This window comes from Staphylococcus agnetis (assembly GCF_011466855.1).
GTDB classification, from domain to species: domain Bacteria; phylum Bacillota; class Bacilli; order Staphylococcales; family Staphylococcaceae; genus Staphylococcus; species Staphylococcus agnetis.
The window spans coordinates 634387-692057 of sequence record NZ_CP045927.1; the positions used below are offsets into that span (position 1 = coordinate 634387).

Annotated in this window: 53 protein-coding genes and 1 riboswitch (2 of these 54 only partly in view); of the genes, 35 read left to right on the plus strand and 18 right to left on the minus strand. The window is 35.7% G+C overall.

Features of this window, described 5'->3' with window-relative positions:
* The 4 genes from GJE18_RS03190 to GJE18_RS03205 form a co-directional block, all read right to left on the minus strand.
* Positions 1 to 2855 carry the 5' portion of an N-acetylmuramoyl-L-alanine amidase gene (locus GJE18_RS03190; RefSeq protein WP_107368601.1) on the minus strand. 883 nt of this gene lie to the left of the window's left edge, so the window shows 2855 of its 3738 coding nt (coding positions 1–2855); its start codon is at positions 2853 to 2855; the stop codon falls past the left edge of the window.
* 197 nt (positions 2856 to 3052) lie between these two features.
* Positions 3053 to 3481, minus strand: coding sequence for a GNAT family N-acetyltransferase (locus GJE18_RS03195; RefSeq protein ID WP_082624715.1), 429 nt, complete (start codon positions 3479 to 3481; stop codon positions 3053 to 3055).
* A 211-nt stretch (positions 3482 to 3692) separates the two neighbouring features.
* Positions 3693 to 4163, minus strand: coding sequence for a DUF2538 family protein (locus GJE18_RS03200; RefSeq protein ID WP_037565969.1), 471 nt, complete (start codon positions 4161 to 4163; stop codon positions 3693 to 3695).
* Positions 4164 to 4180: 17 nt separating this feature from the next.
* A complete protein-coding gene (locus GJE18_RS03205) occupies positions 4181 to 5401 on the minus strand; it encodes an LCP family protein (RefSeq protein ID WP_060550772.1) in 1221 nt (406 codons plus the stop codon).
* A gap of 295 nt (positions 5402 to 5696) precedes the next feature.
* On the opposite strand from GJE18_RS03205, the gene GJE18_RS03210 reads away from it, so the two are divergent.
* The 12 genes from GJE18_RS03210 to GJE18_RS03265 all read left to right on the plus strand — a co-directional run bounded on the left by GJE18_RS03210 (position 5697) and on the right by GJE18_RS03265 (position 21035).
* Positions 5697 to 7340: a phospho-sugar mutase gene (locus GJE18_RS03210; RefSeq protein ID WP_060550773.1), complete on the plus strand. Its 1644-nt coding sequence runs from the start codon at positions 5697 to 5699 to the stop codon at positions 7338 to 7340.
* 541 nt (positions 7341 to 7881) lie between these two features.
* A complete protein-coding gene (locus GJE18_RS03215; protein WP_060550774.1) occupies positions 7882 to 9147 on the plus strand; it encodes a nucleotide sugar dehydrogenase in 1266 nt (421 codons plus the stop codon).
* 25 nt (positions 9148 to 9172) lie between these two features.
* Positions 9173 to 9985, plus strand: coding sequence for an ABC transporter permease (locus GJE18_RS03220; protein WP_060550775.1), 813 nt, complete (start codon positions 9173 to 9175; stop codon positions 9983 to 9985).
* Between the two features lie 20 nt (positions 9986 to 10005).
* Entirely contained in the window at positions 10006 to 11199 is a 1194-nt protein-coding gene (locus GJE18_RS03225) for a glycosyltransferase family 4 protein (protein WP_060550776.1), read from the plus strand.
* Positions 11200 to 11760: a hypothetical protein gene (locus tag GJE18_RS03230; protein ID WP_060550777.1), complete on the plus strand. Its 561-nt coding sequence runs from the start codon at positions 11200 to 11202 to the stop codon at positions 11758 to 11760.
* The gene (locus tag GJE18_RS03235; RefSeq protein WP_107368602.1) at positions 11757 to 14312 is read left to right on the plus strand and encodes a glycosyltransferase family 2 protein; all 2556 of its coding nucleotides are present in this window, start codon (positions 11757 to 11759) and stop codon (positions 14310 to 14312) included. The genes GJE18_RS03230 and GJE18_RS03235 overlap by 4 nt, the downstream gene beginning before the upstream one ends.
* Positions 14312 to 15448 carry a glycosyltransferase family 4 protein gene (locus GJE18_RS03240; RefSeq protein ID WP_060550779.1) on the plus strand — a complete coding sequence of 379 codons (1137 nt, stop codon included), beginning with the start codon at positions 14312 to 14314 and terminating at the stop codon, positions 15446 to 15448. Before GJE18_RS03235 ends, GJE18_RS03240 begins: the two co-directional genes overlap by 1 nt.
* Positions 15441 to 15800, plus strand: a complete 360-nt coding sequence (locus GJE18_RS03245; RefSeq protein ID WP_103345485.1) for a hypothetical protein — start codon at positions 15441 to 15443, stop codon at positions 15798 to 15800. Before GJE18_RS03240 ends, GJE18_RS03245 begins: the two co-directional genes overlap by 8 nt.
* Positions 15801 to 15815: 15 nt before the next feature.
* Positions 15816 to 16535: a hypothetical protein gene (locus GJE18_RS03250; protein WP_037565984.1), complete on the plus strand. Its 720-nt coding sequence runs from the start codon at positions 15816 to 15818 to the stop codon at positions 16533 to 16535.
* Positions 16532 to 18535 (plus strand): hypothetical protein, encoded by a 2004-nt coding sequence (locus GJE18_RS03255; protein ID WP_107368603.1) that lies wholly within the window; start codon positions 16532 to 16534, stop codon positions 18533 to 18535. Before GJE18_RS03250 ends, GJE18_RS03255 begins: the two co-directional genes overlap by 4 nt.
* Before the next feature lie 18 nt (positions 18536 to 18553).
* Positions 18554 to 19462: an ABC transporter ATP-binding protein gene (locus tag GJE18_RS03260; protein ID WP_037565987.1), complete on the plus strand. Its 909-nt coding sequence runs from the start codon at positions 18554 to 18556 to the stop codon at positions 19460 to 19462.
* Positions 19463 to 19685: 223 nt separating this feature from the next.
* Positions 19686 to 21035 (plus strand): glycosyltransferase, encoded by a 1350-nt coding sequence (locus tag GJE18_RS03265; protein ID WP_060550782.1) that lies wholly within the window; start codon positions 19686 to 19688, stop codon positions 21033 to 21035.
* A 207-nt stretch (positions 21036 to 21242) separates the two neighbouring features.
* Here the strand turns inward: GJE18_RS03265 and qoxD are convergent, their stop codons facing one another.
* The 5 genes from qoxD to GJE18_RS03290 form a co-directional block, all read right to left on the minus strand.
* Positions 21243 to 21533 (minus strand): cytochrome aa3 quinol oxidase subunit IV, encoded by a 291-nt coding sequence (gene qoxD, locus GJE18_RS03270; RefSeq protein ID WP_037565991.1) that lies wholly within the window; start codon positions 21531 to 21533, stop codon positions 21243 to 21245.
* Positions 21530 to 22135 (minus strand): cytochrome aa3 quinol oxidase subunit III, encoded by a 606-nt coding sequence (gene qoxC, locus GJE18_RS03275; protein WP_060550783.1) that lies wholly within the window; start codon positions 22133 to 22135, stop codon positions 21530 to 21532. Before qoxC ends, qoxD begins: the two co-directional genes overlap by 4 nt.
* Entirely contained in the window at positions 22125 to 24113 is a 1989-nt protein-coding gene (qoxB, locus tag GJE18_RS03280; RefSeq protein ID WP_060552465.1) for a cytochrome aa3 quinol oxidase subunit I, read from the minus strand. The genes qoxC and qoxB overlap by 11 nt, the downstream gene beginning before the upstream one ends.
* A gap of 2 nt (positions 24114 to 24115) precedes the next feature.
* Positions 24116 to 25207, minus strand: a complete 1092-nt coding sequence (gene qoxA / locus GJE18_RS03285) for a cytochrome aa3 quinol oxidase subunit II (protein ID WP_037565993.1) — start codon at positions 25205 to 25207, stop codon at positions 24116 to 24118.
* A 476-nt stretch (positions 25208 to 25683) separates the two neighbouring features.
* Complete coding sequence (locus GJE18_RS03290) at positions 25684 to 26022, minus strand: immunoglobulin-like domain-containing protein (protein ID WP_037565995.1); 339 nt, start codon at positions 26020 to 26022, stop codon at positions 25684 to 25686.
* 207 nt (positions 26023 to 26229) lie between these two features.
* On the opposite strand from GJE18_RS03290, the gene GJE18_RS03295 reads away from it, so the two are divergent.
* On the plus strand, positions 26230 to 27375 hold the full coding sequence (locus tag GJE18_RS03295; RefSeq protein WP_107368605.1) for a globin domain-containing protein: 1146 nt from the start codon (positions 26230 to 26232) through the stop codon (positions 27373 to 27375).
* A gap of 153 nt (positions 27376 to 27528) precedes the next feature.
* On the opposite strand, the gene folD is transcribed toward GJE18_RS03295, so the two are convergent.
* A complete protein-coding gene (folD, locus tag GJE18_RS03300) occupies positions 27529 to 28386 on the minus strand; it encodes a bifunctional methylenetetrahydrofolate dehydrogenase/methenyltetrahydrofolate cyclohydrolase FolD (RefSeq protein ID WP_037565998.1) in 858 nt (285 codons plus the stop codon).
* A gap of 210 nt (positions 28387 to 28596) precedes the next feature.
* Between folD and purE the strand changes: the two genes are divergently transcribed.
* The 11 genes from purE to purD are packed head-to-tail and all read left to right on the plus strand — an operon-like array spanning position 28597 to position 39774.
* Entirely contained in the window at positions 28597 to 29079 is a 483-nt protein-coding gene (gene purE / locus GJE18_RS03305; protein ID WP_107368606.1) for a 5-(carboxyamino)imidazole ribonucleotide mutase, read from the plus strand.
* Positions 29066 to 30193, plus strand: a complete 1128-nt coding sequence (gene purK / locus GJE18_RS03310; RefSeq protein WP_060550787.1) for a 5-(carboxyamino)imidazole ribonucleotide synthase — start codon at positions 29066 to 29068, stop codon at positions 30191 to 30193. The genes purE and purK overlap by 14 nt, the downstream gene beginning before the upstream one ends.
* Entirely contained in the window at positions 30190 to 30897 is a 708-nt protein-coding gene (gene purC, locus GJE18_RS03315) for a phosphoribosylaminoimidazolesuccinocarboxamide synthase (RefSeq protein WP_085622582.1), read from the plus strand. Before purK ends, purC begins: the two co-directional genes overlap by 4 nt.
* A 2-nt stretch (positions 30898 to 30899) precedes the next feature.
* Positions 30900 to 31169: a phosphoribosylformylglycinamidine synthase subunit PurS gene (purS, locus tag GJE18_RS03320; RefSeq protein WP_037566003.1), complete on the plus strand. Its 270-nt coding sequence runs from the start codon at positions 30900 to 30902 to the stop codon at positions 31167 to 31169.
* Positions 31169 to 31840 (plus strand): phosphoribosylformylglycinamidine synthase subunit PurQ, encoded by a 672-nt coding sequence (gene purQ / locus GJE18_RS03325; protein ID WP_039646367.1) that lies wholly within the window; start codon positions 31169 to 31171, stop codon positions 31838 to 31840. The genes purS and purQ overlap by 1 nt, the downstream gene beginning before the upstream one ends.
* Entirely contained in the window at positions 31833 to 34022 is a 2190-nt protein-coding gene (gene purL / locus GJE18_RS03330) for a phosphoribosylformylglycinamidine synthase subunit PurL (protein WP_107368607.1), read from the plus strand. The genes purQ and purL overlap by 8 nt, the downstream gene beginning before the upstream one ends.
* A complete protein-coding gene (gene purF / locus GJE18_RS03335) occupies positions 34001 to 35422 on the plus strand; it encodes an amidophosphoribosyltransferase (protein WP_060552466.1) in 1422 nt (473 codons plus the stop codon). The genes purL and purF overlap by 22 nt, the downstream gene beginning before the upstream one ends.
* A gap of 4 nt (positions 35423 to 35426) precedes the next feature.
* On the plus strand, positions 35427 to 36455 hold the full coding sequence (gene purM, locus GJE18_RS03340) for a phosphoribosylformylglycinamidine cyclo-ligase (RefSeq protein ID WP_060550790.1): 1029 nt from the start codon (positions 35427 to 35429) through the stop codon (positions 36453 to 36455).
* A gap of 2 nt (positions 36456 to 36457) precedes the next feature.
* Positions 36458 to 37024, plus strand: coding sequence for a phosphoribosylglycinamide formyltransferase (purN, locus tag GJE18_RS03345; protein ID WP_085622578.1), 567 nt, complete (start codon positions 36458 to 36460; stop codon positions 37022 to 37024).
* A gap of 12 nt (positions 37025 to 37036) precedes the next feature.
* On the plus strand, positions 37037 to 38515 hold the full coding sequence (gene purH, locus GJE18_RS03350; RefSeq protein WP_060550792.1) for a bifunctional phosphoribosylaminoimidazolecarboxamide formyltransferase/IMP cyclohydrolase: 1479 nt from the start codon (positions 37037 to 37039) through the stop codon (positions 38513 to 38515).
* A gap of 14 nt (positions 38516 to 38529) precedes the next feature.
* On the plus strand, positions 38530 to 39774 hold the full coding sequence (gene purD, locus GJE18_RS03355; RefSeq protein WP_060550793.1) for a phosphoribosylamine--glycine ligase: 1245 nt from the start codon (positions 38530 to 38532) through the stop codon (positions 39772 to 39774).
* A gap of 200 nt (positions 39775 to 39974) precedes the next feature.
* Here the strand turns inward: purD and GJE18_RS03360 are convergent, their stop codons facing one another.
* From GJE18_RS03360 to graF, 4 genes are all read right to left on the minus strand, one after another.
* Positions 39975 to 40766, minus strand: a complete 792-nt coding sequence (locus GJE18_RS03360) for an energy-coupling factor transporter transmembrane component T family protein (protein ID WP_060550794.1) — start codon at positions 40764 to 40766, stop codon at positions 39975 to 39977.
* Positions 40763 to 42157 (minus strand): ABC transporter ATP-binding protein, encoded by a 1395-nt coding sequence (locus GJE18_RS03365; RefSeq protein WP_060550795.1) that lies wholly within the window; start codon positions 42155 to 42157, stop codon positions 40763 to 40765. The genes GJE18_RS03360 and GJE18_RS03365 overlap by 4 nt, the downstream gene beginning before the upstream one ends.
* A gap of 12 nt (positions 42158 to 42169) precedes the next feature.
* Positions 42170 to 42754 (minus strand): ECF transporter S component, encoded by a 585-nt coding sequence (locus GJE18_RS03370; protein WP_165886081.1) that lies wholly within the window; start codon positions 42752 to 42754, stop codon positions 42170 to 42172.
* A 115-nt stretch (positions 42755 to 42869) separates the two neighbouring features.
* A riboswitch (TPP riboswitch) is annotated at positions 42870 to 42970 on the minus strand.
* A 256-nt stretch (positions 42971 to 43226) separates the two neighbouring features.
* Positions 43227 to 43358 carry a glycopeptide resistance-associated protein GraF gene (gene graF / locus GJE18_RS12105; protein ID WP_197708977.1) on the minus strand — a complete coding sequence of 44 codons (132 nt, stop codon included), beginning with the start codon at positions 43356 to 43358 and terminating at the stop codon, positions 43227 to 43229.
* Between the two features lie 324 nt (positions 43359 to 43682).
* On the opposite strand from graF, the gene auxA reads away from it, so the two are divergent.
* The 5 genes from auxA (at position 43683) to ptsP (ending at position 49103) form a co-directional block, all read left to right on the plus strand.
* Complete coding sequence (gene auxA / locus GJE18_RS03375) at positions 43683 to 45014, plus strand: lipoteichoic acid stability factor AuxA (RefSeq protein WP_107368960.1); 1332 nt, start codon at positions 43683 to 43685, stop codon at positions 45012 to 45014.
* Between the two features lie 186 nt (positions 45015 to 45200).
* Positions 45201 to 46379, plus strand: coding sequence for a class I SAM-dependent rRNA methyltransferase (locus GJE18_RS03380; RefSeq protein ID WP_060550797.1), 1179 nt, complete (start codon positions 45201 to 45203; stop codon positions 46377 to 46379).
* A 48-nt stretch (positions 46380 to 46427) separates the two neighbouring features.
* Positions 46428 to 46958, plus strand: coding sequence for a hypothetical protein (locus GJE18_RS03385; protein ID WP_060550798.1), 531 nt, complete (start codon positions 46428 to 46430; stop codon positions 46956 to 46958).
* 157 nt (positions 46959 to 47115) lie between these two features.
* A complete protein-coding gene (locus GJE18_RS03390) occupies positions 47116 to 47382 on the plus strand; it encodes a phosphocarrier protein HPr (protein ID WP_037566021.1) in 267 nt (88 codons plus the stop codon).
* Positions 47382 to 49103, plus strand: a complete 1722-nt coding sequence (gene ptsP, locus GJE18_RS03395) for a phosphoenolpyruvate--protein phosphotransferase (RefSeq protein WP_060550799.1) — start codon at positions 47382 to 47384, stop codon at positions 49101 to 49103. The genes GJE18_RS03390 and ptsP overlap by 1 nt, the downstream gene beginning before the upstream one ends.
* A 54-nt stretch (positions 49104 to 49157) precedes the next feature.
* Here the strand turns inward: ptsP and GJE18_RS03400 are convergent, their stop codons facing one another.
* The gene (locus GJE18_RS03400) at positions 49158 to 49385 is read right to left on the minus strand and encodes a glutaredoxin family protein (RefSeq protein ID WP_060550800.1); all 228 of its coding nucleotides are present in this window, start codon (positions 49383 to 49385) and stop codon (positions 49158 to 49160) included.
* A 237-nt stretch (positions 49386 to 49622) separates the two neighbouring features.
* Between GJE18_RS03400 and GJE18_RS03405 the strand changes: the two genes are divergently transcribed.
* The 4 genes from GJE18_RS03405 (at position 49623) to selX (ending at position 53782) form a co-directional block, all read left to right on the plus strand.
* Positions 49623 to 50975: a cytochrome ubiquinol oxidase subunit I gene (locus GJE18_RS03405; protein WP_060550801.1), complete on the plus strand. Its 1353-nt coding sequence runs from the start codon at positions 49623 to 49625 to the stop codon at positions 50973 to 50975.
* Positions 50972 to 51991, plus strand: coding sequence for a cytochrome d ubiquinol oxidase subunit II (locus GJE18_RS03410; protein WP_103345657.1), 1020 nt, complete (start codon positions 50972 to 50974; stop codon positions 51989 to 51991). Before GJE18_RS03405 ends, GJE18_RS03410 begins: the two co-directional genes overlap by 4 nt.
* 174 nt (positions 51992 to 52165) lie before the next feature.
* On the plus strand, positions 52166 to 52825 hold the full coding sequence (locus tag GJE18_RS03415; RefSeq protein ID WP_037566031.1) for a potassium channel family protein: 660 nt from the start codon (positions 52166 to 52168) through the stop codon (positions 52823 to 52825).
* 399 nt (positions 52826 to 53224) lie between these two features.
* Positions 53225 to 53782 carry an enterotoxin-like toxin X gene (selX, locus tag GJE18_RS03420; RefSeq protein WP_240928893.1) on the plus strand — a complete coding sequence of 186 codons (558 nt, stop codon included), beginning with the start codon at positions 53225 to 53227 and terminating at the stop codon, positions 53780 to 53782.
* A 477-nt stretch (positions 53783 to 54259) separates the two neighbouring features.
* Here the strand turns inward: selX and rnjA are convergent, their stop codons facing one another.
* Together rnjA and GJE18_RS03430 are read right to left on the minus strand one after the other, a co-directional pair.
* Entirely contained in the window at positions 54260 to 55942 is a 1683-nt protein-coding gene (rnjA, locus tag GJE18_RS03425) for a ribonuclease J1 (RefSeq protein WP_107368958.1), read from the minus strand.
* Positions 55942 to 56157 carry a DNA-dependent RNA polymerase subunit epsilon gene (locus GJE18_RS03430; protein ID WP_037566038.1) on the minus strand — a complete coding sequence of 72 codons (216 nt, stop codon included), beginning with the start codon at positions 56155 to 56157 and terminating at the stop codon, positions 55942 to 55944. Before GJE18_RS03430 ends, rnjA begins: the two co-directional genes overlap by 1 nt.
* 467 nt (positions 56158 to 56624) lie before the next feature.
* Here GJE18_RS03430 and GJE18_RS03435 point away from each other — a divergent pair, with 467 nt between their 5' ends.
* Positions 56625 to 56894, plus strand: a complete 270-nt coding sequence (locus GJE18_RS03435; RefSeq protein WP_037566041.1) for a hypothetical protein — start codon at positions 56625 to 56627, stop codon at positions 56892 to 56894.
* A 51-nt stretch (positions 56895 to 56945) separates the two neighbouring features.
* On the opposite strand, the gene def is transcribed toward GJE18_RS03435, so the two are convergent.
* Positions 56946 to 57497, minus strand: coding sequence for a peptide deformylase (gene def, locus GJE18_RS03440; RefSeq protein ID WP_060550805.1), 552 nt, complete (start codon positions 57495 to 57497; stop codon positions 56946 to 56948).
* 123 nt (positions 57498 to 57620) lie between these two features.
* Here def and GJE18_RS03445 point away from each other — a divergent pair, with 123 nt between their 5' ends.
* Positions 57621 to 57671, plus strand: partial view of a YkyA family protein gene (locus GJE18_RS03445; protein WP_060550806.1) — the 5' end (the start) only. It continues 582 nt past the right edge of the window; only the first 51 of its 633 coding nucleotides appear in the window; the start codon lies at positions 57621 to 57623; its stop codon lies beyond the right edge, outside the window.

Here is a 57671-nt window from a genome sequence, read left to right on the forward strand (position 1 = left end):
CCAACATTTGTGAAGTATTGCCCGTTACGATTATAAACGACATAGTCGACTGGCTTCGTTAACGTCTTAATTTGTGTTGGCGTAGGTTTTGGTTGTGCAACTGCTTTTGCAGTTAATTCGTTTTTATTGATCCAACCCATTTTTTGATTAATGTTACCAAATAAATACGTGTCTTTACCAACAAGTACAGATTTAGTTGCATTAAATGTACGATTTGTTAATGCTTTAAGTGTATCAATGCGTTGTTTTGCAGTACCCCAAGGCATTGCATATAAACCTGTAGCATTCGTATTCACAACATATTGACCAGCAGCAGGCACTTCTTTACCTAATTGACGTGACAACACATCTTCTGTTTTGAACCAACCTAACGGTGTATTATTCGCATTTTGTAATAACACGAAATTTTGGTTGTTCGCTGAAGCTGTTTTAGTGATTTTGTATGTGCGATCAGCGTGACTTGAAGCGTCTTTACCAGTTTGGTCATAAATCGTAGCTCTAACACCTGAGTTAGTTGGTTTTAATTGACCAATCTGAGATACAGCTTGTACGATTTGTTGCGTTGCTTTCGGTAAAGATAGTACTTTTTGATTTACCCAACCAGAGATGTTATTCGCTGTACCGTAAATGTAAGTAGCATTCGCAATTTGTTTTTGTTGCGTTGCTTTAAATGCTTGTGCACCTGTACCTTTTACAGCGCCAGCTACTTGTACACTTGTACCCCAAGGCACACTATAGAGTGTTGTACCAGCTGGAATTGTAAAGTTTTTACTGATTTTAACGGCAGGTTGACTTGTACGGTAATCGACGTCTGATTGTTTCACCCAACCAATGTTAGTGCCATTATTGTAATCCGAAACAAGGTAGAACTGTTCACCATTTAGTGAAGCTTTTTTAGTTACATTCAATGTTTGGTTTGTTGCGGAAGTTTTCTTACCTGATGCATCATATACTGAAGCATACAGTCCATTATTTTTAGCGTTGATGCGGCCAACACCCGTGTCAGCAGTTACTTTTAATTGATTTGTATTTGATGGTACCGAAAGTACGCTTTGGTTTACCCAACCCGAAACGTTATTTGCTGTACCATAAATATAAATCGCATTGGCAATTTGTTTTTGTTGCGTTGCTTTAAATGCTTGAGCACCTGTACCTTTTACAGCACCAGCCACTTGAGCACTTGTACCCCAAGGCACACTATAGAGTGTTGTACCAGTAGGAATCGTAAAGTTTTTACTGATTTTAACAGCTGGTTGACTTGTACGGTAATCAACGTCCGTTTGCTTCACCCAACCTAAATGAGTACCTGTATTATAGTCAGAAACAAGGTAAAAATTATTACCATTTAATGAAGCTTTTTTAGTTACATTCAATGTTTGATTTGTTGCGGAAGTTTTCTTTCCAGCATTATCATATACCGTTGTGTATAAACCACTATTAGATGTGTTAATACGGCCGACACCAGTATCATTAGTTACTGATAATGGTGAAGACGGTTTAGTGTCCGGCGTTGACGGAGTAGAAGGTGTAGAACCACCTGGTGTGTATGCTGGTGAAGCTAATCCCATTTTAATCATATATTTTTCATTGATTAAATCATACAACTCATTATATGAATAGCCACGTGAAGCTAAATAGCCATGTGGGTCTGTATGGTCCGTTCCGCCTAAGAATCTTGATACTGCATCATGTGTCCATACAGTACCTTGACCATCATATTCAGCGCTATCTGGACGTAAATTATAATATTGAAGATTTGTAGCTGCGTAATCAGCAAAGTTATTCATTTGACGCGCAAATTTGTCATATCCATATACGTGAACAAGTTCAATATTGATAAAACGTTCATTCGCATAAGGACCTGCGCCCCAAGAAAGGTAATCAGTAGGTTGTGTTTCAATGATACGTTGATCATTAATGAAACCATGTACGAAAGCACTTTGGTAGTTGCGTTTCATATAACTGATTTCACCCTCAATTGTAGAATTAGGGTTCGCTGTGTCATGAACAACAATACCTTCAGGCTTACCTACACCATTGCGATAGCCATATTTAGGGAAATAACTTGAAAAATCTTCTTCATATTTTGGAACAGTGTAATTTTGTTTACGAATATAATCATTAATTTTTGATGCTACTTTTGGTTTATACGCAGCTGTCGCATTAGCACGCAACGCTGTAGTACCCGATGTCGCATTCGAATTTAATGATAGTGTCGCTGGACCGCCTTTACCACCAATTCTTGGAGGGGTAGGTCCGTTTGGATTGGCATTAATATCCGTAGTGTTTGTTTGAGCAGAATAAGTTTTTGGTTGTGCTGATAATGATTGTGATGTGTTCGTGTTGTTTTGAGATGATACTTGTGAAGACTGTGTGTGTTGCGTTTGCGCAGATGCTTGTGTAGATTGTGTCGTATTCGTTTGCGCAGTAGATTGTGTTGCAGTTGTACGATTAGCTTGTGCATAAGCTTCTGGTGAGACTTGCGCCTCGTTGTGTAATTGAATATGACTGTCTGATTTAGGTTGAGCAGTCGATGTTTGAGTTGATGCTTTTGTTGCTGTCGAATTTACTTGTTTGGATTGCGTTGGAGTAGTAGATGTTGTGCTGTTTGTTGAAACTTTAGTTGGGTCTTGATATGCTTTAGTGCCAGAAACAGTAGTTTGTTGAGACGTTGTAGCAGCTTTGGCTTTTTCAGCTTGTTGTAACGCTTTTTGACTGTCAATCACCTTGTTAGGTGTAGGTTGTGTTGGTTGCGTCGTATTTTCTGCTGCGTCAGCATGATGTGCTGAAATTGCTGTTCCTGCAATCGTCAGTGCAATAATAGAAGGTGTTTTATACCCAATTTTTTTTACCATTTCATTACCCCTTTTTATCTGTAAGATAGTATAAAGTTGATTGATATCATTATATAGTGTCCCAACTCACAAATGGTGTTTTTAATTGTATTGTAATTTAATTTTAATAATCGATTCACGAGATACATTAGATTCAAACATTTTTATATTTCATTTTTAGCGAATTATTGATGGAAATATTACAGGATTATTAATTTTTATGATTTAACTTGCTTTTTCATGAAATAATGAGGAATACCACCATCTAAAAATTGATCGCCATAAGCCTCATACCCTAAAGTCTCATAGAATGGAATGGCGTGTGTTTGCGCCCCTAATTTGAAATGCGTGTAGCCTTGATTTAACGCATGTTTTTCAAGAAATAACATAAGTTGTCTGCCTAATCCCAATCCGCGTGCTTCTTTTAAAACGGCAACCCTTTCTACTTTGACTATTGAATCGACAATGCGATATCTTGCAGTAGCTAGGGCTTTGCCATTGTCATCATATGCAATAAAATGCGTTGCAGTTTGTTCAAATTCATCTATCTCCTCCTCTTTAGGAACATTCTGCTCATCAACAAACACAGTCATTCGAATTGATAATACATCACGGTACTCCTTATCACTTTCCACTTTTTTTATCAATTAAATCACTCCTAGAGTATTTTTTCTTTACATTAAAATATTTATACAATGATTTCAATATACTAAAAAAGAGCTTGTAGCATTAAAAGCATACAAACTCTTAGTGATATTGATACATTATATATAGTGGTGTAGCGTAAAATTTGAATTGATAACGCTACATTTTCGTGCATGTCATCGTGTTTAAAAATAATGGATTTTATTACATTGACTACTCTGCGTTTTGTCTTACTAAAGCAGTGTATTGCCAAAAAATACGCATTTGAACGAGATTCCAGTTGTTCATTCCCATTGTATATCCTGAAGGCTTGAAAATATTTACATCCGTTACTTCTAAAGCAGCAGCAACGAGATATTGGATAGGAACACTTAAATTTTGCATTTCTGGTGTTAAACCATTTTCATTATACACCCATGAAAATGGAAGCGGTGAATCAAACACATCGATGGCGTCGAAAATTTCAGGTAATGCAACAATATAACAAGCCGCATTAATAACCGGATTCACTTCGCTATCTGAATAATAAACGAGGAGGGCTTCATAATTTTCACGGTGGGCATGGTTTACGTAAAAGAGTTCAGAGCGAAAATGCGCCATATCTTTACTATGGATGATTTGTTGCTCCAACATTGTAAACATCCCATTAATTTGATTGATTTTTTCATATGTGTGTCGCGACATGTTGGATACCTCCTTTTTTAGTATACGGATTGCGTATTAGGGTCTTGGACATGAGCATTGTCTTGCGTATATGTTTGGTCTTGAACAGGGGCTTGAACGTCTTGTTGGTTTTGAGCAGGTGGTGTTTCAGAGGATTCAGGATCTTGCGAAACATTACTCTGCTGCGGTGAATTTGACTCCTCTGCATTTTTCTTAGTGTTTGGGTTCAATAAATGATCATCAATGTTAAGAAGGGGTGGGATTTCACCAAAAGCACGCTTCACGCGTTCTATTAGAAACTGTTGATGATCTTTTATAGGTTCTAAACCTAAATCGCTGCGCAATCGATTCGCTGTTTTAATTAATGCATCAATATCAGGATTAATATAATAGATGCCATTTAAAAGTTCATTTTCACCTTTTAACTGTTCTGTTTTAATTTCAGTATCACTAACAAGATAGTTGGTTGCGAGTGCACGTATTTCATCATACGATAAGTTATGTTGAGAATTGTTTCCTACAATTTTAATGATATCATCTAGTTTATGAAGAGATTGTGTCTCTTGTGCTTTTCGGAATAATATTTTTAAAACTTCCATTTGACGTTGGCCACGTTTTAAATCTGAATCTTGTTTACGTGTTCGCGTCACAGCAAGAACTTCTTCTCCGTTCAAAACTTGTTTCCCTTTTTTTATTTTAATTCGACCTTGATCTGTTCGGTTTGGCTCATTAAGATCATATGGGACATCGTATTCAATGCCGCCGAGTTCGTCGACAGTTTCAGCAAAAGCATCCATATTGATTCGTACATAATAATCGACAGGAATGTTTAATGCTTTTTCAACAGTGTCCATAGATGATTCTGGCCCACCGTAGGCATGTGCATGTGTAATTTTGTCGTAATAGCCTACTTTTGGAATGTAGCTTAAAGTGTCACGAGGTATACTTAACAAACGAATTTGATTTTTATCAGGATTTAATGTTGATAAAATCATTGCATCCGTACGTGACTGTTCGACACTTTGTCCATTCTCTCTACGTGCATCACTATCATCAATACCTAAAAATAGTATGGATACAGGTTCTTTAGATGGATTGACTTTATGTTGACGCATTACAGATTCTCTTCTATCTTGTTGCGAAAAAGAATCGTCAAAAGCATCTCTTGACGAATTAAATAAAATAAAAGCAAATATTGCAGGAACAATTACGAGTATAAGCACTAGCAAATACAGTACGTATTTGAAAACTTTATTCATTGTAAGTTGCTCCTATAAAAGTGTATTTTATCTCTATGATTCCTTATTGTATAGGAAAATATAATAGTCTTTCAATGATTTTAACACAATTGTGATAAAATAAGCGTTTACATCATGCTATGTTTATGAGTGCGGTACACCTAAACTCAAATCATGCGTGTGTATCTCGAGTGTGAAACATGTTTCGGGGTTAAAGTTAATTAAATATTGAGGATTGTTTCACAACATTTTTCTCCATCATGTATAATAATGATGTTGTAGTTTATTAAATTATAAATTAAGGATGGTGCACATTTTGAAGGCACAATGGATGTCACGTTTAGAAGAAAGTTTCGTTAAAAGCTTCTATGACCAGCAAAATGAGCAAGAACGTCAAGCCGCATTTGAAGATGCGTTAACTTTTGGTACTGCTGGCATTAGAAGTAAATTTGGGCTAGGGCCAGGTAGATTAAACAAATTTACAGTACGAAAAGTGGCATTAGGTTTAGCGCATTTCCTTCGACGTGATTTAGTAGAACCTTTAGTCGTAATTCACTATGATACACGCTATTTATCGGAAGCTTTTGCTAAAGAAATGGCTAAGGTATTAGCAACAGCGTCGATATATGTGATTGTGTCAAAAACTTATAAATCAACACCTGAATTATCATTTGCAGTAAGGCATTTAAATGCTGATGCAGGCATTATGATTACCGCAAGCCATAATCCTAGTGATTACAATGGCATTAAAGTGTACGGTCGTGAAGGGGGCCAATTATTGCCAGAAGCCTCTGAACTATTAAGCGCGTATATTAACGCTATTGACTCTCCTTTAAATATTGGTGTTGAATCTTTAGACCTTTTAAAAGAAAAAGGACGCATTCGTGACTTACCTCAATCGGTTACCGAAGACTATATCTCGCATGTAACAAAGCTTTATCAAGGTATTCAAGATCACGGTGCTCATGTACTGTTATCAAGTTTACATGGGACGAGTCTACCAATACTTGCACACATATTTAAACGTTTAAGTTTTGAAAATTTTTCAATTGATGAGGCACAATCGATCCCTGACGGCGGTTTTCCTACATGTAAAACTGCCAATCCTGAAGACCCTATAGCGTTTCAACATGCATTAAAATGTGCAGAAAAAGCCAATGCTAAACTGATAGTAGCCACGGATCCTGATGCAGACCGTTTTGGAATGATTGAACGCTATGACGATGGTTCACATTACTTTTTTAATGGCAATGAAATAGGCTTAATGTTAATGAAGTGGCGTGCCCAAGAATTGATGCATAATCATGATCATAAATATGTTGTTAAAACGATTGTCACAGGAGCAACAAGTGAGGCATTGGCACAAAAGCTAGGTTTAGAGTGCATAAATGTCTTAACAGGATTTAAATATATCTCAGACCAACTTCATCAACGTGCTACACACAATCAACAATTGGTGTTAGCCTATGAAGAAAGTCATGGTTATTTAATTCAAGATTTTTCCAGAGATAAAGATGCCATTCAATGCATTCCTTTATTGGTAAAGTATAAACAAGAGTTATATCGTGAAGGTCGAACACTTTATGATGCACTTCAAGAAATTTATAAAGAAGTAGGTCGTTTTGAAGATATGACCCTTTCACCTGTGTATGAAGGAAAAGAAGGTAAAGATAAAATTAGTGCACTGATGACACATTTTAGTAAATATCATGATACGCATTTATGTGGTTTAAAGATAAAGACGATAGAAAATTATCGCACGGCTACAACAACTTATGTTGAAACGGGGCAACAACAAAACATAACTTTGCCTATATCAAATGTGATTCGGTTTACTTTTGATGAAGGGTTTATTGCGCTTCGTCCATCAGGTACTGAACCTAAAATGAAAATCTATTTTTCCCTTAAAGTGGCCAATTTTGATCAAGTCGTTCAAACCTTTAAACAAACGTATTTATAACGCGACGTTTATGGGGAATATAACCCTAGCAATTCAAGCTTCTAACGTTATACAGTATGTCACCTAATGATGTTCACTTATAAGAATGTGACGTCACTGTATAAAGATTTAGAGCAGGAATGTGCTTATAAAAAAACTGTCAACGTAGTTGCGACTATTGTTGACAGTTTTTTATTTATACCAGTATTAGTAAAGTAAAAAAGGGTAGAAGGTGAATAGACAAGTACATCCGTATTTTAATTGCTGTTTGTATTTAATTGAAAATAATTACATTTAGAAAGGTTATATTTTAATTATTTATTATTTATTTTGGTGCGCATTAAGGTGTTTAAACGCATAGACAACTTAAAGTGGCGACGATATTTATTAAGAAAGTGTAAAAAATGTTAACTTAAATTTAATTTTAATGTAAGTTAGTGTAAAATTAAGGTAGAAATTAGCTTTAGGATTGAAATCGTGTCGGATTTAATTAAGAATTAATATAGGTTTAATATCTTTTAAGTCTAACGCATAATATTGATTAAACAAGAAGGTGTATGAAATGAAATTAACGACTGTCGGTTTAGGTTATATTGGGTTACCAACATCTATTATGTTCGCAAAACATGGTGTAGATGTTATTGGTGTTGATATTAATGAAAAAGCTGTAAATAGTTTAAATAATGGTCATATTCATATAGAGGAGCCAGGTCTACAAGAAGCTTATGAGGAGGTGTTGGCTACTGGTAAATTTAAAGCCTCACTCACACCTGAAGAAGCAGATGCATTTATCATCGCTGTGCCAACACCAAATAATGATGATGAATACGAATCTTGTGATATTTCCATTGTCATGAGCGCAACAAAAAGTATCGTACCATACCTGAAGAAAGGGAATACAGTCATCGTTGAATCAACAATTGCACCACGCACGATGGATGATCACGTAAAACCATATCTAGAACAACAAGGTTTTACGATCGGGGAAGATTTATATCTCGTGCATTGCCCAGAGCGTGTATTACCGGGGAAAATACTTGAAGAATTAATCAATAACAATCGTATTATCGGCGGTATAACACCTGCATGTATAGAGGCAGGTAAGCGTGTTTATAGTGCGTTTGTAAAAGGTGAAATGATCGAAACAGATGCGCGTACAGCTGAAATGAGTAAGTTAATGGAAAACACATATCGCGATTTAAACATTGCGTTAGCGAATGAACTTGCTAAAATCAGCAATAATTTAAACATCAATGTGCTTGATGTGATTGAGATGGCGAATAAGCATCCACGTGTCAATATTCATTTACCTGGACCAGGGGTAGGAGGACATTGTTTAGCGGTTGATCCATATTTCATTATTGCTAAAGATCCTGAGCATTCACCATTAATTCAAACAGGTCGTAAGGTGAACCGTTCTATGCCCAATTATGTTGTTGAAAAAACTAAGCACATGCTTGCCCAACTAAACGGTAAAAAGATTGCTGTATTTGGCTTAACGTATAAAGGGGACGTCGATGATATACGTGAATCACCGGCATTCGATATTTATGAAGTTTTACGTCAAGATTCGACTTTAGAGGTTGTGACATACGATCCACATGTGGCATTAGATTTTGTAGAAAAAGATTTTGAAAAAGCTGTGCAAAATGCTTCATTAGTTCTAGTACTTAGTGATCACTCAGAATTTAAACATTTAACGGATCAAGACTTTTCAGCTATGAAGGATAAAGTTATTTTCGATACGAAAAATGTGATGCAACACGACTTTGAATCCGTTCGTTACTACAATTACGGTAACTTATATGAATTTGATCAACAATCATAAGTCCATTTAGATAGTAGGTTATATTGTGAAAGCATTAATCATCATTCTAAGAGAACAAATTGAAAACTGGCAACAAATTTTGCAACTCGCTGTCTATAATATGAAAAGTCAATACTCAAATCATTACTTGGGTGTTTTTTGGAATATTTTACAACCGATGATGCAAGTCGGAGTCTATTATTTGATTTTTGGATTAGGGCTTAGAGGAGGGGGAGATCGCCTAGTAGATGGCGCTCCCTTTATTGTGCATTTAATATCTGGTTTATTTCCGTGGTTATTTATATCGCAAAGTATTAATTCAGGTGCAAATGCAATTCAATCCAATTTAAGTCTCGTTACAAAGATGAAGTTCCCATCGTCTGTGTTGTTATCTATTTCTTTTACCAATACATTATTTAATCTACTCTTTATGACGAGTATTTTATTTGTCGTATCGGTATTACATGGATATGTGCCGTTTTGGAAGTATAGTCTTTTTATTTATTTTATTATTGCGGCATTCCCTGCCATTTTTGGCATTTCACTCTTGATGAGCTCGTTAGTTATAGTGATACGAGATACAAAAAATGTACTTCAAAATGTTTTGAGACTTGGCTTTTTTATGACGCCTATATTTTGGGGGCTTAGTTCAGCTCAGCCTATATTACAAACGATAGCGCGACTCAATCCATTTACGTATTTAGTTGAAATATATAGAAGCGCTTTTGTACATCATAGCCCGATGTTGTATGGGGCAGCGGCTGACCATTTTTATTATTGGTCATTCACGTTACTCGTTTTAACTTTAGGTGCATTAGTACACCATCGTTTTAAAGATCGCTTATTAGATTTCCTATAATATGGAAGAAAGGACTCATTATGAAAGGTAAAATTTTATTAATCAGTCAAAATTTTTATCCTGAATTGGGTTCGGCAGCCAATCGTATGAAACAACTATATAAACAATTTGATAAAGCTGGATATGAACCTTTAATTGTTACGACGGAACCTTCCTATCCCAATCATGCACTATTTGAAGATGATGCCTATTATGATGATTCAGAATTGAATGCATTAGAAGGGTACCGTATTATCAGAATTCGCATGCATTGCCAAAAGCAACATTCTGACTTAGTACATCGTCTATTTTATTATATTGAACTTATGATAAAAGTACGTATGTATATTGGGAAACTTGGTGACTATGCAAATGTATATGTCTCTAGCCCAAATATCTTCTTAGCATGGGCAACACTTTTTTTCAAACGCAATAAAAAGGCAAAATATTTTTTAGAAATACGAGATTTATGGCCGGATAGTTTTTTATGTTTGAAGAAAATAAAAGTTAAATTTCTACTCCCTTTACTAAAATGGTTAGAAAAACAAATGTATCAACAAGCTGATGAAATCGTTGTTAACAATCCATATTTTCAATCATATATCAATGCAATGTTGAATGAAAATCGAGAAATGGTCTATTTACCGAACGCTGTATCTCAAACAGAATGCTTAAATCCGATTAAGGAAACGATGTTTTCTGTAGTTTATACAGGTAATATCGGCTATGCCCAAAATGTTGACCAATTGATCGACATTGCGCGTGGATTAAATCAAAAAGGCATCCATATGACAGCCATTATTTACGGAGTGCAAGCAGATGTATTTAGAGAAGCTGTTAAGCGTGAGCATTTGTCAACAATACATTTAGTTCCGCCAATGAAAAGAGACGCCTGTTTAAAAGCGATTTCAAAGCATCATGTCTCTCTGTCTATATTAGAGCCGAGTGACGTGTTTATGAATGTGATGCCAGGTAAAATCGTAGACAGTATCTGTTCTGGTACACCAGTGGTAAGTAATGTAGGCGGCTATACAGGCGAACTGATAAATAGCCAACAATTAGGTTTTGCCAAAGCAGGAGCCTCTACCACAGAGATTATTGATTATATCGAGCAAATTAAAATGAATCCAGAGTTATTAGATTACATCATCTCTCAAACTAAAAACTTAAGAGATAAACAGTTCATTTGGGAAAATAACTTTCCTAGACTTACTGGAAAATTAAGAGGTGTTTAAATGGATGTTGAAATTAAAACTTTTTTAGAATCATTGTCTTATACGCACTGTTACGTTCATATCAATACTCCGGTTTTAAATGGATATAGAGATGAAGCATTGGAGGATGAAATTCGATTACATCAGCATCCGACTTATGCCCAAGTATTATATGAACAAGATGATATGCTTGCGCTCCATATTCAGGAACAACGTATTTTTGTGCCGAAATCTGCAGTTGCTCTTATGCTATTTGAAGATTATGATTTTAAATTAAGCCAGTTCACGATTATTCAATTTGAAAAGCCTACAGTACGTTTTGATAGCAAAACGAAAGCAACGACACCCATACATATAGATTGTCATTGGAAATACATTGCAAAACATTTATACATAACGCAACAATTACACAACCAACATCAACAACTAGCTGTAAAAAAACTGCTTGGAGATAACATCAAAAAACGAGGTCAAATTGCACAATTAATTGAAACGAAAGATACAATATTGAATCGTTATTTGAAACTTAGAGAATCTAGGCTCGGACGTATCCAAATTAAACTATGGGAGAGACGTTCATGAACTTAAATACAATTAAAGATATCTTGTTTGGTAAACCTAAACCTTTTCAAATGACGCGTGAAACAATTATTCATGATAACGCAGAATTAAATACTTTAAAACACATTTCAGAAAGCATGAATCAATGTCCAGATAAGGCAATTTATGATATTAATAACGCCTCATTTTTAAACATGTATATTGATTATATTCAAGCTTTTCACCAATACGGTAAAGGTCAGCGAGAAGCTTCATTTGAAACACCTCAAGATATGGAATTAGATGCTTATTTATATCAAAAGCTAGATTTAAAAGTAGGTATTATAGCAGACACATTCTTATACGATGCATTAAAAGGGGTGTGTCATCTCACATATTTAAATGATGAATTCATTGATGACGCTTATGATTTAATTATTGTCGCTTCAACTTGGAAAGGCATAGATGGTTATTGGGATGGTGTGACCAATCCCAATAGAGAGAAGTTTGCTGAATTACAAAAACTCATTCATTATTATCAATCTAAAAACATCCCTGTGATCTTTTTCAATAAAGAAGATCCCGTTAATTTTGATGTGTTTTTACCGCATGCACAATTGGCAGATGTCATTGTAACGACTGAAGCAGCGTTAATACCGACATACCAGAAACACGTCAATCATCAACGTGTGTATCATTTGAAATTTCCGATTAACTTACGACAACATAATTCAGTGGGTATTGAATCGTCATTAAACACAAAAGAGGTTGTTTTTGCCGGCTCATGGATTGAAAAGTATACTGAACGCAATCAAGATGCCAGGGTAATTTTTAATGGTATTCTTAAGAGTGCATATGATTTAACAATTTACGACCGTAACTTATGGTTGAATCAACTTAAATACCAATTCCCGGCAGAATTTATTTCAAATATCGCTGCGCCATTATCACATGATTACACTATGATGATGCATAAAAAACATCCGTTTGCGATTAACCTTAATACGATTAAATATTCAACAACAATGTGTGCCAATCGTATTTTTGAACTACAAGGAATGTCGAATTTTATATTTTCAAATTACAACACATTTATCAATGCAGAGATGCCACAAGTACAAATCATCTTTGATGAAAAAGATGTGGCAGCCACTTTAAATTTAGACACTGCATTATTACAACGCGCTCGTAAAATTGGTGAGCACCAGGTTGTGAAACACTATAATCAATTTGAATGGTTAAAACAAATTGCACAATGGTGTGACCTCACTTGTAAACCGACGCAATGGCCGCAAATATCAGTGATTATAGATGCTGAAGATAAACGTGCACATCAAATGTTTGCACAACAATACTATCCAAATAAAGTGTGTGTTCATGACATAGATGATGTTAAAACGCCATTTTACACATATTTTGAAGGAACACAAGATTATCAACCAGAATATTTAGATAACTTAGTGTTACCTTTAGCATTCACGAATACATCATTTATTACGAAATCATCACAAGGTAATCAATATGTTTCAAAGTATGAGCATAAAGCACATACTTTATTTAAAAGAGATACAGCAATGCATGAAGGCTATGCACAAGATATGACGTTTTTGAACCAAGCGCCAAAATCATTAACGTATTCAGAACCAGTATTGAGTGTCATTGTTCCTATTTATAATAATGGGGCGCATCTTGAACATAAAGCATTAAGATCAATCATACGTAATCCCCAATTTCATCAATTTGAAGTCATTTTAGTGGATGATGGATCGACAGATCTTTTGACTCGAAATACAATCGCACGTTATGAAAAATGGTATGACAATATTAAAGTAGTCACTCTAGAAGCCGCTTCAGGCAGTGCTTCAACACCAAGGAACATTGGAATGACCCATGCACGTGCGCCATACATGACTTTCCTCGATCCAGATAATGAGTGGGTTGGAGAGGGCATCAACCAACTTTTAGATGCGATTCAAGCAGATGATAATTTGGACGTCGTGGTAGGGAATATGATTAAAGTAGACAATGAGAAAACGCGAGTTCATGCATATTATCAACAATTTGTTAATACGATGCACCAGGATATGACACAGGATACTGTGACATTACTTAAGCAATCTAAACTTAAGACTGCAAGCATTCAAGCGTTAGTGGCACGAACGTCATTTATTCGTCAGCATGGCATTCAAATGGTTGCAGGAGCACTCGGCCAGGATTCATTATTTTTTCTTAATGTGATGCACTTTGCGCGTAAAGTAAAAGTCGTTGATGCAATCATTCATACGTATTACGCAGCAATAGCACAATCTATGACAAATTCAATTTCAGCATCATTTTTTAAGAAGTATTACAAGCTAGAAATAGAAAAAATTAAATTTTTAAAACAGCATGGTTATTTAGAGACGTATATGCAATATCGTTTTAATTTTTATATGAAACATTGGTATATCGCACGTATCAATCGTGCATCTTACGTCGACAAGCCAGTGGTAGTAGCATTTTTAGATATTTATCACTTATATGATTCAATGAAACGACCAGATGATGATGAACTGAAATCAGCAATAAAAAAGTTACAAAGCGAGGTTAAATGATGGGTTATTTATTAGTTACAAATGCGTATCCCAACAAAGATAAAATTTACGCTAATGCTTTTATTCATAGAAGAGTGAAAGGGTATCAACAACATGGTTTAGATATCACTATCGTTGTTTTTACAACTAAGATTAAACGTGATGAATATTATGATGGTGTGAAAATAATGTATATGAATGAAGCACAATTATACAACCACCTATTATATAACCAATATGACAAACTATTATTTCATTTTATTAATTATAAAATGTTTCAAGCGATTGAACGCCTAGAACACAAACCTAAGGTGGCAGTATGGATACATGGTTTTGAGGCAGAAGCTTGGTACACAAGATATTACAATTATTTAGCATCCGCGAAAACGCTAAATGAACAATTAAGAAAAAAAGATGCACATTATCCGTATCAACGTGCATTTTTTGAAAAATTAATGACACGCCAAGATATGAATGTTCAGTTTGTATATGTTTCGAGAGGTTTGAAAGAATATTACGTCGATCCATTTGTAGGCGTTTCACCTCAAACGTACAAAATAATACCAAATATTATTGATAAGCATATGTTTCCGTATAAAGAGAAAAATGAGGATGCGCGTTTTCACATTTTATCGATTCGACCTTATACGGCTAAAAACTATGCTAACGATTTAACGGTGGAAGTTATCTTAAAACTTTCTCAAAAGAAATGGTTTAAAAAACTACAATTCTCATTGTATGGCGATGGACCTTTATTTGATACGTTGACGGCGCCATTGCGGAATTTTAATAATGTGAGTTTAAATAAAATGTTTGTACCGCAACATGAAATTTCAGGCTTGCATGCACATCACGGTATTTACCTTGGTCCGAGCCGACATGATTCACAAGGGGTGTCACTCAATGAAGCAATGAGTTCGGGTTTAGTACCTATTTCAAATGCGATTGGTGGTATACCAGATTTTGTAGAACATGGTGTTTCAGGATTTCTAGCTGAACGCAATAACGTTGACCAAATGGTTGAAGCGATTACTTATTTAGTGGAAAATCCAACACAATTTAAAAAAATGAGTCGCGCTGCTTCTTCTAAGATTCAAGCATTAACTGGCAATGATATTGTCATCCAAAAAGAGTTAGAGGTGATTTTAAATGACTAATGTTGATTATAAAAAAGCATATGAATATTTAGAGAGTCAACTAGAGGACATAATGCTAGAGACGTCTATTTTATTAGACCATAATCCAGCTACTTTAAGAATTGATGAAATCATAGCGGATCAAACTGAAGAAGGAAAGGTTACGATTACCATTTGTAGTTCAGGTGAACAGATGAAATATGCATTATACATTTATAAGAAAGGGCAATCGATTCCCGAAGAAAAATTAATGTATCAAGCGCAAAATGTATTTCAACTGTCATTAGAACCAGGAAAATATAGAATTAAAGCTTTTGTGCAACAAAATAACACACAAAAAGTAGCGGAAACCAAAGAGATAAAAGTCTTTTAAGAGAGGAGGATCGACTTGGTCAATAATGAATTTATCATTTCTAAACATTTATCAAAAGGGGAAAAAGTATTAGATGTGTGGTTTAAAAGTAGTGAAAATGATGTCGAACTATTAAAACGCGTTGTCAATCACATGCCACACTTACAAAAGGTTAACTTTTATTTTGATGAAACCATCAATCATGTACAAATGATGATTTATCAAGAAATTGTAAATCATCTAAAAAGCCATGTAACAGTTAAACTTATTTTTCAATCCCTCCATGTGCAATTTGAACATGTAGAAGCTATCATTGGAAAACTTATAAATGACTATACAATAAATATTTACTATTATAGTAAAGGCGCATTGCATATCGAATTTTTTGGCAATGATATCGTCCCATTTGACAATAAGCATAATCGCTATTTGTATGAGCAACTTAAATCAGAATTTAGAGAAGCACGTGAGCGTCCAGTGATGAATGATATGCGTTTGAAGCAAGAGTTACTGACAGTTAAAAACGACTATGACGATCTTTATCAAACGTATTTGGCAACACATAAACGTATGCAGTATGCATTTCGTGAATTACATAAATTTAAAAGAAGTGCTTGGAAATACAAGAAAAAGTATTTAGACAATGAAATTTTCATTAATAATATGGAGCGTATTGCGTATTATAAGAAAAAAGTCAATAAACGCAATATATATAAATTAGTCAAATTGATGTTGAAAAGGGTGAGAGTAAGATGAATGTGCAGGAAGAAACATATAGTCCCGAACAATTAGAAGCAATGCAGAAACCTAAACGTAGACAAGCGCATACGTTCATTAATGAAGCATTGAAATCCATCCAATCATTTCAACCACACCATCTTCAAAAAGGTATCAGTTATATATTGTTTTTAGATGAATGCGACATTCAATTTCTACAACCCATAGTGGACCAATTTGAGCAAGTCATTGTCGTTTTTGAAACACAGGATGCGTTGGCTGAGTTTGTACGTTCACCATTAAAAGATGAACAGCATGTGTTTTACTATTTTGATGATAGGGCATTCCAATACTCATTTAAATTTGTGACACAACGTATTAATCAATCGCATTGTTGTTTTTATTTTAAAAACGACGCACGCATTGAAACGCGAATTAAAACGGAACAATTAGCACAATCTGTTGTGTATGGTGCGGGTAGTCAAAAAATATATCCTACCTACATGATAAAAAAATTAAATTTACATTATCGCCTACATCAATATATGCGTCATTATATCGATGAAGTCGTGAATCATACGTATCATGTATCTTATGCGATTAAGGGGCACCATAATGAGGTGCAGAAAGTGCCTAAAATACAATCATCTAACGATGTCATCCAAGCACTTGAAACGATTAAAGCAATATATAATGAAACGATGATGATGCATTCAAATGTGATGCAAAAACCTGAAGCGAATATACTTATAGAAGGTATCCGTCATTATTTAGATCAGCAAGATAAAGTGACACGCGACAAACTCTATGCCTATATCTATCAATCAATGGATCAATTTAATTATCATTTGTTAAATAAAGATAAAGCAGAAACGTTAGTAATTGCCTATTGTTTCCCACCATATATTGATACGAGTGGCAACGTGATGGCAAAGCGTATTCGTGATAAAAACGAAATTGTGGATGTGATATCTAACAATATGGCACGTCTACGTCAAACGGATGAAAAATTAACATCACTCTCGCATCATCTTATTGATCGTCACTACCAATTAGAAGCTAAGCAAGCATTCTCTAGTTGGGAAAGTATTAGCGGATTTGTTGAACAAGGCTTAGAGGTTTTACAACAAAACTCTAAAATATATCAGCATTTATATTCACGTGCAATGTTTCCCCAATCGCACTTTTTAGCTTATGAAATCAAACAAAAGTACCCAGATATATTTTGGCGTGCGGAATTTTCGGATCCGTTGCATTCCACAGTGACGAGTGATTTGCGGTTTGCGCCGATTGAGGATACTCAGTATATTGAGACAATTAAATCTCAACTTAAACCAGAACTTAAAGCGTTGGTTGATGATAATGTGTTCAATGTATGTGAACTGTTAGCTTTATCTGATGCAAACGAACTTATCTTTACAAACGAAAATCAATTAGAATATATGATTGCGCGTTTTGACGATACGTTAAAACATTCTATTCGTCAAAGAGCAGTAATTTCACGCCATCCTATCCCTTTAAAATCAGACTATCGTAAAGAAATGACGCATTACACTGTTGATCCAGATATCATTAATTTAGGCTATTTCGGTAATTTTTATGAAACACGTGGTTTTAACGAAATAGAATTAGTTTGTAAATATTTAGAAGCGAAAGGTGAAACGAATTTCAAAATTCATTGTTTTACAAATGTGAAAGGAAATGTCAAAGCACTGCATCGTAACAGTGATTTCAATGATTATATCGTCTTACATTCTTTAGTCGGTTATTTTGAATTCTTAAACATTACTACACTTTTAGATGGACTATTATTATTTGATGCACATACTAAAGGCATTAAATCTATTAATCCGTACATTCCTTCAAAATTAAGTGACTATAAAGGAAGCGGTAAAGCGATATGGGCATTTACTGAAGAAAAGAGTATTATGGATCAAGATGAAGATATCATACGTACGCATCTGGAAGATTTTGAACATTATATCGATGGGTTTAATCGTATAAAAAACAATGTAGCACGTTTTAACTCGGAAAAATAACATAAACAAGGTGATGACATGACGTACAAAGTTAAAGTAGACCATGTATCGAAAATTTATGATTTGAATAACAATAAATTAAGTAAAATCATTTCACTCTTATCATTTGGATATTTTTATAAGCCGAAGCCTTATTATGCGTTATATGATATTTCTTTTGAAGTTGAAGAAGGGACATCAGTGGGCTTAATAGGTTTGAATGGTTCAGGTAAATCGACACTTTCCAATATCCTGGCTGAAGTGTTAATGCCTTCAAGAGGATCTGTGGATATTAATGGGAAATCATCACTTATTGCAATATCAGCAGGGTTAAAAAATGATTTTACAGGTGAAGAAAACATTCGATATAAATGTTTAATGCATGGGATGTCATCCAAAGAGATTAATGATGTATTTGATGATATTGTGGCGTTTTCAGAGTTAGATGAGTTTATCTATCAACCTATCAAAAGTTATTCTAGCGGTATGAAAGCACGTTTAGGATTTTCTATTGCGATTCATACCAATCCTGATGTATTAATTGTCGATGAAGCGTTGTCAGTCGGGGATGAAACATTTGCGAATAAATGTATTTCAAAAATGAAAGATTTACAACAACAAGGTAAAACAATATTTTTTGTCTCACACTCAGCAGCGCAAATTAAAAATATGTGTGATAAAGCCATATGGATACATTATGGTGAAATGATTGAGTATGGTGAAGTCAACCACGTTGTGAATCGTTATAATACATTAATTCGTGGATTTAAAGCACGCGATAAACAAGGTCAATTAGCATATAAAAAGAAAATGCTGCGTTTACAACAACAGCGCAGCGATACCATTGATGAGTCTCAATTAGAAAAAGTACATTGGACTACATTTATTCCTGTTTTTGCGAGTTTAGGTTTATTTATTGCAGGGATATTTTGGCAGATTGTAAGTTAAGCAATTTATAAAATTACGATTGTTTAGAAATGATTAGTAGGTAGGGGATGAATACAGCAATTGTATGTATCATTACTAATGCTGTGCAATGAATGCCTTATCACACGAAAAACTATTGATAGAATTTAAATAATGAGCATGCGTATGAAACATCGTAACAGTGATATGTTTCATAATTTATATGTAATGTCAGAATATAAATCAATACATAGGAGGGGTGTATATGAAAAAAGTAGGCATGTTTGTTTGGAACCATTTTACAAATGATGCCCGTGTCAATCGTGAATGTACAACGCTGGCAGAGGCGGGATTTGATGTGGATTTAATTGCCATCAATGATCCTAAAAATCCAGCCATTCAGGCTTTTGAAAAAATGAATGAGCGGTTTCGTGTCCATCGTGTAAAACGATACCCGGCGTTGCTTCAAGCATATTCTGATTTTGGAAAACCCTTTATACTTGTAGTAGGAGGGATTGCTTCAACCATCGCAATAGGATTATATTTCGTTAATGTTATGGTTTTAACGAGTTATCTGATTATGCTTTTAGCGAGCGCAATAGTAATGAAACAACGTAAAGCGAGAAAAATTTTTATTAATAGTGCCATCATTGCACGCATGATTGTTAAAGGGTACATGACTAAAGCGGATATCTACCATTCGAATGATTTGAACACATTACCGCAAGGCATTATATGTGCAAAATTGCGTTTGAAACCTAAACCACTCGTATATGATAGTCATGAAGTACAATCCGATCGTACTGGGTATGATAAAAGAAAAATTAAAATGATTGAACGTTTTCTTTTACGCTTTGTTGATGAAATGATGGTTGAAAATCATACGCGTGCAAAGCACAATGAAAAGCTTTATGGCTTTTATCCTCAAACACTTTACAATTATTCGGAACTCTATGATATTAATACGCGACCAAAAGTGAATCTACATCAGAAATTAGGGCTTTCAGAAAATGAGAAGATTTTACTTTACCAAGGTGGATTACAACAAGGAAGAGGATTAGAAAAGCTTATTGATGCGATGCCTCTGATTAAAGAAGGGGTACTTGTTTTTATAGGTGCAGGCAAATTAACAGCACAATTAAAAGAACAAGCGAAACAATCATCTGAAAAAGAACGTATTTTCTTTCTTGAAAAAGTACCATTCCAAGAATTACCTAGTATTACGAGAGAAGCGTATTTAGGTTTTCAAGTTTTACAAAATGTGTGTTTTAATCACTATTCAGCGAGCTCAAATAAATTATTTGAATACATGATGGCACATGTGCCTGTAGTAAGTTGTGATTTCCCAGAAATCGCAAAAGTCGTCAATGAACAAGAGGTAGGCATTGCCATAGATGCACACGACCATCACAATATTGCATATGCAGTCAATGAATTGCTTACAAATCAAGCATTATATGAACATGTTAAAGCCAATACGCAAAAAGCTAAAATGATTTATAACTGGCAAAATGAAAAAGGAAAATTGTTAGCACTCTATGAACGTATCGAAATGAAAGCAACATTTTTAGGCAAATTAAAACAACAAATACGTCGAGAAGAAGCAAAATCATAAGATGTAATATAACTTGATGTAGAAAGCGTGTTAAGAAATAGTAAAGCCATCTCAATGTGTAACGAATACAATGAGATGGCTCTTATAATGCGCTTTAAAATAGGGGGAATGGACTTAGCACTCATGATTAAGCATTATCTAATATAACCTATTCCAAAGAAAAGAGGCCTACACCAATGTGTAAGCCTCTTTTTATATGCTTTTATTTTATAAGTGAGAACCGTGTCCACCTTGCATAACCCAGAATGTACCAATAACGATACATAATGTAATGATGATTGCGAAGATAACTTTTGCAAGTTGTACGCGTCCATCTTTACCTTCAGTTAAGTGCATGAACATTAAGAGTTGTAAAAATGCTTGGATAAAAGCAAATCCAAATATGATAGTTACTTTTGCTTCAAAAGACAATGATGTGTAAAGAGTTACGAAAACTGCTAGTAACGTTAGAATGATTGAGGCAATAAAGCCTATTGTATGTTTGACTACTGTACTCATCCGCTAAACACCATCCCTATCATGTATACGGCAGTGAAGATGAAGATCCATACAACATCTAAGAAATGCCAGTATAAACTTACAATGAAAATTTTAGGTGCATTGTATTTATTAAGTCCGCGCATTGCAACTTGGATTAATAAACAGATTATCCAGAAGATACCTAGTGTAACGTGAGCACCGTGTGTTCCTAATAGTAAGAAGAAACTAGACCAATATGATCCTGCTTGCGGTACTGCACCTTCATGTGCGTAGTGCGCGAATTCAAAAATCTCAAATCCAACGAATCCTACACCAAGAAGTACTGTAATCGCCATCCAGACCATAAATAATGTTTTCTTTTCTTTACGCATGTAGTAAATTGCAATCCCACATGTATAAGAACTTGCTAAAAGCAAGAATGTCATAATTAAAACAAGCGGTAACTCGAATAAATCTGTAGTCATCATGCCACCGTATCCGCCACCATGTTGTAGCGTTAACAGTGTTGCGAAAAGTGTACCAAAAAGGGCAAATTCAGCTGTAAGGAAGATCCAGAAACCGAGTTTATTTAATTCACCTTCATGCGTACGTGCATCAATAGTATCAACCTTATGACTCATGATTCATAGCCTCCCTTTCTTTTTGGCGTGCTCTTCTTAAGCGCGCTTCGTTTTCTGCAACTTCACTTGCAGGGATGTAATAACCATGATCTTGTTGGAAACTTCTCCAAATCATTAAACCAAAAATACCTAATAAACTTAAGATAGCAGGTAAGATTGTTTCGAATACTAAGAAGAATCCACCGATAAAGAATAGGATACCCATCCAGAAACCAATATGCGTGTTATTTGGCATATGAATATCTTTGTAATCGTGATCATCTAAATAATGACGACCTTGTGCTTTCATCTCAACGAATGAATCTAAGTCATCCCAATGAGGTGTTTTCGCAAAGTTGTAATGTGGTGGGATTGCAGAAGCTGTAGACCATTCAAGTCCACGACCTAAGCCGCCCCAGTTGTCGCCAGTAGCTTCACGTGGTGCTTTTAAGTGACTGTATACGATGTTACCAACAAAAATCAAGAATGCGATAGACATCATTGCTGCACCAATTGAAGAAATAACGTTAAGTAAGAACCAACCATCTTCTGGTAAATATTTGTATAAACGACGTGGCATACCATCTAAACCTAAAACGAATTGAGGTAAGAATGTCACGTTGAAACCAATCATAAAGATCCAGAAGAACCATTTGTTTGGTTTCTCGAATAATTTGTATCCCATTGCTTTTGGATACCAGAAAATCATAGCTGCAAAACATGCAAATACAACACCAGCAACAATTGTATAGTGGAAGTGTGCCACTAAGAAGTATGTGTTGTGATATTGGAAGTCAGCAGATGCCATTGCAAGCATAACACCTGTAACCCCACCAATTGTAAAGTTAGGAATAAATGCTAATGAGAATAGCATTGGTGATTCAAATGTAATACGACCTTGGTAAAGTGTAAATAACCAGTTGAAGATTTTTACACCTGTAGGTACAGCAATCAACATTGTAGTGATTGAGAAGAATGAGTTCACTAATGCACCATTACCCATTGTGTAGAAATGGTGAACCCAAACGATGAAACTCAAAAATGCGATACCAGCTGTTGCCCACACCATACTTTGGTGACCGAACAAACGTTTACGAGCAAACGTTGGAATGATTTCAGAGTAGATACCAAATGCTGGCAATACTAAGATGTATACCTCAGGGTGCCCCCATACCCAGAAGAAGTTCGCCCAAAGCATTGGCATACCGCCGCCTGCAACGGTAAAGAATGAAAAGTCAAAGACTCTGTCTACAGTCATTAATGCAAGTGCTACTGTTAATACAGGGAATGCTAAGATGATGATTAACATTGTGATGAATGTTGTAACAACAAACATTGGCATTTGCATAAACGTCATACTTGGTGTTTTAAGTTTAATGATTGTAACAAAGAAGTTAATACCCGTTGCTAAAGTACCAATACCAGAGATTTGGATAGCAATTAAATAGTAGTTAACCCCAGGTCCAGGACTGAATTCACCAGCAAGTGGTGCATAGTTAGTCCAACCTGCAGCAGGTGAACCACCGATAATAAATGAAATGTTGAATAGTAGCATACCGGCAACGAACAACCAGAAACTAATGTTGTTAAGAAGTGGGAATGCAACGTCACGCGCACCTATTTGTAATGGAATGATAATGTTCATTAAACCAATTACAAGTGGCATCGCCATGAAGATAATCATGATAACACCGTGCGTTGTGAAGATTTCATTATAGTGATTTGATTCTAAGAATGGATTGTTCGGTACTGTTAATTGAATACGTAAAAGGATAGCATCTATACCACCACGTACAAACATTAAAACAGCACAAATCAAGTACATTAAACCAATTTTCTTGTGGTCGACTGACATGAACCATTCCTTGTATAAGTATCCCCAAAGCTTAAAGTATGTTAGGGCAGCGATGACACCAATTACTAAGAATGGTGCACCAATTTGAGCCATTGTGATCATCCAGTTCCCATTTACGATAAGCTCATGCCATGGAAAGTCCATCATTAATGTCCACCTCCACTTTTATCGTTTGATTCTGTTTTAGCACCTTTATGCATAGATTCCATTTCATCCATGTTGTGCTTTTCTTTTTTAATGAACTCATTATCGTATGGATCGCTATTACCTAAAATAACAGCTTTCATACCATGACGTTCATAGTTTGGATTTGAGATTTGTGGTTTACGTGCTGGCTTATTAGGTTCGCTTAGAACGCCTTCTTTATCATCATAGAAGTTTGGATCTTTAGGTGTGTAGTTAAAACGTTTGTAAGCATAAAAAATGTATTCAGGATCAGCTGCAGGATCCACGAATGCCATATGCGTTCCACTAAATGTTAATTCTTTGTTTGGTGTGATAGGTAAAAGTTGTTTATCAAAAGTATCTTGATCGATTTCTTTTTTAGATTTAGCTTCTTTTACCCATTTGTCATAATCGCTTTGACTAACTGCACGAACATTAAATGTGTGGCGAGAGAAGCCTTCACCATTAAAGTTCGAGTTACGGCCACGGTAAGTACCTTCTTCATTAGCTTGGTACGTCCATTGCATTGTCATACCAGTCATGGCATATTTTTGGCCCCCAAGTTGAGGTACCCAGAAACTTGTCATAGTATCCATAGCTTGAAGCTTGAATGTGACAGGACGGTTAGTTGGAATTGTAATGTGGTTAACCGTTTCAATTTTTTCTTCTGGATAAGCGAAGAACCATTTGTAACCACCACTCACTGCATAAATGACCATTGGTTCATCTTTAGCTTTTGGTGGTTCTTCATATTCATAAAGTGACTTAACTGTTGGAATCATTAATGCAATTAAGATAACTACAGGAATGATAAACCAAATAGACTCAAGTAACACACTATGATGTACCTTGCCAGATTCACTCGTTTTGTTGTAACGATATTTAAATGTGAAAATAGCAAATAAAATAAGTACGACAGCAACAATGGCAACCATAAAGATAATTGAATAGATGATTAAAAATCTTTGGTCACTCGCCATTGGCCCTTTTGCGTTTAAAACTTCTACATCAGAACAGCCCGTAAGCAAAATCAGTGTTCCGAATGCAAGAAGCAAAGACTTTAATTTTGACACTTTTTTGACCTCCTAATACTACAATTGTAGGGCTTACATTAATTTTAAAATAATATGTGATATTTACAAGAGCCTTTTTAGAAATTTGTCTAAATTAATTTGTTGGAGGCCTTGCGACTCTAACACTGACAAGGGTTAGCGCCTTTATGAAAATAATGTGTACATTTTGTGAAATGTGTTATCTTTATAGGAATTCGCTTAAAAACCTACTATAATAGGCTTTTTTTAACGTTTTGAAATTATATTTTCATATTAAAGAAGGGGAAATTGAATGTTGATTGTAGGGAAAATACCGATTTATTTTTAGGAGTGTAAACGCGTACAATAGGAGGTAGATAAGGGCAAATGCTTCTCAATAGGAATGAGGGGTGTAGAAACATTACCCGAAATCGTATCAATATGAAAGAGGCGATGTTATGGATGAAATTATATTTGCATAACATCGCACAAACAAACTTTCATGAAAAATATACGATTTAATCAGCAGCTGGTGCATCAATAACTTCTATGACACGATGTGTTGTTTCGATTGCACCATCAGAATCTGCAACTTTATATTCTAATTGATATGTACCTGCTTTTGATGTATCAATATGACCGTTTACTTTAATTTGATCAGTGAGGTCGCCATCCTCGGCGTCATAAGCTTTAACACCTTCGAGGGGATTGTAGTGTGTACCAAGCGTGATTTTAGTATTTGACGTTCCTTTAATAGAAGGAACATGGTTTGTAGTCGCTTCAGCATTAAGATTAGGTGTAACGAGTGTAGCTGATACGCCTAACGCAGATAATGAATGTAGTAATTTTTGGTTCATTGGCTATAGCCTCCATAAGATTCAATACACGTTCATTATACCTGTTTCTTGAAGCCTAAAACATCAAACTTTAGAACTAAAATTTTTAAAATAATGTAAATGTCATAGATACGTCACTTAATGCGTGCTTATGCTACATATGAATAGGGAATATAATGTAAGTGGCGGTATCTTTATGAGTGAAATTTTTTTACAGGAGTGGTTGTAATGTTAACACAAGAAGAAAAAGGTATTATTTTAGAAACTGTACCTGTTTTACAAGAAAAAGGTACAGAAATTACATCAAAGTTTTATGGCAGAATGTTCAATCAACACCCTGAGTTGCGAAATATGTTCAACCAAACGAACCAAAAGAAAGGGTTTCAGTCTACAGCATTAGCGCAATCTGTTTTAGCTGCAGCAGTCAATATTGAAGATTTAACACCTATTTTACCTATTGTAAAAGAGATTGCGTATAAGCACTGTGCGTTAGATGTACGTCCAGAACATTATCCAATTGTAGGTGAAAATTTACTTGCAGCGATTCAAGAAGTAACAGGATTAGATGCAGATCACCCTATTATACAAACATGGGGGAAAGCATACGGTGATATTGCAGATGCATTTATTTCGGTTGAAAAAGATATTTATGCACATATGGCTTGGGAAGGTTTCAAACCTTTTAAAATTGAAAAGATTGAACAAATTACACATAATATTAAAGCATTTACAGTTGTTTCTGATGAAATAGATTTAAGTCAATTTATTCCTGGCCAATACATTACGGTCGATGTAGAAAGTGAAAAGCTTCCTTACCGTGCAAAACGTCATTACTCAATTATTGATGGCAATAAAAACTTCTTAACATTCGGTGTGCGTCGTGAAGTTGGAGATGGCCATGAAGGTGAAGTGTCAACTGTGCTCCATGATGAGTTTAATGAAGGTGATGACATTAACTTATCTGCGCCAGTAGGTGGCTTCCAATTACACAATACAGACAAACCACAATTATTCTTAGGTAGTGGCGTAGGGGTTACACCTCTAGTTTCTATGTATCGTCAAGCGGTTCAACAAACACCTAAAGCACAATTCATTAACGTTGCAGCTTCTGAAGCGGATGTTGCATTTAAGGATGAGATTGATAACATTACAGCTCAAGGTACTGATGCTCACGTGCATAATCATTTACGTGATCAAGAAGGCTACTTACAAGCTGAAGAATTAAAGCAATATTTAACTGATGATACACAAGTGTACATTTGTGGTGGTACACCATTCTTGCAATCAATGATTAAAGAACTTAAAACGTTAAACTTCAATGAAGATAACATTTACTTTGAAACATTCGTTCCTCGATTAAGTGTAAATGTATAACAGATAAGATTAACTGAGAACCTAACCTAATTATGAACCTATTAAAAGGCCTTCAACATGCAATATGCATAAGTTGAAGGCCTTTATTTATGAGAGGTTGTCCCTAATCATTATTTATGTTAGTTATTCGTAAATACGTTTACTTATAAGTGATTATTCTAAACCGCGACGCATTTTTTCAGCGATTAAGGTATTATTGAGTACCATTGTAATCGTCATTGGACCAACACCACCAGGTACAGGTGTGATGGCACCAGCAACTTCTGATACTTCGTCGTATTCAACGTCACCTTTTAATTTGCCATTTTCATCAGGTGTGTTACCAACGTCGATTACGACAGCACCTTCTTTAACGTCTTCTTTTTTCACCATTCCAGGGCGTCCTACAGCGCTGACAATAACATCTGCATTTTTTAAATGTTCATGTATATTTTGGCTACGAGAATGAAGAATTGTCACTGTAGCATTTTGTTGAATTAATAATTTAGATACAGGTTGACCTACGATGTGACTACGTCCAATCACAACTGCATTTTTGCCTTCTAAATCAATATCAGCATGTTTTAATAATTCCATCACACCAAGTGGTGTACAAGGAATCAATTTTGCCTCGTCTAAGTATAAACGACCAATATTGATTGGGTGGAAACCGTCAACATCTTTATCAGGGTCAATCGCATCCAATACCTTTTGTTCATCTACTTGTTTAGGAAGGGGAACTTGCACTAAAATACCACTTACTGTGTCATCATTGTTTAAACGGTCAAGTTCTTTTAAAACGTCAGCTTCAGAAGTAGCTTCATCAAGATGAATCACTTCGGAAATCATGCCGATTTTCTCAGCAGCTTTCTTTTTTGAACGTACATAACTTTGACTCGCACCATCATTACCAACGAGAATCACTGACAACTTTGGTGTGTACCCTTTTTGTTTTAAAACTTCAACCTCATCTTGCAAACCTTGGCGGTAGTCCTTTGCGATTTGCTTACCATCTAAAATTTTTGCACTCATAATTCTAAATCCTCCCTTTGAATAGTTCGAACTTTTTACGTACATTCATTGATTTCATTAAGTTTTAACGGTTAAAAACCGAAGTATTTAACGAAAATATGTAATAAAGTTCGATTTTTGCATTGAAAAAAGCATGTCACATTGTTATGCTATACCTGTAATATACAACTAATTGGTTTGGTATTTCAAATGATTGAAAGGGTGTTCATAGTGAAAATTGCGGTCATAATGGGAAGTTCATCAGACTGGCAAATTATGAAAGAAGCATGTGACATGCTGGAATATTTTAATATTCCGTACGATAAGAAAGTTGTTTCTGCACATCGTACGCCACACATGATGGTGGACTTTGCAACACATGCGTATGAAAACGGATATCGTGCGATTATTGCAGGAGCTGGAGGGGCGGCGCATTTACCAGGTATGGTTGCATCTATGACTACATTACCGGTCATCGGTGTACCGATTGAATCTAAAAGTTTGAAGGGTCTGGATTCATTATTATCTATCGTTCAAATGCCCGGAGGTATTCCAGTTGCTACCACTGCAATTGGTAAAGCAGGTGCTAAAAATGCAGGCATACTTGTTGCGCGTATATTAGGAACAACAGATGAATTGATTCAACGTCAACTTTGCGCCTACGAACAATCACTCGTTGAAAAAGTGGAGGATATGCAAAATGACTTACAATAAACTCAAATTTGGAGCAACGATAGGCATTATTGGTGGAGGACAACTTGGAAAAATGATGGCACAATCTGCGCAAAAGATGGGCTATCGCGTTATTGTTCTGGATCCTGACAATGCATGCCCAACGCAACACGTTGCACATCAATTTATTCATGCTGCATATGATGACGAAGCTGCATTAAACGAATTAGGTGAACAATCAGATGTAATCACGTACGAGTTTGAGAATATTAATGCTGAACAACTAAAAAAGTTAACGACACGTTTTAATGTTCCTCAAGGATATGAAGCAATTCAATTATTGCAAGATCGTCTTATTGAAAAACAATCTATCTCTAAAGCCGGGGCACATGTTGTACCGTTTTTACAAATTACTTCTGAAGATGATTTAAAAGAGGCTGGTCAACGACTCGGTTATCCATTCATCGTGAAAACACGCTTTGGTGGTTATGACGGTAAGGGTCAAGTATTAGTAAATTCTGATGTAGCCTTTGACGAAGCCAAAACATTAATTGCACAACAAGAATGTGTCGCTGAACAATATTTAAATTTAAAAAGGGAAGTCTCATTAACTGTTACAAGAGGAGTAGATGGTAGTGTCGTATTCTTCCCACTTCAAGAAAACGAACATCGCAATCAAATTTTGTTTAAAACCATCGTACCTGCGAGAGATGACCATGAAGTATTCGCACGTGAAGAAGTCAAAAAGATTATGAAGGCTATCCATTTTGTAGGTACGTTCACCGTAGAATTTTTTGTGGATGATAATCATCAACTATTTGTGAATGAAATAGCACCTAGACCACATAACTCAGGCCACTATTCTATTGAAGCGTGTGACTATTCACAATTTGATACGCATATTATGGCTGTAACGGGTCAAACGCTTCCAGAAAATATTGAACTCTTAAAACCTGCAGTGATGATGAATTTACTAGGCAAAGATTTAGATTTACTCGAAGATGAATTTAACTTACATCCAGAATGGCACGTGCATATTTATGGTAAAACGTCACGAAAACCTTTAAGAAAAATGGGCCATTTAACTCAATTAACAGAGCAAATTGAAGCTACTGAACAAAATCTTGTCGCATATTTTGAAGGGAGAAAATCATGAAACACGCATTATTATATGAAGGCAAAGCCAAACGTGTATATGAAACGGACGAACCACATGTATTACGTATCGAATATAAAGACGAAGTAACAGCTGGAAATGGTGCAAAGAAAGATGAAATGTCTGGTAAAGGTCGTTTAAATAACCGCATTACAGCAGCTATTTTTGAATATATCGCACAGCATGGTGTGAAAAGTCATTTCATTCGTCGCATCTCAGAAACAGAGCAGCTTGTACAAGCTGTTGACATCGTACCTTTAGAAGTTGTTGTAAGAAACATTGCGGCGGGATCTATTACGAAACGTTTAGGTTTTGAAAATGGTCATCGTTTTGATGCGCCGTTAGTTGAATTCTTTTATAAAAAAGATGAATTGAACGATCCATTAATTACAGAGGATCATATTCAACTCCTGCATATTGCCAATGAAGAAGAAATACAAAGTTTAAAAGCACAAGCATTGCAAGTTAACCAAGCATTAATTCAACTTATGGATGAGCTTCAATTGGATTTAGTAGATTTTAAAATCGAATTTGGTAAAGATCGAGAAGGTCACTTACTCTTAGCAGATGAAATTTCACCAGACACATGTCGTATTTGGGATAAAGTGACAGGTGAGAACTTTGATAAGGATGTTTATCGCAACGACACTGGCTCATTGATTGAAACGTATGAATCATTTTTAAATAAACTGGAGGCACTTTAATCATGAAAAATATTGAATTACACATTACGTTACAACCGCAAGTTTTAGATACGCAAGGTCAAGCATTGACACGTGCGGTACACGACTTAGGCTACAAGCAAGTCAATGATATTCGTGTTGGTAAAGTACTGTATTTAACGGTTGATGAAGCGACTGACGAAGCCATTCATAATGTGGTCACTACATTAAGCGAAAAATTATTCGCTAATACAGTAATTGAAGAGTATAACTATACGATTTTAGGTGAAGCTTCAGAAAAGGAGAATGACTAATGAAATTTGCGGTACTTAAATTTCCAGGTTCTAACTGTGACCGCGATATGTTTAATGCAGCGATTAAATCTGGTGTAGAGGCTGAGTATGTAGACTATCGCGAAACATCTTTAGCTGGATTTGACGGGGTGCTCATTCCAGGAGGGTTCTCATTTGGAGATTATTTACGTTCAGGTGCTGTAGCAAGTGTGGCACCTATTATAAATGAAGTGAAACGTTTAGCGGATGAAGGCAAACCTGTACTCGGTGTTTGTAACGGATTCCAAATTTTAACTGAAATTGGCTTACTTCCAGGTGCTTTACTACATAATGATAGCCATTTATTTGTAAGTCGTAATGAACGTTTAATGATTACAAATGCAGCAACACCATTTACACATTTATATGAAGAAGGAGAGGAAGTAGTTTATCCAGTCGCTCACGGTGAAGGTCATTACTATTGTACTGAAGCTATGTATCACGATTTGGTTCAGAATAATCAAATTATTTTGAAGTATACTGATAATCCTAATGGTTCATATGAAGATATTGCAGGCATCGTATCTAAGGAAGGCAATGTGTGTGGAATGATGCCACATCCTGAACGAGCATTGGAAAAAATACTCGGTACGGATAGTGGCGTGAAATTATTTGAATCAATGGTGAAAAGTTGGAGGGAACAACATGCCTAAATTTTTAGAACCTACTGCAGAAGAGGTTAAAGTTGAGAAGTTATATCAAGATATGGGATTAAGCGATGCAGAATATGAGAAAGTTCAACGTATTTTAGGTCGTGATCCTAACTTTACAGAAATAGGCATTTTTTCGGTAATGTGGAGTGAACATTGCTCATATAAGCATTCTAAACCATTCTTAAAACAATTTCCGACAACAGGCGAACACGTGTTAATGGGACCTGGTGAAGGTGCTGGTGTTGTGGATATCGGTGATCAACAAGCTGTCGTTTTTAAAGTGGAATCACATAACCATCCGTCAGCGATTGAACCATACCAAGGTGCTGCGACAGGTGTTGGAGGTATCATTCGTGACATCGTTTCAATAGGTGCGCGTCCAATTAATCTTCTTAATAGTTTACGTTTTGGTGAACTTAGTGAGAAAACAAATCGTCGTTTATGTCGTGGTGTCGTTGCAGGTATTGGTGGTTATGGGAACTGTATCGGTATCCCAACGACAGCTGGTGAAATTGAATTTGATGAACGTTACGACGGTAATCCACTTGTCAATGCAATGTGCGTAGGTGTAATTGATCATGACATGATTCAAAAAGGGACTGCCAAAGGGGAAGGTAACTCCGTTATTTACGTAGGGCTTAAAACAGGTCGTGATGGTATTCATGGAGCGACGTTTGCATCGGAAGAATTGACAGAAGAAAGCGAAAGTAAACGTCCATCTGTTCAAATTGGTGACCCATTCGTTGGTAAGAAATTAATGGAAGCAACATTAGAAGCAATCCAATATAAGGAACTTGTAGGCATCCAAGATATGGGAGCAGCAGGTTTAACATCATCATCTTCTGAAATGGCTGCAAAAGGTGGAAGCGGTATTCATTTAGAACTTGAGAAAGTGCCAGTTCGTGAACATGGTATTTCTCCTTATGAAATGATGCTTTCAGAAACACAAGAGCGTATGTTACTTGTAGTAGAAAAAGGAACAGAACAAAAATTCTTAGATTTATTCGATTACTATGAACTAGACAGCGCGGTTATCGGTAAAGTGACAAATACAAATCGTTTCATCCTCACTTATGAAGGTGAAGTTTATGCAGATATTCCTGTTGAACCATTAGCAGACGAAGCGCCAGTTTACATTTTAGAGGGAGAAAAACCTGAATACACGCCAGAAACACGTGACTATGCAAACATTGATGCAGACGATGTGTTCACAAAATTATTAACACATCCAACCATCGCGTCTAAACAATACTTGTATTCGCAATATGATCAACAAGTGGGTGCAAATACAATCGTAAAACCAGGTTTACAAGCATCTGTTGTACGTGTTGAAGGGACGAATAAAGCAGTAGCCTCTACTATCGATGGTGAAGCACGCTATGTTTTTAATGATCCATATGAAGGTGGCAAAATGGTGGTTGCTGAGGCATATCGTAATCTTATTGCTGTGGGTGCTAAACCTTTAGCGATGACTGATTGCCTAAATTATGGTTCACCTGAGAAAAAAGAAATTTATCAGCAATTAATTGATTCTACACGCGGAATGGCAGAAGCATGTGATGTATTACAAACACCAGTGGTTTCAGGGAACGTTTCATTATATAACGAAACCCGTACGTCTTCCATTTTCCCAACGCCAGTAGTTGGTATGGTGGGATTAATTGAGGATATTGATTATTTGAATCATTTCCAGCCAGAAGCAGGAGATACGTTGTATTTAGTAGGGGATACGAAGGCGCATTTTGGTGGTAGCCAAATTGAAAAACTATTATATCAACGCGTGAATCATGAATCAGAACATGTGGATTTAACAGAAGAAGCAGCACGTGGTGAAGCCATTCGTGAAGCCGTTCGAAGTGGTCAATTGTCACACGTTCAAACAGTAGGTAAAGGTGGCGTATTAATTACGCTAGCTCGAATGAGTGCATATTTTGATTTAGGAATTGATGCTGTATTACCGTTTTCACGAGAACTGTTCTTTAGTGAAACACCAGGTCGCTATATTGTAAGTGTAAAAGCAGGACAAGAATTTAATATGAAAGATGCAATCAAAATTGGTACATTTACGGATCAAGATGAATTTAAAGTTCAAGGTTCTGATACAACTATTGAATGTCGAACATCTGACATTAAGCGTGAATGGGAAGGAGCAATTGAGGCATGTATGACATCCGCGGATTAAATGAAGAATGCGGTATTTTCGGAATATGGAATCATCCTCATGCAGCACACTTAACTTACCTTGCACTACACAGTTTACAACATCGCGGTCAAGAAGGTGCTGGAATTGTATGTTCTAATGGTGAACAACTCTTTGGTGCAAGAGGAATGGGATTATTAACTGAAGCGATTTCGGATGCACAATTAAAATCTCTTGAAGGCTATAAACACGCGATTGGACACGTACGTTATGCGACGACTGGTGCTAGCGAAGTGTCTAATGTGCAACCGTTTTTATTTAAACATTCCAAAGGTGATCTAGGATTAGCCCATAACGGGAACCTTACGAATGCACTTCAACTACGAAGAGCGATTGAATCTACAGGCGGTATTTTTCAAACGACAAGTGATTCAGAAGTGCTGGCACATCTTTTGATTAAGGGGACTTCAAAATCAATTAAAACAAATCAAAAATCAGCACTAAACCAAATGAAAGGGGCTTTCAGTTGTGTCATTTTAAATGAACAACAATTGACAGCAACACGAGATCACCGTGGTGTGCGCCCATTAATGCTAGGTAAAGTTGATGGTGCCTATTGTGTTGCGAGCGAAACATGCGCATTTACGGCGATTGGTGCGGAATATATACGTGATATTGAGCCAGGGGAACTGATTACTTTTTCAAATGAAGATGATATTGACTACGATCATTACACGTCTGATATCGATCATCGCATGTGTTCAATGGAATATGTTTACTTCGCACGTCCAGATTCAGAATTTCGTAAGCACTCTATCTATCAAGTGAGAAAAGCTTTAGGTAGACAATTAGCGAACGAAATGGATGTTGAAGCAGATATCGTAATTGGCGTTCCTGATTCATCGTTACAAGCAGCTAAAGGCTTTTCGGAAGCTTCTGGTGTGCCAAACGAACAAGGATTACTTAAAAATCGTTATATCGGGCGCACATTTATAACACCTGATCAAGCAGTACGCGAACGTCAAGTTCGAATGAAACATGCGCCAATTCGTGATGTCATTGAAGGTAAACGTGTCGTGGTGATTGATGATTCTATTGTCCGTGGCACGACAAGCAAACATATTGTAAAGACGTTAAAATCCGCTGGAGCAAAAGAGGTGCATATGGGCATTTCATCTCCACCTCTTAAAAATCCATGTTATTACGGTATTGATGTATCAACACATGCTGAATTAATGGCGGCGCAATATGATCTTGATGAAATTAGAGACATGATTGGTGCAGACTCACTGACGTATTTATCTATAGAGGGTATGCATGATGTCTTTAAACAGTATGGTTCTAAAGGCGAATGTAATGCATGCTTTACTGGAGCATATCCAATTGAAATTGTAGATCATGAATTACCGGTAGCAAAAGAATTAAAGCGTAGAGGAGTGTAAAGTCATGGCTGAATCATATAAGCAAGCTGGTGTAGATATTGAAGCGGGATATCAAGCGGTAAAACGCATGTCACGCCATGTTGAACGTACTATGCGTAAAGAGGTACTAGGCGGTCTAGGTGGTTTTGGTGCGACATTTGACTTGTCACAACTGAATATGAAAGCGCCTGTATTAGTCTCTGGAACGGATGGTGTGGGTACGAAATTAAAATTAGCAATTGATTACGATCGACATGACACGATAGGTATAGATGCCGTAGCGATGTGTGCGAATGATATTTTGACAACTGGAGCAGAACCACTTTACTTTTTAGATTACATTGCAACAAATAAAGTGATTCCAGAGGTTATTGAACACATTGTTAAAGGAATTAGTGATGGCTGTGAGGAAACAGGTATGGCCCTTATAGGTGGCGAAACTGCAGAAATGGGTGACATGTATCATGAAGGGGAATACGATGTTGCTGGTTTTGCAGTTGGTGCTGTTGAAAAAGAAGACTATATTGATGGCAGTCAGGTCGCTAAAGGTGACATCATTATAGGTTTGGCCTCACATGGTATCCATTCAAATGGATACAGCTTAGTGCGTAAATTGGTTGCAGAATCAGGTGTCAATGTTCATGATACGTTTTCAAATGAATCCTCATACTTAGACGTTTTGTTAAAACCAACAGCTTTATATGTACGTCCAGTATTAGCTGTAAAAAAAGAAATGAAAATTAAAGCGATGACACATATTACAGGTGGAGGTTTCTTTGAGAATATTCCACGTGCTTTACCTGAGGGGAAAACAGCGGTCATTGATACAACATCATTCCCGACGCCACGTATTTTCGATTGGTTACAACAACAAGGACAAATTGAAACTGCAGAAATGTATAACATTTTCAACATGGGAATTGGGTATACGATGGTGGTATCAGCTGAAGATGAGCAACGCGTCCATGAATTATTAAAACAAGAAAAATGTGAAGCCTATACGATTGGTTATATAGATGAAACATCTGAACCGATTCGTTTGTCGGGGGTGTAAAAATGGTTAAAATAGCCATTTTCGCGTCAGGATCAGGTACCAATTTTGATAATATTATGCAGCATATTGAGAGAGGGAAACTTGAAAATATCGAGATGACTGGTTTATATACGGATAAACCAGGCGCACCTTGTGTTGCACTTGCCCAAAAGTATCATGTCAATATTTATGCATATGATCCGAAGCAGTTTTCTTCAAAACAGCACTACGAAGAAACATTATGTGACTCACTTCAAAAAGACGGTGTTGAATGGATTGTGTTAGCAGGCTATATGCGATTAATAGGGGAAACATTACTCCATGCTTATGAAGGACGGATTTTAAACATACATCCGTCACTTCTTCCTAAATATAAAGGCAAGCATGCGGTAGAACAGGCGTTAAACAACAGGGAAACAACATCAGGAACAACGGTACATTATGTAGATGCTGGCATGGACACTGGGGAAGTCATTGCGCAGCGAGAATGTCCAATATATCCTGATGATGCAGTGACAGATCTTGAGCAACGCATTAAAGCATTGGAATATGAATTGTATCCTGAAGTCATTCAAAAGATTATTCGATAAGGAGATTTCTAAATGAAAAAAGCGATTTTAAGTGTGTCAGATAAAACAGGAATAGAAGATTTTGCTAAAGGACTTGTTGATCAAGGCTTTGCATTATTTTCAACAGGTGGAACATTACGCGCTATTGAATCTGCAGGCATACCTGTTGCTTCCGTTTCAGATTTAACGCATTTTGATGAAATAATGGATGGACGTGTGAAAACATTACACCCTGCTGTTCACGGCGGGATTTTAGCTGATCGTGACAAACAAGAACATTTAGAGCAATTAAAAGCACAAGATATCGACCTTATTGACATGGTTGTCGTCAATTTATATCCTTTCCAAAAGACAGTGGAAAATCCAGATGTATCAGAAGCAGATGCCATTGAAAACATTGATATTGGCGGGCCAACGATGCTCCGTGCAGCGGCAAAAAACTTTAAGCACGTGACAACAGTGGTGCATAGTGAAGATTACGATGAAGTGTTACAGCGTTTAAAATCGAATACTTTAGATGAAGCATTTCGTAAATCATTAATGTTAAAAGTATATCAACATACTGCAGAATATGACCAAGCCATTGTTAATCACTTTAGTCAGAATAAAGAAGCATTACGTTACGGTGAAAACCCACAACAAAACGCATATTTTGTACGTACCTCTGAAGCATCTAATACTTTAGCAGGTGCTGTGCAACATCATGGCAAACCTCTAAGTTACAACAACATTAAAGATGCAGATGCGGCGTTAACACTTGTAAAACGATTTGACGAGCCAGCAGCTGTTGCGGTGAAACATATGAATCCATGTGGAGTAGGGCTTGGTGCAACAATCGAAAAAGCTTTCGAACATGCATTTCAAGCAGATTCGACATCTATTTTCGGGGGTATCGTTGCACTTAATAGAACAGTAACTAAAGCATTGGCTCAACAATTACATGAGATTTTCTTAGAAGTAATCATTGCGCCATCATACGATGAAGAAGCACTAGAGATCTTGTCTCAAAAGAAAAATATTCGTTTACTTCAAATTGATATGGCGCCTATCTTAGGTGAACAAGAGTTTGTTTCTGTATCTGGTGGTTATTTAGTCCAAGATAAAGATGATGTACAAACGGCGCGCAAAGAGATGAAAGTTGTTACGGATGTACAACCTACAGAAGCACAATGGGACGCATTGTTGCTAGGATGGGAAGTGGCAAAAGCGGTTAAAAGTAACGCGATTGTCCTTGCGAATGACCATCAAACTGTAGGTGTGGGTGCGGGTCAAATGAACCGCGTCGGTGCAGCAGACATTGCCATTCGTCAAGCCATTGAAATGAATGACCAAGTTGCTTTAGCTTCAGATGGCTTTTTCCCAATGGACGATACAGTCGAACTTGCCGCCAAAGCAGGCATCAAAGCAATTATTCAACCTGGTGGCTCCATCAAAGATCAAGATTCTATAGATATGGCAAACCGTTATGGCATCACTATGGTGACAACAGGTGTACGTCATTTTAAACATTAATGGAGGAACTAAAAATGAAAATACTCGTTATTGGTAGTGGCGGTCGTGAACATGCGCTTGTGCATAAATTAAATCAATCGAAACTTGTTACACATATTGATGTCATTCCGGGTAATGATGCGATGACTTCTATAGCAAACATTCATTCAGAAATTGCTGAAACAAACCATGATGCCATTCTTGATTTTGCTAAGAATCATGCGATTGAGTGGGTGATTATTGGTCCTGAGCAACCTCTTACAGATGGGTTAGCAGATTTATTAATTGAGGCAGGCATCTCAGTGTTTGGGCCAAATCAAGCAGCAGCCCAAATAGAAGGATCTAAAACGTTTGCCAAAAATTTAATGAAAAAATACGATATTCCAACGGCAGACTATCGTGAAATTAATGACAAAAATGAAGCGTTAAACTATGTTGATACGTGCGCATTACCTGTGGTATTAAAAAAGGATGGTTTAGCAGCGGGGAAAGGCGTTATCATTGCACATACACGTGAAGAGGCCGTCGATGCCGTGCATACGTTATATCCAAATGACAATGATAAAGTGGTATTTGAAGCCTTTTTGGAAGGCGAAGAATTTTCAGTCATGACATTTGTGAATGGGGACTATGCTGTTCCATTTGAAACGATTGCACAAGACCATAAGCGTGCTTATGATGGTGATCAAGGACCTAACACAGGTGGTATGGGTGCGTATTGTCCCGTTCCGCATATTAGTGATGACGTTTTACGTCAAACGAATGATCGTATTGCTCAACCCATTGCTAAAGCGTTAAAAGCAGAAGGTTACCATTATTTTGGTATTCTATATATTGGTGCTATTTTAACGAAAGAAGGACCTAAAGTGATAGAGTTCAATGCACGTTTTGGTGACCCTGAGGCACAAGTGTTATTAACGCGTCTTGAAAGTGATTTGATGGCACATATTTTAGAGTTAAAAGACAAAAAGCCTATTTCACAAAAATGGAAGTCTGAATCGGTTGTGGGTGTGATGTTAGCATCTAAAGGCTATCCTGCTTCTTATGAAAAAGGTCATCACGTGACTGGTTTTGAAGAAGATTTAGAGCATTATTTTGTAAGTGGGTTGAAAAAGGATGAGGCACAAAATTTTGTGACAAGTGGCGGGCGTGTCATTCTTGCTTTAGGTGAAGGTGATACGATCCAAAAAGCCCAAGAATTAGCATATCAACGTGTTTCTAAAATTGAAAACGACGCATTATTTTATCGTAAAGATATTGCCAATAAAGCATTAAAATAAGATTTATTTGTTGCATCATTTGTCACCACATAATTGGAAGTATAAGTTATACCATTTAGCGATATATATCATGAGAGCCCTTCAAACACAATAAGTGTGAGAAGGGCTCTTTAAACGGGTTATTTCCTTTGCAGATGGAAAGGTAGGAAAGGAAATGGTGTGCCTTTTCACATCATCGAGATCGTGAAAACGCAAAGCACCTATCGTACATCCGTAATGCCAGTAATCGGTATATAATGACTCAACATTAAAGCACAAAGTACGATACCAATGATAGAAACGATAAGTAATATATCGCGGTAACTAAAAGGCGCATCATAATAATACGTTCGCGGTCCATCTTTAAAACCTTTCATTTCCATTGCGATAGAAAGACGATGCGCTTTACGCATGTTCTGACTTAATAAAGGTATTAAAATATGATAAAACCGTTTTGTACCACGATAATGAGATTTTTGAATCATTTGATAACGCATTTTAAGGGCATGTCTCAATTGGATAAAAGATTCCATAATTAACGGTAACATTCGAAAAGCAGCCATAAATGCATATGCTATTTTAGGTTTGACGCGTAGATGTTGCATAAAGCTATAAAAAATCATAATCACTTGCGATGTAAACGCGATAGCTAAACCAAAAAAGCTAATGACCAACGTTCTTAGAGATAAGTGCAACCCACGAACGAGACTTTCTTCCGTAATGCGAATAAATCCAATTTTGAAGAGCTCATGATGTCCATTACCGTAAAAAATCATAAAAAGTGATGAACTGATGGCAAACAATGTACTCAGTGTGATGAAAATAAATAAAACTCGGAATTTAGCACCACTGAGTATCAAAGTCAAAAGAAACATGAGTGAGACAAGGTATAGCATCGTATCAAAATTATGTACGAAAATCACAAATACGAATAATGCGATACCTAGAAACAACTTCGTTATTATATTGACTTTATCCATAAATGTTCGATATGACTTCCAAGATTCAATCATGTTGTCACCTTACTTTCAAACATTTTTCCATTTTCTATGATGTAATGATGTGTGGGATAACGTTGAATGATTTCTGGATCGTGCGTATTCATTATAATGGCCTGGCCTTGTTGAATACGTTGTTGAAATAAATCAATAAGTTTAAATGTATTATGACTATCTAACCCAAATGTAGGTTCATCTAACAAGATGATATCTGCAGATGTACTTAACGCAATCGCAACACTTAAACGGCGTTTTTGACCCATTGAAAGTTCAAAGGGATGTTGAGATTTAACATGAATTAAATCCAGTAATGTTAACATTTCTACAGTTGCTTCATGGGCATCTTCGGCATTTTGATGCTTGAAATTAATGAAAATTTCATCATAAACTGAATTTTGTAAACATTGAAGCTCAGGATTTTGATAAACCAAAAACATATGACATGAAGCGGTTTTAAGTTTACGAATGGGAGTGTTATTGAATGTAAGGCTACCTTCATACGGGATGAGTTGCATCAGTGATTCAAAAAAAGTAGTCTTGCCTGCTCCGTTTTTTCCAGTAATTACAATCCAATCACCTGATTGCACTTGAAAAGTGTCTACTGAATATAAGTGCTTTTTGCCTCGTTTGATGATGCCATTTTTAAAAGTAAGACGAAAATTAGAATGTGTATTGTGTTGGACAACCGGTGGAGCGACTTGCCATGCTCTAGGGTGCCACACGCCGTAATCTGTTAAGGTCTCTTCAAAATGGGTGAGGATGTCAGAAGGTGTTCCATCCTGAATTATTTGTCCGTCATGATTCATTAAAATAACACGATCGACAACATCCCATATATGTTCTACTTTATGTTCAACAATTAATACTGTTTGATCTTCCCATAACGTTTTTAACAATGTCCATAAATTTTCAGTTGCTTCAGTATCTAACATGGCTGTAGGCTCATCTAAAAACAACGTATCCGCTTTTTGTAAAAGGGTGCCTGCAACCGCTAGTTTTTGCTTCATTCCTCCACTTAATCGATGTATCGCATGCTTAGGATGAACATCTAATTGTACTTGCTCCAAAACTTTTGAAATTTTTTGATCCATTTCATTTTGGGGGACTTGAAGGTTCTCTAACACAAACGCAAGTTCTTCATTCACCTGTGGCATACAAAATTGAGAATCAGGATCCTGAAAAATAACTCCAGCATTTTTGGCAACCTTTAAGTCATCATATTTCATAGGTAAATCGATTAAGTTGGGTACGATGCCACTTAAGACATTCAACAACGTACTCTTACCAGAACCTGAGGGACCGAGTAAAAGTACTTTTTCTTTTTCTTTAATTTCGATGTTCAGCCCATCAAAAATTTTTTTAGGACCATTAGGGTATTTTAAACGTAAATTTGTAGCTTTTAACACGATGAATGCTCCTTATAATGCATCATAATCTTCTTTAGAAGCAGGGCGGAATAGTTTGGTAACACCTGTTTTGTCTAATGCTTTCACAAGATAATAAGGAAATACCCCTGCTAAAACAGCACCACTGAGTAAACGGAATATAATAAGTAAAATTAAATTCCAAGCGGCAACTTCATTTAAATAGCCATAATACCAATCAACTGGAAAACTAATAATGGCTGCTGCCATCCCTGCTAAAACACTTACCATAAATGCACGTGATTGATATTTAAAAATCGCAAAAACAATTTCACATGCTAAACCTTGGAGTAGGGCATAAATAATCGTAGGAATATCAAAGCGGCCCATAATAATTGTTTCTCCTGCACCTGCTGCAAATTCAGCGATTAAAGCAATCCCCATTTTCGGAATGATAAGGTAGGCCACAACAGCAACTGCAAACCACATGCCATACATCAATTGATCAAGATGTAAGCCGAGAGGTTGAACGGTATAGTATGCCACCCACCAAAGATTATAAATAACAGCAAAAATGACAGAGATTAACACTGTAACTAATATGTCAGATAATGTTAAACCTTTTCGTTTTGAACGCATAAACATCCTCCTATATATACAAAAACACAGCACCTAAACAAGGTACTGTGCGTGGGCGTGTAAATAGAACACCAAATGAAAGGTCACAAATAACAGACGTATTGTGAATCATTTAGAGTTTATCTTCACACTTCCCTACGCTAGTATCATCTAGTTCAGGTTCAAAGGGTTTGAGGTGATGACCTCATCTCAGTTTGCACACCCCTAGTGTGTGTTTATTGAATTGATTAACGTCACTATACACCCGACGTCACTAAATGTCAATGCGTGGAATCGAATGGTGGATTAAACGTTGACGAAAAGTGCTGGTTATAAGGTTTGAATGGTAATTGAATGTATTTTGAGACACGCTAATTTAATCAATGATATGCAAATAAGTGTAAGAATCTAAATAAACTACAGTTAATAAAAAAGGAGTCAGAACATAAACCGTTCTGACCCCGTGAATAGATACAGCTATTGAATGGATGCGTTATTCAAAAGAGCTTTGGATATCATCTTTCGTTTTTTCAGCACCATCTTTAGCATCATCTTTTTTATCTTTTAATTCTTGTTCTTTATCTTTAGCATTTTCTGCTGCTTTTTTGATTTCTTCTTTAGACATATAACATCTCTCCTTTTATGTTATCTACTTCTAAGAGTTCCCACATATTTATTTATTAAACATTTAAAGAAGGGTAACAAACAAATGTAACTTTTGGTATAATAAATAAATGCGTTAATCTTATGAATAAAGTATGTTTTAATCGTGTTTAAAAAGATAATATAAATAAATATAGTGAAAGCAGTATGATAAACATTGTTTTATAAAAACTGAAAAAATACGTGTATTTACAACGTTTTACGTCTCTCCATCTTAAGAATGAGATTTGTTTTTTATAAAGACATGTACTGCGTCTTCGTATATAATAATTGTGAGGTGAAGCGGATGTCTTTGTTTAATAAATACACCGAAGTGATCTACAGTTACATCATCGGTGCAGTTTCTATTTTATTAAGTGTTATTATTTTCCTTAATATTCCACTTATTCACCAATTCAGTGCACATAAAAAGCCAGCGATTCACATTGAGAACTTGTGGGACTTTATTATGGCCTTTTTTAATGAAATTATTCGCGTTATGAGTAATTATATTGGTGAAATACCTTTAGTGAGTGGCATTATCATCTTATTATTTGGTCTTTTTATGATTTTTATTGGGAGAACGCTAACGAACACAACACGTTTTGATTATGATATTTCAATACTGTTTTTATTAATTGGTATTATTTATTTTGTCTTAACGTTAATATTCATGTCACAAGTTTACGGTATTGTAGCTTTTGTTTTTGTTTTTCCATTCTTAATACATATTGGATATATCACGTACAAAGATGAACTTAATCCGTTTAATCGTAAAAAACATTATCTATGGATTATCATAAGTTATGGTCTTTGTTATATCATTGGGCAACTGGCACTTTATAGTCGGATAGAGGAACGACAAGTTGCGCCTATAGATGTATTAAGTATTAACACGTTTTTCGTAATATTATGGTTGCTTGGCCAAATGGCGATTTGGAACTTTTTATTTTTACGTCGAGCATTACCTATGACGCAAGAAGAAATCACAGGAGAAGAAAATCCTTATTCTCGTAGTAAAAAATATAGTTTTGCGGGTCAATCAAAATACCACTTCAAAGATATCCAAGATCGCACAAATGAACTTACGCAAGACTTTTCATATCGTACACGTCGTAGCATTGATATCGAAAAACTAAGACGTAAACGTGAAGCCTTTAAAGACAAATGGTTGAGATGGGCAACGTTAGAAGAAGATGACATTCCATCGTTCTTACATCGACCTAAATGGTTAAAAAGAGAATACGTATCCATTGCGTGCGGGGTTGTGTTATTTTTCTTCATTTTAGTAGAATTTAAAAACCGCAATGGATTATTTTTATCAGGTGATTGGCAACTATCACAAACACAATATGTTTATGAATGGGTAAGCTTATTCTTATTACTATTAATTGTGACGATATTTATATGGACATCCGTTACAAATATGATGAAAGGTAGTCATTATTACTTAAAATTGTTTATGATAAGCATTCTGTTCTTCAAGTTATTAACAGAATATATCGTAATTTTGATTCACGGATTGATGTTATCTATTTTTATTACACCAATTTTAGTTTTAATGTTAATACCAGCAATTGTGGCTTTTGTATTCCAATTACGCCAACCGTCACCTGAAAAAATTGAAAATCACGTTTAATGAGGGTGTTGAAACAGGATGAGACTGAAATGTCTCATCCTGTTTATTTGATTTAATTTGCTTTGATTATAGATTTTGATGTTTTCATTTCTGATAATTTGAAATGAACACCAATAAAAAGACTTTCATTGATTCCTTTGATTCATGTTAAACTAAAATAAATGCTATAAAAGAAAGGCTGACATTATGAAAACAGCAATTTTAAATAAAGGGAAAGAAGAAAAATATTTCAATCAGTATCCTTTAATAGTGGAAACAGATATTTTTAAAAGTGACCGTTTGAATGAAGGAGACCTTTTCCAATTAAAATCATCAAAAGGTGAATTTATCGCAACATGTTATGTGGGGCGCCAACATAAAGGATTAGGTTGGATTTTATCTTATGATAGTGAAACAGCGATTAATACGTTATTCTTCAAAACATTATTTCAACAAGCACATGATGTGCGTGCGTATTATTATCACATCGAAGGAACGAATGCCTTTAGACTGTTTAATGGCGAAGGTGATGGTGTAGGGGGACTTACAATTGATTATTATGATGGCCATCTTTTAGTTCAATGGTATTCTGAAGGCATTTATCAATTTAGAGCCGATATTTTAGAAGCAATACAAGCCATCTTTCCATTTAAATCTATTTATGAAAAAACACGTTTTAAAAATGATGAAATTAAAAGTGGTTGGGTGTTAGGTAAAAAAACACAATTTCCAATTATTATTGAAGAAAATTTTACTTTTTATAATGTGCACTTAGATGATGGCCCAATGACTGGAATATTTTTAGACCAAAAAGAAGTAAGAAAAAAATTACGAGATTATTATAGTCATGGTAAACGGGTCTTGAATTTATTTAGTTACACGGGTGCATTTTCTGTCATCGCCGCTACGAATGGGGCACAAACGACAAGTGTAGACCTAGCAAATCGTTCACGGCAACTTACGGAAGAAAATTTCGGTATTAATGACATTGACCCTAGTTCACAATCTATTTATGTCATGGACACGTTTGATTATTATAAATATGCGGAACGACATGGTTATACGTACGATACAATTGTCATTGATCCACCAAGCTTCGCTAGAAACAAAAAGAAGACCTTTTCTGTTACGAAAGATTATGGCTTATTAATTCAAAACGCCTTAAAGATACTCAATCCAGGCGGTACATTGATATTAAGCACCAATCATAGTATGTATACGCTTAATGCATTTAAAAATACGATTAAAACAACTTTGAATCAAGCGAATGTTTCCTATCAATTAGACGAAGTGATGGGATTACCTAAAGATTTTAAAACACACCCACATTATAAACCTTCTAAATATTTAAAAGTTGTATTTGTTACATTACAGCATAACGCATGATAAAAAAGGGTATATATAGTTATTATATCGTTGAAAGGTGGCCTAGTTATGGGTTTAAAAGATAAAATGACGCGAAAAATGAGTAATAAAGTGATGCATATTGATGAAATTAAAGTGAAGGATGCATTACCGAAAACAGAAGCTGAAATCGAAAAAAGACGTCAATACGCAGAATCAGTCATTAAGAAAAAAGCATTGGTGTCTTCAGGTGCTACGGTAATACCTATTCCGGGATTCGATGTAGGGGTAGATATGAAGCTAATGAAAGATATTATAGAAGATGTCAATAAAATTTATGGCTTGGATCATAAACAAGTGAATAAAATGACAGATGATATGAAAAACCGCATCAAGATAGCTGCAGGCTTGCATGGTAGCCAATTAATAGGTAAAAAAGTATCTAAAGGCATCCTGCGCATTGTTATACGCGACGTAGCTAAACGTACAGCTGCGAAACAAACGCGTTGGTTTCCATTAGTAGGTCAAGCTGTATCAGCATCAATTAGTTACTATTTTATGATGAAAGTTGGTAAAGAACATATTCAAAAATGCGAAAATGTTGTAAAGTCTCTTATCTGAATTGACGAAAAATTGTTGAAAAGCAAGAGAAAACGTATCATGACAACTATTTTCGAATTGAAAATAAATGTACTTTTTGGTAATGTAATGCTAAGTAGCTAATTTAAAAATAAATTTATGCTAATGAATTTATGGAATAGAAGGAGTAAGATAAAAGATGGAACAACAATCATATGTAATTATTGACGAAACAGGAATTCACGCACGCCCGGCGACAATGTTAGTTCAAACTGCTTCAAAGTTTGATTCTGATATTCAATTAGAATACAATGCGAAAAAAGTTAACTTAAAATCAATCATGGGTGTTATGAGCTTAGGTGTGGGTAAAGACGCTGAAATTACAATCTACGCAGATGGTAGCGACGAAAAAGAAGCAATTCAAGCTATTTCTGAAGTCTTATCAAAAGAAGGTTTAACAAAATAATGTCTGAAATCATGAAAGGTATTGCTGCATCTGACGGTGTCGCAATTGCTAAAGCCTATATGCTCATCGAACCAGATTTGAGTTTCTCTGAAACAACGACGAACGATACTGAAGCAGAAGTGCTTAAATTTAATGAAGCATTAAAAAACTCTAAAATCGAACTAACTAAAATTAGAAATAACGCTGAGGAACAATTAGGACCAGATAAAGCGGCTATTTTTGATGCACATTTACTTGTTTTAGACGATCCAGAATTAATTCAACCGATCGAAGCTAAAATTCGTGATGAAAAAGCTAGCGCACCACACGCGTTAACGGAAGTCACTCAAAACTTCATTATGATTTTTGAGTCGATGGATAATGAGTACATGAAAGAACGTGCTGCTGATATCCGTGACGTTTCTAAACGTGTCTTAGCGCACATTTTAGGTGTGGAACTTCCAAATCCAAGTATTATTGATGAAAGTGTAGTGATTGTAGGTCACGATTTAACGCCTTCTGACACTGCACAACTAAACAAACAATATGTACAAGGGTTTGTAACAAATATTGGTGGACGTACTTCTCATTCTGCAATTATGAGTCGTTCACTTGAAATTCCAGCAGTTGTTGGGACAAAAACGATAACTTCAAACGTTAAACAAGGTGACATGATGATTGTTGACGGTTTAACTGGTGATGTCATTGTAAATCCAACAGATGATGAACTTAAAGCATATCAACATAAGCGTCAATCATTCTTTGCAGACCGTGAAGAATTAAAAAAATTACGTGATGAAGCGTCTAAAACGCTTGATGGTCAACATGTTGAGCTAGCTGCAAACATTGGAACACCAAATGATTTAGAAGGTGTTAAAGAGAACGGTGCTGAAGGTATCGGTTTATATCGTACTGAGTTCTTATACATGGGACGCGATAATATGCCAACTGAAGACGAACAATTCGAAGCTTATAAAAAAGTGCTCGAAGAAATGAATGGCAAACGCGTTGTTGTTCGTACGTTAGATATTGGCGGTGACAAAGAGTTACCTTATTTAAACTTACCAGAAGAAATGAATCCATTCCTTGGATATCGTGCAATCCGTTTATGTTTAGATCAACCTGATATTTTCCGTCCGCAATTACGTGCGTTATTACGCGCCTCTACGTATGGAAAATTAAACATCATGTTCCCAATGGTTGCGACAGTCCAAGAGTTCCGTGATGCGAAAGCGTTATTATTAGAAGAAAAAGCAAATCTTGAAAATGAAGGTGTTACCGTAAGCGATGATATCGAACTTGGTATTATGGTTGAAATTCCTTCTACTGCAGCACTTGCAGATGTATTTGCGAAAGAAGTAGACTTCTTTAGTATCGGAACGAACGACTTAATTCAATATACTATGGCAGCTGACCGTATGTCAGAACGCGTGTCGTATTTATATCAACCTTATAATCCTGCGATTTTAAGACTTGTTAAGCAAGTCATCGAAGCTTCTCATAAAGAAGGTAAATGGACAGGTATGTGTGGTGAAATGGCAGGAGATGAAACTGCGATTCCATTACTATTAGGTTTAGGATTAGATGAATTCTCAATGAGTGCGACTTCAATTCTAAAAGCGCGTCGCCAAATTAAACAATTAAGTCAAACTGAGATGCAACAGCTTGCAGACAAAGCGATTCAGTGTGCAACGGTGGATGAAGTGGTGTCACTTGTTCATGCGTATACAACAAAAGCATAAAGATAGAATATACTACAAGGGTGTATGACAACGTTGTCATACACCCTTGTGTTGTTATAATCCTAGTTTTTGATTAAGTTTATCCATATCTACTTGATACATAGGTTCATCGTCAATAAGAATCAAAGGTGTTGCAAAAGCATCCAAGTCAATCATTTCTTGACGGTAGGTTGCGTTTGAAATATTACGTTCTTCGAATTCAACTTGTTTTTCAGTTAAGTAATTTTTAACAAATGTGCAAGGTGGACAATCATTTTGCGTATAAATAACGATATTTGGCATCTTCAGACCTTCCTTTACGCGCATATTTTTCACTCAATTATTACAGTATACATGACGTAGCTATATTTTTGAATTTAAAATTATAAATCTAATTTTTAGAAAGTCAAATTGTAAATTATGGCAATTTTGCGTCATGTCATTAAATTGTCACTCATTAAATAAGCATACACATTCTGTTTCAATTGTTGTGTCAGTATAATGTAAGTTGCTTTGGAAAAAGATAAAAGGAGTGATGAAATGGATGCAGTTGAATTAAGTCGATTTTTAACTGGAATGACACTTGCCGTCCATATCATATTTGCAACGATTGGCGTGGGGATGCCAGTATTTTTTGCAATCGCTGAATTTTTAGCGATTAAGAAAAAAAGTGAACGCTATTTGGCGTTAGCTAAAAGATGGGCGAAAGGTTATACGATTACAGTAGCTGTTGGGGTAGTTACTGGAACAATCATTGGGCTTCAGTTGTCCTTGTTATGGCCTACATTTATGCGTATTGGCGGACATGTCATTGCACTACCATTATTTATGGAGACATTTGCGTTTTTCTTTGAAGCGATATTTTTAAGTATTTATCTTTATACATGGAATCGATTTAAAAATCAATTGACACATTTTATTATTAGTATACCTGTCATAATCGGTGGCACATTTTCAGCATTTTTTATAACATCTGTGAATTCGTTTATGAATACACCAGCAGGTATGGAGATTTCAAATGGGAGAATGGTCAACGTCGATCCGATTGCCGCAATGTTTAATGCGTCATTTTTTGTGCGCTCATTTCACGTTGTTGCAACAGCACTCATGACAATGGCTTTTATTTTAGCAACAATTGCGGCATTTAAATTGATAAAAAACAAAGTGAAAGAAGATACGATTTACCATCAAAAAGCACTTAAATTGACGATGATTGCAGGATTAATATTTTCAATGTTATCAATGCTTGCAGGTGATTTATCGGCTAAATTTTTACATCAAGAACAGCCTGAAAAATTGGCCGCCTACGAATGGCATTTCAATACAGAATCTAAAGCAGATTTAGTGTTGTTTGGTGTCTTAGATGAATCTACCCAAGAAGTCAAGGGTGCTATACGTATACCAGGTGCGTTAAGCTTTTTATCAGACTCAAGTTTTGATACAAAAGTGAAAGGGCTTAACGAATTTTCAAAAGATGAATTACCACCACTCATTGTGCATTATTTCTTTGATTTAATGGTTATATTTGGAATTTTTTGTTTTGTAGTTTCAGCACTTTACGTCGTGACGTTATGGGTGAAAAAGTGGAATCCACATCAGAAATGGTTGTTGTATGCCATTCTTCTAACTGGACCAGCGAGTATGCTTGCGATTGAGTTTGGTTGGTTTTTAACAGAATTAGGACGTCAACCATGGATGGTTAGAGGGATACTTAAAGTTCAAGATGCGGCTACAACAGCAGGCGGCCTACCTTTTGTAACACTTTTATTTGCCTTATTATATTTCGTTTTATTATTCTCAACGACCTTTGTCCTCGTCAGAATGTTTAAAAATCAATCGATTTCAGATGACATCGCTAAGTTACAAGCAGAAAGAAGAGGTGAATTTCAATGAGCTATGAATTGATAGGTATTACAGTATTATGGTTATTCCTCTTCGGCTATATTATTGTCGCGTCCATCGATTTTGGGGCAGGATTCTTTTCCATGCATGCCAAATTGTTTGGTGAATCTAAGAAAATTAATGGACTGATTCAACGCTATTTAAACCCTGTTTGGGAAGTGACGAACGTATTTTTTGTATTTTTCTTCGTAGGTATTGTTGGATTTTTTCCAGATACAGCTTATTACTATGGAACTGCATTACTTGTTCCAGGCTCACTTGCTTTAATCTTGTTAGCGGCACGTGGTGCGTTTTATGCTTTTGAGAATTACGGACAAGATTCAAAATTATCTTGGTTGATGATTTATGCGATTTCAGGTTTGTTAATTCCAGCATCTTTATCAACGGTTTTAACAATATCTGAAGGAGGCTATTTAATTCGTACATCGAATGACCTAGTTGACTTGGATTGGATTGCATTACTTTTAAGCCCATATGGCTGGGCGGTTGTTTTATTATCAATCGTAACCGTCCTTTATGTATCATCAGGATTTTTAACATTTTATGCGCATAGAGCCAAAGATGAAGAAGCTTATTTATTATTACGTAAATGGTTTCTCATGTGGGGCGCACCTATGATTATGATTTCATTATTTGTCTTTTTATCATTACGTGTGCAAAATAAAACGCATTTTGATACTGCGGTATTTACGTATGGTTGGTTATTTATCATTAGCTTTATCGCGTTTCTAATTGCGGGAATCCTAACGTATTTGAAAAAAGCCCATGGAATGGCGTTTATATTTGTCATTATTCAAATAGGAACAGCATTCTTTGGTTATGGTATAAGTAAATTGCCGTATTTATTATATCCATATGTGCGCATTGATCATGCGGTGACGAATGATTCAATGGCAATTGCACTTATTATTGTATTCATTTTAGGACTCGTTTTATTATTGCCATCATTAGCGTTATTGCTTAAACTATTTGTATTTGACAAAGACTATGTAAGAGGTAGAAAATAGGAGTATTCATTAATATCGCATGTTAATGAGAACGGGAAAGTTACCCGTTCAAACTGTTATAATAATCATGAATACATGTGGAAGTATAATACTAACTTCGACATCTAAAGTATGAATACAAAGATTAACTTTACCATTTTCATGCTTGATCTTTTCTTATTACGGAGGTAAATCATGGATAAAGAGTATGTTGTAATTGGTTTAGGGCGTTTCGGCGGAAGTATTGTACGTGAGCTGAATGCGCTTGATATGGATGTGATGGCTATTGATAGTGATGAACATCGTGTAGATGAATATAGTGATATCGCAACACATGCAGTTGTAGCGGATACAACAGATGAAGCTGTTATGAAAAGTTTAGGAATTAGAAACTTTGATCATGTCATCGTTGCGATTGGTGAAAATATCCAAGCAAGTACACTGACGACGTTAATTTTAAAGGAATTAGGCGTCAAAAAAGTTACTGCCAAAGCACAAAATGATTATCACGCTAAAATATTGAACAAAATAGGGGCGGACACGGTTGTCCATCCTGAGCGTGACATGGGTCGCCGAATTGCACATAATGTAGCGAGCGGCACAGTTCTTGATTACCTAGAACTTTCAGATGAACACTCTATTATTGAAATGAAAGTAAATGAAAAATTAGCAGGACAAAGTTTAGTAGATTTAGATATTCGTGCCAACTACGGTATTAATATTATCGCTATCAAACGTGGTAAAGAAATTATTGTCGCGCCAGACCCTGAAATGGTATTAGAATTTGATGATATTTTAATTATGATTGGTCACGATAATGATTTAACACGCTATGAGAAAAAGATGGCACATTAAGAGAACATGGATTGTAGTTGGCCAATCATGAGATGCTTTTTTAATGGTAAGAGTGCTTGTCCCTTAGAGTATGTTACTCTAATCACGAGTGGTAAGGATGAGCTCATAGTTTATGATGATTTAAACCGTTGCGATTGTTTGTCACAACGGTTTTTTATATGAAGTCATATATTGATTAACGATGAATATAATGTTGCTTTAGCTGCAACTTCAGATGCAAACAATCTATTATAAGTGGAGTTGTGATGGAACTTGAGTGCTTGAATTGACGAGGATTAAGATTTAATTAAGATTCTTTAATATTCTGTATATTTTATTTTTAATTTTTAGTTATATAATAAACATACATCATGATGTGCAGTTTAAAAAACTGAATTCAACTAAGATAGGAGAGAGATAATGATGCCTTTAAAATGCTTAACAAAACTTACGATGGCAGGAATTATTTTAACTGGATTTACAGGAACAGCTGCTTTAGGCAGTATTTCAAATACAACTCACGCAGCGACGCCTGAAGTGCAAGGAGTACATTCGCAAAATGAAGCGGCAGCGGTTAAATCGTTATATGATAGATATAGTAAATCTCAAATAGGTGATAAAAAAGGGAACTTAAAAATTTGGGCATACTCAAATGCACCTTTGAAATCAAATGAAGTGCGTTTAAATATTAACGGCACTTACCTTTTTAATGGTACAACATACACGCCTAAGCGTAATGTCACATTAAATAAAGGGAAAATTACACTTAAAGAGTTGGATCATATTGTAAGGTATGCGCATGTGTCTTACGGTTTGTATTTAGGTGATAAACTTCCGAAAGGTGATATTGTCATCCATACAAAATCTGGCGATAGATATACCCTTGAAACACATAAAGCGTTACAAAGTGATAGAGAAAATGTGGAAATTAATACCGAAGATCTCAAAAATATCACTTTCGATATTAAAGTTTTATGATGTTTAGCATATTTTTATCAAACTAATTTTGAACAAGCAATGATTGAAATACACGTTATAACAGAAAAATGATTAAACTGATGATAGATGAAGTTGAGAGAGAAAAATAAAGTATGAATGGCAGAGATTGATCACCCGATAAATCAAAGTGATTTACAGGTAATCAATCTCTATATTTATGAACGATTAGTTTAAAGGTATGCCCGAAAAGGTTTAATAAAAAATGTAAAAAAACGCAGTTCATTTTACTGATGATAGTTTGTATGAGTCGTATACAAACTTGATCAATCCGCTTGTGATAAAACCGCTTGATTAAACGTCAAATTTTTTAGTCTGAGAATGAGAAAAATTAGCGCTTGTATTAAGTGAGTCTGAGAAAGTCGTACAGTCTCACTACTTTTATAAGGGGTAGCCAGTCAGAGGATTTCAGTCGCAAAAAACCACCCGTGAAAGCGGGTGGTTTTGATTTGAACCTATTTATTTGTCTTCATTGACTTTCATAATGACTGGTAAAATCATCGGTTTACGTGCTGTTTTCTCATATAAATACGGTTGTAATGTTTCGATGATGGATGATTTGATTTGATGCCATTGGATATTGTCGTTGTTATTTAATTTATAAATGACATCTTTTTTAATTTTACGTTGCGCATCGTAAATCAATTGACCAGATTCACGCATATAAACGAAACCACGAGAAATAATATCTGGGCCTGAAAGCAATTGATTCGTTTTGAAGTCAATACTCACAACGACAATGACTAAACCTTCTTCTGATAATAATTTACGATCTCGAATCACGACATTTCCGATATCACCAATACCGCTACCATCTACTAATATATTACCAGATGGAATACGTCCAGCAGTACGTGCAGAATCGCGCGTTAAAGCTAATACATCTCCGATATCATGAATGAAGACGTTATCTTCAGCTACACCACAATCAATACCTGTTTGTCCATGCGCTTTTAACATACGATACTCCCCGTGAATAGGTAGGAAGTATTTAGGACGAATTAAACGTAACATTAATTGTTGATCACCTTGAGAGCCGTGACCTGACGTATGAATGTTTGAAATCTTATTGTGAATCACTTCAGCACCAGCTTGATACAATGCATTAATTGTACGGTTAATGCTTTTTGTATTACCAGGAATCGGTGAAGAACTAAAAACAACAGTGTCTTCAGGAATGATTTTAATTTGCTTATGTGTTCCATTGGCAATACGTGAAAGTGCAGCCATCGGTTCACCTTGAGAGCCTGTACATAAAATTAATAATTCATGTTTAGGGATGCTATTAATTTTATTTGGTTCTACAAACGTTTCAGGCGGAGCTTTAATGTAACCAAGCTCTGTCCCGATTTTAATATTGTTTTCCATTGAACGTCCAAAAGTAACGATTTTGCGATTATATTTAACGGCAGCTTCAACAGCTTGTTGAACACGGTAAATATTTGAAGCAAAAGTTGCGAAGATAATACGTCCAGTACAACCCCTGAAAATTTTATCGACATTTTGACCTACTTCACGTTCACTTAATGTAAAGTCTGGAACAAGTGAATTTGTAGAATCTGACAACAAACATAGTACGCCTTCATCTCCAAGACGTGCCATTTTTGCAATGTTTGCTGGAGCGCCTACAGGTGTAAAGTCGAATTTAAAATCTCCTGTATGAACAATTTTACCTTCTGGTGTATCTACAATTACACCGTACGTTTCAGGTATGCTGTGAGTTGTGAGGTAAAAGCTGATTTCAAAATGCTTTGATGTGATGACTGAATCTTCATCAATTTCATTTAAAGATGCTGTGCGCAGTAGATGATGTTCTTCAAGCTTATTACGGATTAAACCGAGTGCAAGTGGGCCGCCATAAATAGGAACATTGATTTTTTTAAGCAGGTAGGGCACACCACCAATGTGATCTTCATGACCATGTGTAATAAACAAACCAACAATTTTATCTTGGTTTTGTTCAAGGTAAGAATAATCAGGAATGACATAGTCAATACCTAATAGGTTATCATCGGGGAACTTAATTCCTGCATCAATGATGACGATTTCATCTTTGTACTCAACAGCATAAGTGTTTTTACCAATCTCACCTAAACCACCAAGTGCATATACTCCCACTTCGTTTTTATGAAGTTGCTTCATTACTCAGCGCGCTCCACGTTGAAATGCTCTGACTTTTCTTCATATTCTAAATGTGCGCCCTCTAATTTAGTTATGAATTCGATATTGTAATGACGTTCTTTTAAATAACGTCTTACTTGTTCTTCTGTTTCTGCTTCAACATAAATCGTTTGTGTATTTTCGCGAACAATCACTTCGTCACGATTATGTTGATAAAATACTTTAAAAATTGCCATATAATATTTCCTCCTAGAATTTGCAAATATATATTTATGATGCATGAATCTAAGTGTTTTAATGTAAAAATAAAAAACATGAACTGAATAAGTAAAATCGTAAAGATAGACTTCATTCAATCCATACATTCATAGACTTAGTTACTTGCATATGTATTATTTAAATCCGATCGATGCGTGGGATAAATCATATTAGGGTATAGGATTGTATCTACGCAGAAAAGGTAACTTTGACATAGAATTACATTAACGTATGCACCATACGTTTTCAATTCGAATGATAACAACTCTAAAATATTGAAGCATACGTTCTATATTTTAAATGTATAATGTCAACGTTCAATGACCTAGTTAGTATTTATTTTACCTTATGTAATCAGATAAATAAAGCAGTTTGTGATAAACTACATTTATAGTAAGCATCTTTCCATGAATTGCTTGTACTTAAATGAAAATAGGTGAGCGTAATGAAAAATGATACCCGCATAATTGAAGAACTTAAAAAAGAGTTAAAGCGTGAAGATAAAACATTAAAGAGTATTAATTTTGAAGTTAGAGAAAATGAAGTAACAATGTTTTTTGAATATAACGAACCGAGTCCTTTAACGCACAATCATCATTATATTAAACATGACCATGATCCTGAAATATTAGATGTTGAAACGTTTGAGCACATAAAAGCGGAGCTTAAATCATTAAATGTGAGCTATACTGAACGTAGAGATGAATTTATGTAAAAAGTAAAACACCTAAGAAGGTACATCACGTACAACTTCTTAGGTGTTTCATTATACTTCGACCGCATTTGCATGAGGTTGAAGTGGATTTTGATCATCAATGTGATCGAAAAACATCACCCCATTTAAATGATCGAGTTCATGTTGAAAGACAATTGCTGGATAGCCTTTTAAACGTAAACTAAATTCATTGCCATCCATATCGAATGCCTTAATTTTAATTCTATAATGACGATGAACAAGTCCAGGTACATCTTCGTCAACGCTTAAACAACCTTCACCAGTAGGTAAATAACCTTCTTGGACACTGTGACTAACGATTTTAGGGTTAATCACTATCATGTCATAAGATTTACCGTTACCATCATCAGGTAGATATATCGCAAATGCACGTTTCGGCACATTGATTTGTGGTGCAGCTAAGCCAACCCCACTGCGTAATTGATATTTTTCTGAGATTTCCGGGTCTTGGCTATTGCGTAAAAATGTTTGCATAGCTAAAAAGGTTTCTTTGTCTTCAGCAGATAAAGGGAATGTAACTTCTTCTGCTCTTTGACGAAGCGTTGGATGTCCATCGCGGATAATATCTTTCATTGTTAGCATATTTGACACCTTCCTTAAACAATAATATATCAGATAAGTGTATGCGAGTCATAATAATAATGTTTGATTTATCCAAATGATTTCATTACCATTACCATTGAATAGAAGGAGGACGTTTAGATTATGAAGATAAAGAAAACGATAAGTGTTGTTTTAGCAACAACTGTATTATTG

Excerpts from the sequence above, each read along its gene's own strand:
- GJE18_RS03200 (WP_037565969.1), bottom strand. The coding sequence starts at position 4,163 with ATGTCGCGACACACATATGAAAAAATCAATCAAATTAATGGGATGTTT.
- GJE18_RS03205 (WP_060550772.1), bottom strand. The coding sequence starts at position 5,401 with ATGAATAAAGTTTTCAAATACGTACTGTATTTGCTAGTGCTTATACTC.
- GJE18_RS03215 (WP_060550774.1), top strand. The coding sequence starts at position 7,882 with ATGAAATTAACGACTGTCGGTTTAGGTTATATTGGGTTACCAACATCT.
- GJE18_RS03225 (WP_060550776.1), top strand. The coding sequence starts at position 10,006 with ATGAAAGGTAAAATTTTATTAATCAGTCAAAATTTTTATCCTGAATTG.
- GJE18_RS03230 (WP_060550777.1), top strand. The coding sequence starts at position 11,200 with ATGGATGTTGAAATTAAAACTTTTTTAGAATCATTGTCTTATACGCAC.
- GJE18_RS03235 (WP_107368602.1), top strand. The coding sequence starts at position 11,757 with ATGAACTTAAATACAATTAAAGATATCTTGTTTGGTAAACCTAAACCT.
- GJE18_RS03240 (WP_060550779.1), top strand. The coding sequence starts at position 14,312 with ATGGGTTATTTATTAGTTACAAATGCGTATCCCAACAAAGATAAAATT.
- GJE18_RS03245 (WP_103345485.1), top strand. The coding sequence starts at position 15,441 with ATGACTAATGTTGATTATAAAAAAGCATATGAATATTTAGAGAGTCAA.
- GJE18_RS03255 (WP_107368603.1), top strand. The coding sequence starts at position 16,532 with ATGAATGTGCAGGAAGAAACATATAGTCCCGAACAATTAGAAGCAATG.
- GJE18_RS03260 (WP_037565987.1), top strand. The coding sequence starts at position 18,554 with ATGACGTACAAAGTTAAAGTAGACCATGTATCGAAAATTTATGATTTG.
- GJE18_RS03265 (WP_060550782.1), top strand. The coding sequence starts at position 19,686 with ATGAAAAAAGTAGGCATGTTTGTTTGGAACCATTTTACAAATGATGCC.
- qoxD (WP_037565991.1), bottom strand. The coding sequence starts at position 21,533 with ATGAGTACAGTAGTCAAACATACAATAGGCTTTATTGCCTCAATCATT.
- qoxC (WP_060550783.1), bottom strand. The coding sequence starts at position 22,135 with ATGAGTCATAAGGTTGATACTATTGATGCACGTACGCATGAAGGTGAA.
- qoxB (WP_060552465.1), bottom strand. The coding sequence starts at position 24,113 with ATGGACTTTCCATGGCATGAGCTTATCGTAAATGGGAACTGGATGATC.
- GJE18_RS03290 (WP_037565995.1), bottom strand. The coding sequence starts at position 26,022 with ATGAACCAAAAATTACTACATTCATTATCTGCGTTAGGCGTATCAGCT.
- GJE18_RS03295 (WP_107368605.1), top strand. The coding sequence starts at position 26,230 with ATGTTAACACAAGAAGAAAAAGGTATTATTTTAGAAACTGTACCTGTT.
- folD (WP_037565998.1), bottom strand. The coding sequence starts at position 28,386 with ATGAGTGCAAAAATTTTAGATGGTAAGCAAATCGCAAAGGACTACCGC.
- purK (WP_060550787.1), top strand. The coding sequence starts at position 29,066 with ATGACTTACAATAAACTCAAATTTGGAGCAACGATAGGCATTATTGGT.
- purC (WP_085622582.1), top strand. The coding sequence starts at position 30,190 with ATGAAACACGCATTATTATATGAAGGCAAAGCCAAACGTGTATATGAA.
- purS (WP_037566003.1), top strand. The coding sequence starts at position 30,900 with ATGAAAAATATTGAATTACACATTACGTTACAACCGCAAGTTTTAGAT.
- purQ (WP_039646367.1), top strand. The coding sequence starts at position 31,169 with ATGAAATTTGCGGTACTTAAATTTCCAGGTTCTAACTGTGACCGCGAT.
- purL (WP_107368607.1), top strand. The coding sequence starts at position 31,833 with ATGCCTAAATTTTTAGAACCTACTGCAGAAGAGGTTAAAGTTGAGAAG.
- purF (WP_060552466.1), top strand. The coding sequence starts at position 34,001 with ATGTATGACATCCGCGGATTAAATGAAGAATGCGGTATTTTCGGAATA.
- purM (WP_060550790.1), top strand. The coding sequence starts at position 35,427 with ATGGCTGAATCATATAAGCAAGCTGGTGTAGATATTGAAGCGGGATAT.
- purN (WP_085622578.1), top strand. The coding sequence starts at position 36,458 with ATGGTTAAAATAGCCATTTTCGCGTCAGGATCAGGTACCAATTTTGAT.
- purH (WP_060550792.1), top strand. The coding sequence starts at position 37,037 with ATGAAAAAAGCGATTTTAAGTGTGTCAGATAAAACAGGAATAGAAGAT.
- purD (WP_060550793.1), top strand. The coding sequence starts at position 38,530 with ATGAAAATACTCGTTATTGGTAGTGGCGGTCGTGAACATGCGCTTGTG.
- GJE18_RS03360 (WP_060550794.1), bottom strand. The coding sequence starts at position 40,766 with ATGATTGAATCTTGGAAGTCATATCGAACATTTATGGATAAAGTCAAT.
- GJE18_RS03370 (WP_165886081.1), bottom strand. The coding sequence starts at position 42,754 with ATGCGTTCAAAACGAAAAGGTTTAACATTATCTGACATATTAGTTACA.
- graF (WP_197708977.1), bottom strand. The coding sequence starts at position 43,358 with ATGTCTAAAGAAGAAATCAAAAAAGCAGCAGAAAATGCTAAAGATAAA.
- auxA (WP_107368960.1), top strand. The coding sequence starts at position 43,683 with ATGTCTTTGTTTAATAAATACACCGAAGTGATCTACAGTTACATCATC.
- GJE18_RS03380 (WP_060550797.1), top strand. The coding sequence starts at position 45,201 with ATGAAAACAGCAATTTTAAATAAAGGGAAAGAAGAAAAATATTTCAAT.
- GJE18_RS03385 (WP_060550798.1), top strand. The coding sequence starts at position 46,428 with ATGGGTTTAAAAGATAAAATGACGCGAAAAATGAGTAATAAAGTGATG.
- GJE18_RS03390 (WP_037566021.1), top strand. The coding sequence starts at position 47,116 with ATGGAACAACAATCATATGTAATTATTGACGAAACAGGAATTCACGCA.
- ptsP (WP_060550799.1), top strand. The coding sequence starts at position 47,382 with ATGTCTGAAATCATGAAAGGTATTGCTGCATCTGACGGTGTCGCAATT.
- GJE18_RS03400 (WP_060550800.1), bottom strand. The coding sequence starts at position 49,385 with ATGCCAAATATCGTTATTTATACGCAAAATGATTGTCCACCTTGCACA.
- GJE18_RS03405 (WP_060550801.1), top strand. The coding sequence starts at position 49,623 with ATGGATGCAGTTGAATTAAGTCGATTTTTAACTGGAATGACACTTGCC.
- GJE18_RS03410 (WP_103345657.1), top strand. The coding sequence starts at position 50,972 with ATGAGCTATGAATTGATAGGTATTACAGTATTATGGTTATTCCTCTTC.
- GJE18_RS03415 (WP_037566031.1), top strand. The coding sequence starts at position 52,166 with ATGGATAAAGAGTATGTTGTAATTGGTTTAGGGCGTTTCGGCGGAAGT.
- selX (WP_240928893.1), top strand. The coding sequence starts at position 53,225 with ATGATGCCTTTAAAATGCTTAACAAAACTTACGATGGCAGGAATTATT.
- rnjA (WP_107368958.1), bottom strand. The coding sequence starts at position 55,942 with ATGAAGCAACTTCATAAAAACGAAGTGGGAGTATATGCACTTGGTGGT.
- GJE18_RS03430 (WP_037566038.1), bottom strand. The coding sequence starts at position 56,157 with ATGGCAATTTTTAAAGTATTTTATCAACATAATCGTGACGAAGTGATT.
- GJE18_RS03435 (WP_037566041.1), top strand. The coding sequence starts at position 56,625 with ATGAAAAATGATACCCGCATAATTGAAGAACTTAAAAAAGAGTTAAAG.
- def (WP_060550805.1), bottom strand. The coding sequence starts at position 57,497 with ATGCTAACAATGAAAGATATTATCCGCGATGGACATCCAACGCTTCGT.